General features: G+C 70.3%; 48 protein-coding genes (1 of these 48 cut by a window edge). 22 read left to right on the top strand and 26 right to left on the bottom strand.

The window, feature by feature from the left end:
• Window positions 1-491: 491 nt before the first annotated feature.
• Genes ACIBH1_RS42385 through ACIBH1_RS42375 form a run of 3 tightly spaced genes read right to left on the bottom strand, consistent with a single transcriptional unit; the run spans window position 492 to window position 1,742 of the window.
• Window positions 492-1,202 carry a CU044_5270 family protein gene (locus ACIBH1_RS42385; RefSeq protein WP_397319745.1) on the bottom strand — a complete coding sequence of 237 codons (711 nt, stop codon included), beginning with the start codon at window positions 1,200-1,202 and terminating at the stop codon, window positions 492-494.
• Window positions 1,195-1,395: an RNA polymerase sigma factor gene (locus ACIBH1_RS42380; RefSeq protein WP_397319744.1), complete on the bottom strand. Its 201-nt coding sequence runs from the start codon at window positions 1,393-1,395 to the stop codon at window positions 1,195-1,197. Before ACIBH1_RS42380 ends, ACIBH1_RS42385 begins: the two co-directional genes overlap by 8 nt.
• On the bottom strand, window positions 1,368-1,742 hold the full coding sequence (locus tag ACIBH1_RS42375; protein ID WP_397319743.1) for an RNA polymerase sigma factor: 375 nt from the start codon (window positions 1,740-1,742) through the stop codon (window positions 1,368-1,370). The genes ACIBH1_RS42380 and ACIBH1_RS42375 overlap by 28 nt, the downstream gene beginning before the upstream one ends.
• Window positions 1,743-2,042: 300 nt before the next feature.
• Here ACIBH1_RS42375 and ACIBH1_RS42370 point away from each other — a divergent pair, with 300 nt between their 5' ends.
• On the top strand, window positions 2,043-2,186 hold the full coding sequence (locus ACIBH1_RS42370; protein ID WP_397319742.1) for a hypothetical protein: 144 nt from the start codon (window positions 2,043-2,045) through the stop codon (window positions 2,184-2,186).
• Between the two features lie 86 nt (window positions 2,187-2,272).
• Here the strand turns inward: ACIBH1_RS42370 and ACIBH1_RS42365 are convergent, their stop codons facing one another.
• Window positions 2,273-2,674: a hypothetical protein gene (locus ACIBH1_RS42365; protein WP_397319741.1), complete on the bottom strand. Its 402-nt coding sequence runs from the start codon at window positions 2,672-2,674 to the stop codon at window positions 2,273-2,275.
• A 50-nt stretch (window positions 2,675-2,724) separates the two neighbouring features.
• Between ACIBH1_RS42365 and ACIBH1_RS42360 the strand changes: the two genes are divergently transcribed.
• Window positions 2,725-3,216: an HIT family protein gene (locus ACIBH1_RS42360; RefSeq protein WP_397319740.1), complete on the top strand. Its 492-nt coding sequence runs from the start codon at window positions 2,725-2,727 to the stop codon at window positions 3,214-3,216.
• Here the strand turns inward: ACIBH1_RS42360 and ACIBH1_RS42355 are convergent, their stop codons facing one another.
• Window positions 3,217-4,068 (bottom strand): M23 family metallopeptidase, encoded by an 852-nt coding sequence (locus ACIBH1_RS42355; RefSeq protein ID WP_397319739.1) that lies wholly within the window; start codon window positions 4,066-4,068, stop codon window positions 3,217-3,219. It lies immediately after the preceding gene.
• Between the two features lie 2 nt (window positions 4,069-4,070).
• A complete protein-coding gene (locus ACIBH1_RS42350) occupies window positions 4,071-5,306 on the bottom strand; it encodes an MFS transporter (RefSeq protein WP_397319738.1) in 1,236 nt (411 codons plus the stop codon).
• Between the two features lie 67 nt (window positions 5,307-5,373).
• Between ACIBH1_RS42350 and ACIBH1_RS42345 the strand changes: the two genes are divergently transcribed.
• Window positions 5,374-6,735, top strand: coding sequence for a PLP-dependent aminotransferase family protein (locus tag ACIBH1_RS42345; RefSeq protein WP_397319737.1), 1,362 nt, complete (start codon window positions 5,374-5,376; stop codon window positions 6,733-6,735).
• Window positions 6,736-6,744: 9 nt separating this feature from the next.
• Complete coding sequence (locus ACIBH1_RS42340; RefSeq protein WP_397319736.1) at window positions 6,745-7,908, top strand: YibE/F family protein; 1,164 nt, start codon at window positions 6,745-6,747, stop codon at window positions 7,906-7,908.
• Here ACIBH1_RS42340 and ACIBH1_RS42335 read toward each other — a convergent pair.
• The 8 genes from ACIBH1_RS42335 to ACIBH1_RS42300 form a co-directional block, all read right to left on the bottom strand.
• Window positions 7,905-8,522, bottom strand: coding sequence for a DJ-1/PfpI family protein (locus ACIBH1_RS42335; protein ID WP_397319735.1), 618 nt, complete (start codon window positions 8,520-8,522; stop codon window positions 7,905-7,907). The two genes, ACIBH1_RS42340 and ACIBH1_RS42335, sit on opposite strands and share 4 nt — an antisense overlap.
• Window positions 8,513-9,502, bottom strand: a complete 990-nt coding sequence (locus ACIBH1_RS42330) for a GlxA family transcriptional regulator (protein ID WP_397319734.1) — start codon at window positions 9,500-9,502, stop codon at window positions 8,513-8,515. Before ACIBH1_RS42330 ends, ACIBH1_RS42335 begins: the two co-directional genes overlap by 10 nt.
• A 53-nt stretch (window positions 9,503-9,555) precedes the next feature.
• Window positions 9,556-10,362 (bottom strand): MerR family transcriptional regulator, encoded by an 807-nt coding sequence (locus ACIBH1_RS42325; protein WP_397319733.1) that lies wholly within the window; start codon window positions 10,360-10,362, stop codon window positions 9,556-9,558.
• Between the two features lie 34 nt (window positions 10,363-10,396).
• Window positions 10,397-10,882 (bottom strand): GNAT family N-acetyltransferase, encoded by a 486-nt coding sequence (locus tag ACIBH1_RS42320; protein WP_397319732.1) that lies wholly within the window; start codon window positions 10,880-10,882, stop codon window positions 10,397-10,399.
• Between the two features lie 435 nt (window positions 10,883-11,317).
• Window positions 11,318-12,706: an MFS transporter gene (locus tag ACIBH1_RS42315; protein WP_397319731.1), complete on the bottom strand. Its 1,389-nt coding sequence runs from the start codon at window positions 12,704-12,706 to the stop codon at window positions 11,318-11,320.
• Window positions 12,707-13,302: 596 nt separating this feature from the next.
• On the bottom strand, window positions 13,303-13,704 hold the full coding sequence (locus ACIBH1_RS42310; RefSeq protein ID WP_397319730.1) for a hypothetical protein: 402 nt from the start codon (window positions 13,702-13,704) through the stop codon (window positions 13,303-13,305).
• Between the two features lie 85 nt (window positions 13,705-13,789).
• Window positions 13,790-14,494 carry a helix-turn-helix transcriptional regulator gene (locus ACIBH1_RS42305; RefSeq protein WP_397319729.1) on the bottom strand — a complete coding sequence of 235 codons (705 nt, stop codon included), beginning with the start codon at window positions 14,492-14,494 and terminating at the stop codon, window positions 13,790-13,792.
• A gap of 776 nt (window positions 14,495-15,270) precedes the next feature.
• Window positions 15,271-15,777: a universal stress protein gene (locus tag ACIBH1_RS42300; protein ID WP_397319728.1), complete on the bottom strand. Its 507-nt coding sequence runs from the start codon at window positions 15,775-15,777 to the stop codon at window positions 15,271-15,273.
• A gap of 135 nt (window positions 15,778-15,912) precedes the next feature.
• On the opposite strand from ACIBH1_RS42300, the gene ACIBH1_RS42295 reads away from it, so the two are divergent.
• Genes ACIBH1_RS42295 through ACIBH1_RS42285 form a run of 3 tightly spaced genes read left to right on the top strand, consistent with a single transcriptional unit; the run spans window position 15,913 to window position 21,925 of the window.
• Window positions 15,913-19,101, top strand: coding sequence for a BTAD domain-containing putative transcriptional regulator (locus ACIBH1_RS42295; protein WP_397319727.1), 3,189 nt, complete (start codon window positions 15,913-15,915; stop codon window positions 19,099-19,101).
• A gap of 36 nt (window positions 19,102-19,137) precedes the next feature.
• A complete protein-coding gene (locus ACIBH1_RS42290) occupies window positions 19,138-19,314 on the top strand; it encodes a hypothetical protein (protein ID WP_181610492.1) in 177 nt (58 codons plus the stop codon).
• 25 nt (window positions 19,315-19,339) lie between these two features.
• Window positions 19,340-21,925, top strand: coding sequence for a LuxR C-terminal-related transcriptional regulator (locus ACIBH1_RS42285; protein ID WP_397319726.1), 2,586 nt, complete (start codon window positions 19,340-19,342; stop codon window positions 21,923-21,925).
• Here ACIBH1_RS42285 and ACIBH1_RS42280 read toward each other — a convergent pair.
• Entirely contained in the window at window positions 21,906-22,586 is a 681-nt protein-coding gene (locus ACIBH1_RS42280) for a hypothetical protein (protein ID WP_397319725.1), read from the bottom strand. The two genes, ACIBH1_RS42285 and ACIBH1_RS42280, sit on opposite strands and share 20 nt — an antisense overlap.
• 49 nt (window positions 22,587-22,635) lie before the next feature.
• On the opposite strand from ACIBH1_RS42280, the gene ACIBH1_RS42275 reads away from it, so the two are divergent.
• Window positions 22,636-23,139, top strand: coding sequence for a hypothetical protein (locus ACIBH1_RS42275; protein ID WP_397319724.1), 504 nt, complete (start codon window positions 22,636-22,638; stop codon window positions 23,137-23,139).
• Here the strand turns inward: ACIBH1_RS42275 and ACIBH1_RS42270 are convergent.
• From ACIBH1_RS42270 to ACIBH1_RS42260, 3 genes are read right to left on the bottom strand one after another with little or no spacing between them, the layout of a single operon-like run.
• A complete protein-coding gene (locus tag ACIBH1_RS42270) occupies window positions 23,127-23,447 on the bottom strand; it encodes a DMT family transporter (RefSeq protein WP_397319723.1) in 321 nt (106 codons plus the stop codon). The genes ACIBH1_RS42275 and ACIBH1_RS42270 overlap by 13 nt on opposite strands.
• Entirely contained in the window at window positions 23,444-24,061 is a 618-nt protein-coding gene (locus tag ACIBH1_RS42265) for an FMN-dependent NADH-azoreductase (RefSeq protein ID WP_397319722.1), read from the bottom strand. The genes ACIBH1_RS42270 and ACIBH1_RS42265 overlap by 4 nt, the downstream gene beginning before the upstream one ends.
• A 10-nt stretch (window positions 24,062-24,071) precedes the next feature.
• Entirely contained in the window at window positions 24,072-24,671 is a 600-nt protein-coding gene (locus ACIBH1_RS42260) for a L,D-transpeptidase family protein (protein WP_397319721.1), read from the bottom strand.
• 70 nt (window positions 24,672-24,741) lie between these two features.
• Between ACIBH1_RS42260 and ACIBH1_RS42255 the strand changes: the two genes are divergently transcribed.
• From ACIBH1_RS42255 to ACIBH1_RS42245, 3 genes are read left to right on the top strand one after another with little or no spacing between them, the layout of a single operon-like run.
• Entirely contained in the window at window positions 24,742-25,290 is a 549-nt protein-coding gene (locus tag ACIBH1_RS42255; protein WP_397319720.1) for a TetR/AcrR family transcriptional regulator, read from the top strand.
• A 42-nt stretch (window positions 25,291-25,332) separates the two neighbouring features.
• Window positions 25,333-25,740: a hypothetical protein gene (locus tag ACIBH1_RS42250; protein ID WP_397319719.1), complete on the top strand. Its 408-nt coding sequence runs from the start codon at window positions 25,333-25,335 to the stop codon at window positions 25,738-25,740.
• Window positions 25,740-26,090, top strand: coding sequence for a nuclear transport factor 2 family protein (locus ACIBH1_RS42245; RefSeq protein WP_397319718.1), 351 nt, complete (start codon window positions 25,740-25,742; stop codon window positions 26,088-26,090). The genes ACIBH1_RS42250 and ACIBH1_RS42245 overlap by 1 nt, the downstream gene beginning before the upstream one ends.
• A gap of 39 nt (window positions 26,091-26,129) precedes the next feature.
• Here the strand turns inward: ACIBH1_RS42245 and ACIBH1_RS42240 are convergent, their stop codons facing one another.
• Window positions 26,130-26,492 (bottom strand): STAS/SEC14 domain-containing protein, encoded by a 363-nt coding sequence (locus tag ACIBH1_RS42240; protein ID WP_397319717.1) that lies wholly within the window; start codon window positions 26,490-26,492, stop codon window positions 26,130-26,132.
• A gap of 126 nt (window positions 26,493-26,618) precedes the next feature.
• On the opposite strand from ACIBH1_RS42240, the gene ACIBH1_RS42235 reads away from it, so the two are divergent.
• On the top strand, window positions 26,619-27,440 hold the full coding sequence (locus ACIBH1_RS42235) for an SAM-dependent methyltransferase (protein WP_397319716.1): 822 nt from the start codon (window positions 26,619-26,621) through the stop codon (window positions 27,438-27,440).
• Here the strand turns inward: ACIBH1_RS42235 and ACIBH1_RS42230 are convergent, their stop codons facing one another.
• Entirely contained in the window at window positions 27,441-28,184 is a 744-nt protein-coding gene (locus ACIBH1_RS42230; RefSeq protein WP_397319715.1) for a methyltransferase domain-containing protein, read from the bottom strand. It lies immediately after the preceding gene.
• A 117-nt stretch (window positions 28,185-28,301) separates the two neighbouring features.
• Between ACIBH1_RS42230 and ACIBH1_RS42225 the strand changes: the two genes are divergently transcribed.
• Window positions 28,302-28,691: a VOC family protein gene (locus ACIBH1_RS42225; RefSeq protein ID WP_397319714.1), complete on the top strand. Its 390-nt coding sequence runs from the start codon at window positions 28,302-28,304 to the stop codon at window positions 28,689-28,691.
• On the opposite strand, the gene ACIBH1_RS42220 is transcribed toward ACIBH1_RS42225, so the two are convergent.
• Together ACIBH1_RS42220 and ACIBH1_RS42215 are read right to left on the bottom strand one after the other, a co-directional pair.
• Complete coding sequence (locus ACIBH1_RS42220) at window positions 28,661-29,539, bottom strand: M56 family metallopeptidase (RefSeq protein WP_397319713.1); 879 nt, start codon at window positions 29,537-29,539, stop codon at window positions 28,661-28,663. The genes ACIBH1_RS42225 and ACIBH1_RS42220 overlap by 31 nt on opposite strands.
• Window positions 29,536-29,901 carry a BlaI/MecI/CopY family transcriptional regulator gene (locus ACIBH1_RS42215; RefSeq protein WP_397319712.1) on the bottom strand — a complete coding sequence of 122 codons (366 nt, stop codon included), beginning with the start codon at window positions 29,899-29,901 and terminating at the stop codon, window positions 29,536-29,538. The genes ACIBH1_RS42220 and ACIBH1_RS42215 overlap by 4 nt, the downstream gene beginning before the upstream one ends.
• A gap of 73 nt (window positions 29,902-29,974) precedes the next feature.
• On the opposite strand from ACIBH1_RS42215, the gene ACIBH1_RS42210 reads away from it, so the two are divergent.
• A complete protein-coding gene (locus ACIBH1_RS42210; protein WP_397319711.1) occupies window positions 29,975-30,616 on the top strand; it encodes a class I SAM-dependent methyltransferase in 642 nt (213 codons plus the stop codon).
• Here the strand turns inward: ACIBH1_RS42210 and ACIBH1_RS42205 are convergent.
• Complete coding sequence (locus ACIBH1_RS42205) at window positions 30,600-31,727, bottom strand: sugar ABC transporter substrate-binding protein (protein WP_397319710.1); 1,128 nt, start codon at window positions 31,725-31,727, stop codon at window positions 30,600-30,602. The two genes, ACIBH1_RS42210 and ACIBH1_RS42205, sit on opposite strands and share 17 nt — an antisense overlap.
• Window positions 31,728-31,860: 133 nt before the next feature.
• Here ACIBH1_RS42205 and ACIBH1_RS42200 point away from each other — a divergent pair, with 133 nt between their 5' ends.
• From ACIBH1_RS42200 to ACIBH1_RS42185, 4 genes are read left to right on the top strand one after another with little or no spacing between them, the layout of a single operon-like run.
• Window positions 31,861-33,168: an ABC transporter substrate-binding protein gene (locus ACIBH1_RS42200; protein WP_397319709.1), complete on the top strand. Its 1,308-nt coding sequence runs from the start codon at window positions 31,861-31,863 to the stop codon at window positions 33,166-33,168.
• Window positions 33,169-33,172: 4 nt separating this feature from the next.
• Window positions 33,173-34,030 (top strand): carbohydrate ABC transporter permease, encoded by an 858-nt coding sequence (locus ACIBH1_RS42195; RefSeq protein ID WP_397319708.1) that lies wholly within the window; start codon window positions 33,173-33,175, stop codon window positions 34,028-34,030.
• Window positions 34,027-34,851 carry a carbohydrate ABC transporter permease gene (locus ACIBH1_RS42190; protein WP_397319707.1) on the top strand — a complete coding sequence of 275 codons (825 nt, stop codon included), beginning with the start codon at window positions 34,027-34,029 and terminating at the stop codon, window positions 34,849-34,851. The genes ACIBH1_RS42195 and ACIBH1_RS42190 overlap by 4 nt, the downstream gene beginning before the upstream one ends.
• Entirely contained in the window at window positions 34,848-36,560 is a 1,713-nt protein-coding gene (locus ACIBH1_RS42185; protein WP_397319706.1) for a glycoside hydrolase family 127 protein, read from the top strand. The genes ACIBH1_RS42190 and ACIBH1_RS42185 overlap by 4 nt, the downstream gene beginning before the upstream one ends.
• Here ACIBH1_RS42185 and ACIBH1_RS42180 read toward each other — a convergent pair.
• The gene (locus ACIBH1_RS42180; protein WP_397319705.1) at window positions 36,553-37,608 is read right to left on the bottom strand and encodes a LacI family DNA-binding transcriptional regulator; all 1,056 of its coding nucleotides are present in this window, start codon (window positions 37,606-37,608) and stop codon (window positions 36,553-36,555) included. The two genes, ACIBH1_RS42185 and ACIBH1_RS42180, sit on opposite strands and share 8 nt — an antisense overlap.
• Window positions 37,609-37,704: 96 nt before the next feature.
• Between ACIBH1_RS42180 and ACIBH1_RS42175 the strand changes: the two genes are divergently transcribed.
• Complete coding sequence (locus tag ACIBH1_RS42175) at window positions 37,705-38,052, top strand: PadR family transcriptional regulator (RefSeq protein WP_397319704.1); 348 nt, start codon at window positions 37,705-37,707, stop codon at window positions 38,050-38,052.
• A gap of 219 nt (window positions 38,053-38,271) precedes the next feature.
• Complete coding sequence (locus ACIBH1_RS42170; RefSeq protein WP_397319703.1) at window positions 38,272-39,510, top strand: hypothetical protein; 1,239 nt, start codon at window positions 38,272-38,274, stop codon at window positions 39,508-39,510.
• Window positions 39,511-39,668: 158 nt separating this feature from the next.
• Here ACIBH1_RS42170 and ACIBH1_RS42165 read toward each other — a convergent pair whose 3' ends face one another.
• On the bottom strand, window positions 39,669-40,706 hold the full coding sequence (locus tag ACIBH1_RS42165) for a hypothetical protein (protein ID WP_397319702.1): 1,038 nt from the start codon (window positions 40,704-40,706) through the stop codon (window positions 39,669-39,671).
• Between the two features lie 57 nt (window positions 40,707-40,763).
• Window positions 40,764-41,384, bottom strand: a complete 621-nt coding sequence (locus ACIBH1_RS42160) for a methyltransferase domain-containing protein (RefSeq protein ID WP_397319701.1) — start codon at window positions 41,382-41,384, stop codon at window positions 40,764-40,766.
• A 61-nt stretch (window positions 41,385-41,445) separates the two neighbouring features.
• Here ACIBH1_RS42160 and ACIBH1_RS42155 point away from each other — a divergent pair, with 61 nt between their 5' ends.
• Both ACIBH1_RS42155 and ACIBH1_RS42150 read left to right on the top strand, forming a co-directional pair.
• The gene (locus ACIBH1_RS42155) at window positions 41,446-41,793 is read left to right on the top strand and encodes a YciI family protein (RefSeq protein WP_397319700.1); all 348 of its coding nucleotides are present in this window, start codon (window positions 41,446-41,448) and stop codon (window positions 41,791-41,793) included.
• Window positions 41,790-42,048: the beginning of an RNA polymerase sigma factor gene (locus ACIBH1_RS42150; RefSeq protein WP_397319699.1), read on the top strand. Its footprint extends 938 nt past the window's final position; 259 of the gene's 1,197 nt are visible here — the first part of the coding sequence; the start codon lies at window positions 41,790-41,792; its stop codon lies off the right edge, out of view. The genes ACIBH1_RS42155 and ACIBH1_RS42150 overlap by 4 nt, the downstream gene beginning before the upstream one ends.

Genomic DNA, 42,048 nt, shown 5'->3' with positions numbered 1-42,048 from the left:
TCAAGAGGCAGATGTATGGCCGCGCCAACCCCGACCTTCTCCGCAAACGAATCCTCCACGGAGACTGACCTGATCACGGAATGTGTGCCTGAACCCGCTTTCAGACGTCGTTGACACCCAAGAGGTCCTCCTCGAATTCTGCCCGTCCAGGGCGATGGCGAGTAGAGCTGATACACCAGATGCGGCGGTGTCCGAGACACCGCCGCTCTTGTGTTCTCTGGACCTGTGGACGTGCAGAAACGGGGCGAAGGCTCTGTGGGTGCGTTCTCGGTCTCGCCAAAGTCCGGTGTCAGGAGTTCCAACCTCCGAGCCTCCGCAGGACTCGCTTCACTCCGCCGGAAGTCGGTCCGTCCATTCGGCGTCGATTGTTACGCCGCCGCTTTGGGTGAAAGCGACTCCTCCAGTGAGGGGAACCCATACGGACGTGTTACGAACCCTTGCCGTCTCCGGGTCCACGACCACTGTGCCCGAGCCGGGAGCCAGCGGGATCTTCAGGCGGCGCCCCCGTCAGTCTCTCCGAGGTCCTCGATCCCCGGCTGTGCGGCCAGTGCTCGGTAGGCGGCGGCGCGGACTTGGGGTGAGACCGGTGCCTCGCTGATCAGCGAGATCAATGCCTGGATGGCGACGCCGTCCTGATCGGCGGTGCTTGGCGACCCCACGCTGGTGCGGATGTCGCTTTGGATGACAGCCGACCGCAGGTGGGAATACAGGGCGTTCTCGTCGGTGGGCAGCCGCCGCAGCTCATCGAAACTCGTGCGCAACGGCCCTACCGTGAACGGCTGGGACTCTCCGGGGAACTTGAAGAGTTTGCCCTCACCCTTCAGCCCATCGCCTTTAAGCCAGAATTGTCCGTCGCGCCGGTACCAGTACTCCGCTTTCGGAAATCCCTCGTGGGTGACGGTGATGTGCCAGTACGTGCCGGAGCCTTCGGGGGTGTGTTCTGCTGTGCTGGCGGCCACGAGCAGGATGTCCCTCGCGCTTCCGGTCGACGGTGGGGAGTCGTCGACCAGGCGGGGCCCGATCACGAGTGCGGCGGTGATGGCCATGGCGGCGGCAGCGGCTGGGACGAGGAGCCACCGTGCTCGTCGCTGCGGGGCGCGGCGGTACATGCTGGAACGGAGCTGTTGGCGTCGCCGGGCCACCACATCGGGAGACGGGTCGGGCTTGGCGAGCAAGGGACGGATCTCGCGCAGGTCATCCATGGTTGTCCTCCTTGGCGATCGCCTGGTGGATCTTCTTGCGAGCACGGTTGAGTCGGGAGCCGACGGTTCCGTAGGAGACGCCGAGGGCATCGGCCACCTCTTGGTGCGTGAGCTCTGCCAGGTAGATCAGTGTCAGGACGTCGCGTTCGCCCCGGTTGAGTGTGGTCAGGGCTCTGGCCAGGTGCGACCCCATACGTTGTGCCGTAACGGAGTCGACCACTTGGTCCTCGTGGCTGTCGGTGGGAGGCTCGGCGCTCGTGCGGCCAGCATCCGGTAGTGGCGTGCTTCTTTGCGGCGGTGACGGGCGATCAGGTTCGTGGCGATGCCGAACAGCCACGGCCGCATCCCTCCGCGGGAGGGATCGAAGCGTTCCCGGTCACGAAAGGCCAGGCAGAACGTCTCGGCCGCGATGTCCTCTCCGACCTGGACATCGAGGCGGCCGGCCACGTACAGGTACACCTCCCGGAAGTAGCGGTCGTAGACGGCCGTGAACTCCTCCGCATCCAGTCGGAAATGGGCGACGAGTTCGTCGTCGTCCATTTGCTCGCGTGTCTCACTCGTCACGCTCTCACCCTCTTGCGAACGGTTGTTGCTCTCCCTTCGCCGCAGCCCGTGTTCGCTTTCCGCGAGCCGACGCAGGGGCAGGGGAGTGCCGCGCACCGACGTGCCGTTCGGGCTTCCATCTCGTGACGTTGGGCCGGCGACAGGACCTCGCTGGAGCGGTCACCAGATCCGCGAACGGGGCGGTCGTCAAGCGAGATCGATCACGTCCGTTACTTCGGCCGTCGCCGGGATAGTCCAGGGGTGATCAACGCCAATCCGCCAGATCGGAGAACCCGCATGGACATCCTGCTCATGCTTGCCCTTATCGCCTTCGCCGCCGGTGGAGTCGTCGCCGCGATCCAGAAGTCGTGGCTGCACCTTCTGCTGTTCGTGGGTCTGTTCCTGGTGACTCTCTCGGAGTCGGGCCTCGTTAACGGGTGATCCGTCAGCGGTGGCGGGCGTACGGCCGTCGGGGGGACGCTCTTCGCGCTCGGTCTCACCCGCCGACGAGAAGCAGGGGCCGTCCCTCAACCGGCCCCCCGCCGATCAGGTTCGGGGGGCCGGATGCCATGGGCCTGAAGACGAGAAGCGATCAGATCAGCGAGCCCACGTTCCTCCGCCGCCCTGTCATGGCGTCCCACCCGGTCGCCGGTTGCGGCCCAGCGTTCGAGCACGTCGACGGTGAGGAGCCATTGGGCGATGGTGAGCTTGGGCCGCACCACGACCCCTGGGGACGGCCAGCGACCGGAGCCTGGCACTCCGGGCGTCCAGTGGGCGATCTGGTCCCATCCGGCTCGGCGGATGCTGCGGGCGAGATCGGCCCGCCGGCCGTTGCCGTTCACCGTTTCCACGCTGGCGTCGTTGTCCATGCACCCATCGATGAGCCCCCATTGACGCATGGACATCCTGATGATGAGGCCGACACTCATGACCGGCATGCTGTCGAGATCATCATGACCGGTCAAGAGGGGCGGCACGCGTGATCGACGATTGGCGGAACGAAAGGATCGGCAGCGCCTTGTCGGGCAAGAACCCCACGGTGCTGCGACGCCTCGAAGCGGGCTTCGCGGTGATCGGGGACGTGCAGTTTCTCCCGGGATACGCCGTCCTCCTGACCGACCAGCCCGGCGTGGAGCGGCTGTCCGACCTTCCGCACCCCAAGCGCCTGGCGTTCCTCTCCGACATGGACCACCTGGCCGAGGCCGTGGAGCGAGCGTGCCGCGCCACTGATCCGGCGTTCCGTCGCGTCAATCTGGAGATCCTCGGCAACACCGACCCTTTCCTCCACGCCCACATCTGGCCCCGCTACGACTGGGAACCCGAGCACCTGGTCACCCGCCCCGTGTGGCTGTATCCGCCCACCCACTGGAGCGACCCGCGGTTCGCGCTGGGCCCGCGGCATGACGCTCTCCGCGCACGGATCACCAACGAGCTGGCCGCCACCCGCGAAGGGCGGCAGCCAGCCGAGTAATCAGCCGCAGTGCTCGAACGGGCTGGTGTAGGAGCTGCTCCCCACCGACCCGCCCCATCTCACGCACTGTCCCGGTGCGCTGAGCCGTACCGGGCCCGCGTAGTAGCCGAAGCTGCCCGAGTCCGTCACCCTGCTCTCCCCCTGGGGCTCCAGGAAGGCCGAGACGGGCGAGGGGGTGCCCAGGCTGACCGACTTCAGCGTGACCACGCAGTTGTACCCGTTGCCCGAGTTGTACAGCAGGTATGTCGTCCCGCCCGACAGCCCGGCCGAGTCGACGACGGAGTAGCCGCTCCCGCAGACCTCCTGCGGCGTGTACGGGTTGCCGCTGCATGCGTTGGTGCTGGTCACGGGCTTCTTCTGCCCGAGGGCGATCGTGACGCCGTCGACCGTGGGGCTGGTGTCGACGACGCCGCCCGAGCTGCGCTGTTCGTAGTGCAGGTGAGGGGCGGTGGAGCCGCCGGAGGAGCCGACGGCTCCGATCTGGGTGCCCTGGCCGACGGAGAGGGAGGCGCCCGCGGCGCGGACCATGCTGGCCAGGTGCGCGTAGCGGGTGCGGGTGCCGTCGCTGTGGTGGATCTCGATCCACTTGCCGTAGCTGGTGCTGCCGGCGTCGTAGAAGTAGGCGGTGCCCGCGGCGGTGGCTCGGACGGTTTCGCCGTTGACGTCGTCGCTGCCGTAGTCCTGCCAGTCGATGGATCCCGAGGGCCGGTGACCCGGGTACCAGTTGTTGGCGTTGAAGGTCTTGCCGCAGTTGAAGGGGCTCTTGTGGGCGATGGCAGCGGTGGCGGTCTGGGGGATCAGCATCGCCGCGACGAGGGCTAACAGAGTTGTGATGAGGACTCTCTTGGACATGCTCACCTCTCTGAACGGGTGCGCGTGGGGGGAAGTGCACCCGTGCGATCATGAACGTAATCCTGAAAGTTCCTTTCATCAATCGTCTTGTCATGAAATTTTACGGCTCGATGCATGAACGCCCCTGATGTCGCGAACACGACACCCAGGGCGACCCAGCCCGCCATGCCCCCGCCCAGGATGAGCCACGTCAGCAGCGCGGGCCCGAGCATGCGGGCGACCGCCAGGCCGCTGCCGAAGAAGCCCTGGTACTGCCCGTGCCTGCCTTCGGGGGCCAGCCCGAAGCTGATCTCCCAGGCTCCGCTGGCCAGCAGCATCTCCCCGAACACCTGCAGCGCTCCACCGAGCAGCAGGAACAGAGCCGGGGCGCCGAAGGCCGACAGCCCGAAGACCACGCACGCGGCGAACATGACGAACCCCGCGTGCCGTACGGCAAGCGAAGCGGAACCCAGGCCGTTGACCCGGCGGGCGATGCGCACCTGGAAGAGCACGACGCTGAGGGTGTTGAGCACGAGCAGGGCGGAGACCATCCACGCCGGCGCGGTGGTGTTCTGCACGATCCACAGCGGGATGACCAGGCTGAGCAGCGGCAAATTGAGCAGCATGACGGCGTGGACGAGCGTGATCACGGCGTAGGGCCGGTCGCGCAGGACCTCCAGGCGCGATTCGCCGCGCACGCCGGGGACGGACGGGACGCGGGTGAGCACGAGGGCGGCGATGACGAAGCTGGCGCAGTCCATGGCGAGCACCGCGAGGAAGGCCTCGCGGGTGCCCGCGAGCAGCGCGAGCCCGCCCATCGCGGCGCCGACGGCGATCCCGGCGTTGGACGTCGACTGCAGCACTGCCCTGACGCGGGTGCGCTCGGCGGGCTGGACGAGGGCGGCGAGCAGGGCCTGCCGGGCGGCCGACAGGCCCGTCTGGGCGGTCGCGTAGACGCAGGCCACCGCCAGGAACGCCCAGAACGAGCGCGCGAGGAGGAAGCATCCCACCGAGGCCGCGGTGACCAGGGCGAGCGCGACGGCCATGCGGCGCGGGCCGAAACGGTCGGCCAGGTGGCCGAGTGGCATGCCCGCGAGCGCCCCGACGGCCCAGGCGACGGTGAGGCCGAGGCCGATCTCGCCGGCGGACAGGCCCACGATCCGGGAGAAGTACAGCGCCGAGGTCACGTAGTACGCGCCGTCGCCGAACGAGTTCGTGAGCTGGGCGAGGGCCAGAGCGAGAACGCGTCTCCGGGTCATGGGGGTAACGTAACCAGGAAGTTGTCCCAGAAGAAGCTCCAATTTCCAGCGAAATGGTTGGGCCAAGATGGAGATTCACATCTCCCTGGAAGGGCGCGGCGACCTGGCCGCGAGCATCTACCGGCAGCTGCTCGACGCGATCGTCGACGGGCGGTTGCGGGCGGGCGAACGGCTGCCGCCGACGAGGGAGCTGGCGCAGCGGCTCGACGTGTCGCGCAACACGGTGGGAGCCGCCTACGAGCGGCTCGTGGCCGACGGCTTTCTGGTGGGACGATCCGGGGCAGGCACCTTCGTGGCCAAGGAGATCCAGAAAAAGCGCCGCAACACCGCACCCCGTGGCGTCGTGCAACCACGACTCGCCTGGCGCGGCACCCCGCAGCCGACGGCGACGGGCCGCCTGCCGTACGACTTCACCGTCGGCGTCCCCGACCTGGCCCTCTTCCCCCTCGACAGCTGGCGCCGCCTGGTCAACCAGAGCATGCGCGCCACCGGCTACACCGCCCCGGAAGGCCACCCGGCCCTGCGTGAGGCCATCGCCCGCCACGTCGGCGTCAGCCGCTCCGTGCGCACCTCCGCCGACGACGTCCTGGTCACCCAGGGAGCCCAGCAGGCACTCGACCTGATCGGCAGGATCCTGATCGAACCGGGTGCCACGGTCGCGGTCGAGGAGCCGGGCTATCCTCCGGCCAGGCGCCTGTTCACCGCGCTCGGCGCCCGCGTCGAGGGCATCCCGGTCGACGACGAGGGCATCCGCGTGGACCGGCTGCCCGGCCAGGCCCGGCTGGTGTACGTGACGCCGTCGCACCAGTTCCCGCTGGGCACGCCCATGTCGCTGGCCCGCCGTACGGAACTGCTCTCCTGGGCGGCGGGAAAGCGGGCCGTCGTGATCGAGGACGACTACGACACCGAGTTCAGGTACGGCGAGCGCCCGCTGGAGCCGCTGCAGAGCCTCGACCGCGACGGCCGCGTGATCTACGTCGGGTCGTTCTCCAAGACCCTGCTGCCCATGCTGCGCGTGGGCTTCATGATCGCCCCCGCCTCGCTCCAGCCGGCGCTGCGGGCCGCCAAGCAGCTCACCGACTGGCACGGCGACCCGACCACGCAGGCCGCGCTCGCCCGCTTCATCGACGAGGGCCTGCTCGCGCGGCACATCCGCAAGGCGACCAAAATCTACGCGGCCAGGCACCAGCGCATCGCCGAGATCCTCGACCGCATACCAGGGCTCACGATCATCCCGTCGGTCGCGGGACTGCACCTGTGCGCGCGGCTGGATCCGGGCGCCAGGGCGCACACCGGGCCCGGCCTGGCGGTCGAGCGGCTGGAGTCCTACTGCGGCGAACTTCCCGTCCAACCAGGCCTGGTCCTCGGGTACGGTTCCGTCTCAGTGTCAGGCATCGACGACGGCCTGCGTCTGCTCAGCGTCACCTAGGGAGATCTATTGGGAGCCGGACACACGCACGGCACCGAGGTGCCCGCCTCCCGGCGGGCCCGGCTGATCACACTCGCCATCCTCGTGCCGCTGGCGGTGGCGACCCTGATCGCGATGGTGCTGATGTGGCCCGGAGAGATCAAGAACACCGGAGGTCAGGGGCCGGAGCGCCTCGAAGGCACCATCAGCTCCGTCACGCTCAAGCCCTGCCCGGAGCCGATCCCCGGCGAGGGCGAACCCGACCCGCGCACCTGCGGCGAGGCCGTCGTACGGACCACCGACGGCAAAACGGTCACGGCGCTGCTGCCCAGCGGACCCGGATCGCAGATCTTCGTCGACGGCGAGGACGTCATCGTCATCAACACCGGCGACTTCTACCAGGTCTCCGACCACGACAGGACCAGCGCGCTGTGGGTCTTCGGCGCGGCGTTCGCGCTGGCCGTCGTCGCCTTCGGCCGCTGGAAGGGCGTGACCGCCCTGATCGGCCTGGGGGTCACCTTCGTGATCCTGCTGCTGTTCATCATCCCCGGCATCCTGCAGGGCGAGCCGCCGCTGCTGGTCGCCATCGTCGGCTCGTCCGCGATCATGCTGACCGTGCTCTACCTCACCCACGGCTTCACCATGGGCACTTCGATGGCCGTGCTGGGCACGCTGATCAGCCTCAGCCTCACCGGCGCGTTGTCGTACCTGTCGATCGACTTCGCCCACCTCAGCGGCATCACCGACGAGAGCTCGCTCTACCTGGGCATGAGCTACGCGATCAACACCGAGGGCCTGCTGCTGGCCAGCATCATCATCGGCTCGCTCGGCGTGCTCGACGACGTGACCGTGACCCAGGCGGCCACCGTCGCCGAACTGGCCAGGGCCAACCCGGCGTACGGCTTCCGCGACCTGTACCGCGCCGCGGCCCGCGTGGGCCGCAGCCACATCGCCTCGGTCATCAACACGATCGTGCTGGCGTACGCCGGAGCCTCGCTGCCGCTGCTCATCCTCATCAGCGTGGCCGCGCAACCCCTGGGCGAGGTGATCACCAACCCGGCGATCGCCCAGGAGATCGTCAGAAGCGTGATCGGCACCCTCGGCCTCATCGCCGCCGTCCCCGTGACCACCGCCCTCACCGCCCTGGTCAGCGCCCGCCAACCGGCCGCCTCCAGCGGGCGCCACCGCGGCTAGTCCATCGAGATGAGCTTCATCGCCTCGTCGCGCCGCCCGCCCAGGGTCTTCATGTCGTACGGCGGCCGCGGGTCGTACTCGATGGCCAGCTGTACGGCCTGAGCCGTACCCTCACCCGACTCCCGGACCAGCAGCTCCAGCGCCATGTCGATGCCGGCCGAGACGCCCGCCGCGGTGACGATCTTCCCGTCGAAGACCACCCGCTCGCTGACCGGCTCGGTGCCCAGGCCCTGCAGATGCTCCACCCAGCCCCAGTGCGAGGTGGCCCGCCTGCCGGCCAGCAATCCGGCGGCGGCCAGCACGAAGGCGCCCGAGCAGACCGAGGTCGTCCACGTCGTGTGCTCGTGGGCCGCGGCCAGCCAGCCGGTCAGCGCCGTGTCGTTCATCGCGGGCACCGTGCCAGGACCGCCCGGCACGACGATCACGTCGGGCCGCGGCACCTCCTCGTACGACGCCGTGGCCATCAGGGTCAGGCTGCCCTGGTCGTCGGTGACAGGACCCGCCTGCCCGGCGACGAAGGTGACCTTCCAGCCGGGCGCGAACGCAAGGGCCGTGTACGGCCCGACGACGTCAAGAGCCGTGAAACGGGGATACAGAGGAATCGCTACGTGCATGGCTGTTCAACCTCTCCGAAAGGGGAACGCTTGGAATGGAACCGGCGCCGGTAGTCACCCGGCGAGACCCGCCAGTGGCGCCGGAAGACCCGGTACAACGTTTCTGACACGCCGAGCCCCGTGAGCCTCGCGACCGTGTCGAGCGGATGATCGGTGGCCTCCAGCAGGCGGCGCGCCGCCTCGGCCCGCGAACGCTCGACATACCTGCCCGGCGACAGGCCGCCGCTCTGCTCGGTGAAGACGCGGGAGAAGTGGCGCTCGCTCATCCCCGCCCTGCCCGCCAGCGCGGGCACGCTCAGATCCTCGGCCGGATTGGCGTCGATGAACGCCAGCAGATCGCGCAACGGCTCCCTGGTGGGCGCGGCGATCGCCATCGGCGTGCTGAACTGGCTCTGCCCACCCGGCCTGTGCAGGTAGACCACCAGGCCGCGGGCCACATCCCTGGCCACCTCGTGGCCGAGATCCTCCGCGACCAGCGCCAGCGCCAGATCTATGCCCGCGGTCACACCCGCGGAGGTCCAGATGTCGCCGTCCTTGATGTAGATCGGGTCGGCGTCGACGTCGACCTCCGGGTGACGCTCGGCCAGCTCCCTGGCGGCCAGCCAGTGCGTGGTCGCCCGCCTGCCGTCGAGCAATCCCGCCTCGGCGAGCAGGAGCGCGCCGCTGCAGACGGAGGCGACCCGCCTCGCCCTGGCCGCCAGCCGTACGAGCCCCGCGATCACGTCGCCGTCCTGCCGTACCCGCGGGACGGCCAGCCCACCGGCGACCATCAGCGTGTCGATCTCACCGGTCAGCGAGTCGAGCGAATGCTCGACCGTGGTCGTCAGGCCCCCGCTCGCGCGGACGTGACCCTTGGCCGGCGCGACGACCTCGACGTCGTAGGCACCCCGGCGGAACATGCTCGCCGTGGCGAACACATCGGCCGGACCGGCCATGTCGAGGAGCTGGAAGCCCTCGTGGATGACGATGACGACGCGCATGTATTCATGCTGGACGCGGGGGCAGGTGGCGTCAACGACACGAATATTGCAGATTACGCCATCGGCCACGCCACCTGCGTGAGCAGATCCGCCTCGGCCGTCACGGCCGGATCGTTGAGGTAGGTCTCCCGCGGCGGGCCGCCGACCTCGTACCCCTGCTCGGTGAACCACGCGGTCAGGGCGTGGTAGGCGGGCGCGATCTCGTCGTGGCGCCCCCGGTGGGTGGTGACGGCCGCGGTCACTGCGTCCACCCGCCGCACCCCGGCGGGACCGGCCAGCGCGGCACCCGCACCCACCGGGATGCAGATCTCGACGTCACCGGCGTTGTCGGCGTCGATGACGTCGTGGAACACCAGGAAAGGCGCCGCCACCGGCTGCCGCCCTGCCATCGTCATCGCCCCCACGAGGGTCCCGAACCCCTCCGCGATCGTCACGCCGACCCCCGCCAGGTCAGTACGGCGACGCAGCGAGGCCACGGTCTGCGAGGGCAGGGTTTCGACGGTGATCGTGTAATCCATGAGACGCTCCTCGTTGTCGATCATTCGAGTGATGGCATCCAGCATGTGATCGTGGCGGTCACGCTCCACCCGCAGCCGTGGCCGATGCGCCTCCAGCAAGCCGGGCACCTGCGCCGGGGAGGCGGCCAGCACCCGCTTGATGTCCTCGATCGGCATGTCGAGCGCACGCAGCCTGCGGATCGTCTCCGCCTGGCCCGCCTGGGTCAGCGCGTAAAGGCGATAGCCGCTGGACGGATCGACCTTCGCCGGCCGGAGCAGCCCCACCTCGTCGTAAAGGCGCAGCGCCTTCACCGACAAGCGGGTCATGGCCGAGAACGTGCCGATCCGGACCAGTCGAGTCATCGCCGACCCCCATCACCTCTGGTGCGCCCCACGCTCATCCCTCCAGCAAGGGGAGAGTCAACGGACGGGTGAACACCAGGTAGGACCGGCCGTCGGTCGTCGCCTCGAACGCCTGCGTCTGCACGAAGCCCAAGGACGTGACCACCCGCTGGACCCGGGCGTTGAAGGCGGCCACCGTCATGCGGAAGGCGGGCGGGTCGAACCGCTCCGCCCCGTACGCCAGGCCCGTCGCGATCGCCCGGCGCCCCAGCCCCTGCCCCGTCAGCTCGGGCCGCAGGCCACCGCCGGTGTCGAGGGCCGTGTCGTCGTAGACGCCCCCCGGAACCCGGCCGTCGGGGCCGAAGACGCGGTAGCCGATGAGGGTCATTTCGTCGTCGCCGAGGAGGGCGACGTAGCCGTTGGCGGGGTCGGTGAAGAAGGCGGGGTCGGTGCCGGTCAGGGAGTAGGCGTCGTAGGGGGCGGGGTAGCGCCAGGTGGCGATGTCGGCGGCGTGGGCATCGGTCATTTCGACGATCTTCACGGGGACACTGTGAGGAGCGGAGGGCGCGGAGGTCAACGCACCACGGCGTTCCGCGAACGGGCCCGTTTCGCGCGGTGCGGAACAGCGCGAAACGGCACCCACGATTGAGCAGCGGTTGGCCGGTCAGCCAGCCGTGGTCACCGCCTCGACCGGCATGCCCTAGGCGTCCTGCACTCGCCGTCGTCCTCGGTCTGCTGGCCGCGAGCGTCTGGGCATGGGCGCGGTCCGCAGGCTTCGACCCCGTCGACCATTTGATCTCCACCCTGACCCAAGGGTCCTACCGCTGGAGGGTATGGCCCACCTGCTCGCCTCCTTGGAGCGGCCTTGACTATCCACCGCCCGGACGAACTCCGACACGAACTCAAGAATCTGGCAGACCGACTGCTCGTAGCCGCTCAACGCGCATCGGGAGGGTAGCCGCGCACTTGGCGACGATCACGCCGACTGGGTTGCAGCGGACACCCTGGTCCGGCCTGCCATGAACAAAGCGGCGAGCAGGCCGAGAACGGCGAAGCCGGCGGCCGACAGGAAGGCGGCACGGGGGCCCGCCGCCGCATCCCCCTGCGACATCTCTGGCGCACTGAACACGGTGAGGATGGTGGTGACGCACGCGATGCCCAGGGCGCTGCCGATGTTGAAAGAAGTGTCGACCAAAGCGGCAGCCAGGCCGGAGTCCTGGTCCGCCACTCTGCCCAGAGCGGCGATCTGGGCAGAGACGAAGGCGGCTCCCATACCAGGGCCGAAGACGAGCAAGCCTGCCAGCATGTCCTGGGCGAACGAGCCGTCTGCCGACACTCCGGCCAGCAGCAGGCATCCGGTCACCACGAGGAGGAGAGCAGCCACGCCGATGGGCCGCAGCCCGATCTTGGTGACGAGTGCTTGTCCGGCGAACGCTCCTGCGACGGACATACCGGTCATGACTGCACTCATCAGGCCGAACTGCATGGCCGAGTAGCCCAGAATGTCCTGGGCGTAGAAGGTGAGCGGAAAGAGCATCCCATCCACCGACATGCCGATGGCGAGGATGACTACGTTGCCGCTGACCAGGCCGGGCGCCCGGAAGACATGGAACGGGACAAGCGGGGCCTTGGAGCGCCGCTCGATCAGGATGAAGGTGGCCAGCATCGCAGCGGCTCCAGTGAGAAGTGCAAGCGTTTGCGCACTCGACCATCCGGCGACTGGTGCGTTCACCACGGCATAGACCAGGAGGGTGAGCGAGCCGGTGATGGTGATGGCGCCAAGGGGGTCGAACGAGCGGTGCAGAATGCTGTTTCGACTTTCGCGCAGAATAAGCTGGCTCCACCGCAGCAGCGCCAAACCGACCGGGACGTTGATGTAGAAGATCCATTCCCAGCCGAGCCAGGCCGTGACCAAGCCACCGATCAGCAGGCCGGCAGTCGCGCCGATCCCTCCGAGTGCGCCCCAGATGCCGAGGGCCTTGGCGCGTTCACGTTCGTCGGTGAATAGGGTCGTCAGGATCGACAGGGCCGCCGGCGCCATGATTGCGGCGGACACACCCTGCAAGGCGCGGGCGGTCACCAGGACTGTGGCTGACCAAGCTGATCCGCACAGCAGGGACGAGATGGTGAACAAGGCCAGGCCGAGCATGAACAAGCGGCGGCGGCCCGTCAGGTCGGCTAGTCGGCCGAAGAACAACATCAAGCCGCTGAAGGCCAAGGTGTAGGCGGTCGCCACCCATTGCACACCCGAAACGGAGAAGTGCAGGTCTCGAGCTATTGACGGCACTGCTGTGAACACGATTGTGGCATCAAGGATGACCATGAAGAACGCTGTGCCGAGCAAGGCCAGTGCTTTCCATTGCATAAGGTGATACCCATCCTCGGGGAGGCTTGGTGCGCCATGAACTGCTCATTGGCGGATTCGGGGTATCTGGCCGGCAGGCAGGCACGGCGCCACCTGCCAGCGCCCCGAGGCCGAACGGGGCATGGATAACGGCCGATCTGACCCGCCTTCTCGCAGTCCAGCGCCGTGGTTCTGGCTTACGCGTATATACAGCTGGTGACGAATTTCGGCGTGTGTTTCTGGAAGGGGCCGGAGCCGTACCAGTACGATCCGCCGCCCGTGGCGCAGTATCGCTGAGTGCCGGGAGAGTTGTACACGGTGGCCACGGCCCTGCAGGACCATTCCGCCAAGCAGGTGTTGGTGTTTCCGTTACGCCTCGGGGTGGTGATTTCGACGGCTGTGATCTGATAGGCCGCCTGACTGCAGTTCCAGACCTCTGCCGCCGTCACCTCGTAGGTGCTCCGGTACCACTCGATCCGATGTGTGCAGGTGATTCCGGTCGCTGAGGCAGGTGCCGGAACGGCGGCAGCCATGCCCAACGCCATCAGGATGCCGGTGAGCAGCGCGCTCGCGTATCTCTTCGTTATCATTCCTGCCTCTGTGTTGAACCGGAACGGCTAGGCGTACGTACACGTGCGAATCTCCGGAAGCGGGCGCGCGTTCATGTATCGGTAGTCGTTGTAGGCCGGGTAATAATCGCCCCAGGCTCGTGCGCAGTACTCCTGAGTGCCGGGGGTGTTGACGAATCCCACGGTCGATCTGCACCACCTGCTCGGCGAGCACCAGTTGTTGGCGGATTTCGTGCTGGGCCGGTAGGACTCGATCCTCGACAATGACCCGTAGGCTGGGCCGTCGCACTGCACGTTGTGGGTGAAGGTCACTTCGTACTGGTTCTTGTACGTGTCGATGCTGTGGGTGCACCTGATCTCTGCCGCGTTCGCGGGAGCGGGCGCTAACGCGATCGTCGCCGCGGTGGCCACGAAGACCGCCGCTATGGGATGAAGCGATGTTCTGGACATTCTGAGACGGTCCTCCTGCGCGGGAATTCGCTGGAATTCTTGCCTGCGCCCTATCCAGCGAATTCCATGCTCTGACGAGGCTGTCTCAGTGGCCTAGTACTTTCGTGCTCAGCAGCTCCCTGAGCTTCGACGGGGTCTGCCCGAGGTAGCGGCGGACCGTTCGGGTCATGTGAGTGTGGTCGACGAAGCCGAGGCGGGCCGCGAGATCGGCGAGGCTCTCCGAACCCTCAGCCAGATGCTCCATGACGGCGCGAACCCGAAGCTCGTTGCGATAGTCGGTGAGCGTTCGACCGGTCACCTGGCGGAAGACCCGGCTCAGATGATGCGGGGAGGAACCGATCACCGCAGCCAGTTCGGCCAGCCCCGTCCAACTGTCGCTCGAAGCCAGAGCTTCCTGGGCGTGGGAGGCCAGGCGGCGATGCGCCGCCCAAATCTGCGGAAGCGCAGCGGTCCCGGGCCTGTCCGTGCGTGGCGGGAGGAATTCCAGCAGAACCAGCAACCGCTCGGCGAGCTCGAACTGATCGAGACCTCTCCGGCAGCCCATCAACAGTTCCCGATGATGCAAGTCGAGCACAGTTCCGGTGGAGATCAACCAGCCGTTCCACCGTTCTGCCCCTTCGACATGGTCGCTGTACATCTCGGGAGTCATGTCGAGCCAGGTGTAACGAACCTTCAGCCCCGGAATATCGAGAAAGCGGCCTTGCGCGCCTAACTGGCAGAAGTAGCCGTGAGCGGCGTCCAGGAACTCGTTCTGGCCGGCGGCCTCCCGCCGGAAACCACCCACTCGCACCAGGCACACCCCGAAGCCAGCCGAGGTTCTGATCTCCGACCAGTTTCGCGACCGGGGCATGCAATGGAAGTCCTGAAGCCTTATCCCACCGACTGTGGCCAGCGTGTCATATCGCACTAGCAACAGAACTCACCTCTACGCCTTGCCGATCGGCGAAGGTCCCATGTGCACAGGCCCGCCTGGAATGGGCGTCGGCGGGCTGGCAGCACAGGCAGACGAATCGTGAGCGGAAGGCTCGGCAGCGGCGACAGCGCAGTGGAGTGGTCGAGGTGGCGGGAGCCGATGGCCTCCTCGTCGGCTGCCGTCCAGTCCAAGGGGCCGCCCGGACCGGCGATGGAGCCGTGCAGGTAAGGGCGGGCAGGTCGAATACGCCGCACATCAGAAGTCCTTCTCAGTAGCGTGATCGACTGTCTGACCGTTGGGCGCAGTGGAACTCATCGCAGCTGCGAGATCTTCTCCGTCCCGCAAGGCATGGATACCGGGTTGAGAAACCCACGGACAGCCGTTAGCGGCACCCGCGAGTGACTGAGCTGGAAGCCCCTCACGGCGGCGTCGGCGACGCACGCCACCACGAGCATCCCGATCGTTCCGGGAGGGCCCGCCGGAACGATCACCGCCAGTCGCCCCGGACCCGCGACTGCTCCATGAATATGCGCCGGTTGTGCACACAGACGCGAGCTGCCAGAGGTCGCACGCCACAGCAGGACCAGGGGCGGGCGGGTGGGTGGGCGGTGGGCGGGAAGGCGGGTGGGAGCAGGGGGATGCGGGAGACACGGTCAACGCCAGAAGCGACGCGTTCGCTCCGCTGGGACGTCGCCCTCGTCCGGTGGTGACGGCGCCTGGACGATCACCACCGTCGCCTTGGAGTACCGCGCACAGTAGATGCTCGTAGAAGGCAGCAACATGCGCGCCAGCAGCGACCGTCGCCCTCTCCCCAGCACCAGCAGGTCACCTTCGCGGGCCAGCTCCACCAGGTGGTGCCCCGGTTCGCCGAGCCGGGTGACGAGGGCCGTTTCGACGTCGGGTGGCACGCCGCCGGCAACGTCCTCGAAGGCGCGCTCCACCAGCTCGATCCCGCGTTCCTCCTCGCCCACCCGTGCGGCGTGGTGCACGGGGAGGGTTTCGGAGAACGGGTGCACGGGTGCCCGTGAGACGTGGACGGCGACGAGCGCCATGCGGCGCAGCCTGGCGTCGCCGATCGCCCAGGCCAGCGCCCAGCGCGAAGCAGGCGCGTCGTCAACGCCGACGACCACCCGCGGCTGGCTGGGCAGCTCGCGTTCCACGGTCCAATCTTCCTCCCATCGGGTGCCCTCCGACAGGGAGGCGTTCAATATCTGTCTTCGAGGCGTACCATTTCGCACACAGAACCAGCGAGGGGTGGCCCGTTGGAACTTGGCTGGTCGCACCCCCGTCCCGCGTTGGACAGGCGGTTGGACGGGGCGCTGACGCACAGGCTCACGTCGGTGGTGGCCGCGACGGGGTACGGCAAGTCGATCCTGCTGGCGAGCTGGGCGCGGGCGGTCGACGGGGTGCTTCACACGCTGGGCCCGGCCGACCGGGAGCCGGCGGTGCTGGCGGGCGCGGTGACGGCGGCGCTGGTGGAGCGGGTGCCTGAGCTGCCGGTGGAGCTGCGCCGGGCGATGGATTCGCCGCTGGGTCCCGAGGCGGACGAGACGGCGCGGGCGGCGGCGCTGGCGGGTGCGCTGACCGAGGCGCTGGCGGCGCGGCTCAGGTCGGGGGTGGCGCTGGTGCTCGACGGCATCGACGTCCTGGCGGGGGCGCCGGGCTCGTTGAGGTTCGTGGAGACGCTGATCAGGTCGGCGCCGAGGCATCTGCACATCGTGACCGCGTCGCGCTCGCCGCTGCCGTTCCCGACGGCCCGGTTGCGGCAGGAGCACGAGGTGCTCGACTTCGACGCCACGGATCTGGCGCTGGCGCCGCAGGAGACGGCGGAGTGGGCCAGGAGCAGGCTGGGCCCGCAGGGTGAGGGCATCGCGGCGACGGTGCATCAGGCGTGCGGCGGCTGGCCGGCGGCGGTGGGGGCGGCGCTCGACGCGCTGGAGCGCACGGAGGCCGGTCTGTGGCGGCAGAAGGCCGGGAGCCTGGCGGCGACCTCGCAGGCGCTCAGCAGGCTCACGCTCGACGCGTTCGAGGATCTGCCGGAGCCGACGCGCGAGTTGTTGCGCGCGGCGACGGTGTTGCCGGTGCTGAGCGAGGAGCTGGCCGCGGCGCTGGACGCGCCGCGCGAGACGTTACGCGATCTGATCACCCGGGGTCTGTTCCTGGAGGCGGGCGACGACGCGCACCGGGACGGCCGCCACGATCACCGGTTGAGCCTGACGGCCAGGCATGTGCTGACCAGGCATGCCCCGTTGTCGCTGGAGGAGGCGCACGGCGTGGCGGCGGTGGCGGCCCGCTGGTACGTCCAGCAGGACCGTCCGGAACACGCGCTCAAGGCGGCGGTCGCGACCGGCCACACGATGCTGGTCCGCTCGTTGCTGGGCGCCCATGGCCTGCGCCTGGCCGAGCGCAGCGACGACCTGCTCGGCGCGCTGGCGATGTTGCCGGAGCGGATCCGCGACAGCCCTGAGATGGCCAGGCTGGCCGGCATCGCCGAGCAGAACCGCGGCAACTGGGCCAGGGCGCGCGATCTGCTGGCTCGTACGGCCGACAGCCCGGCGTTCGACTCCGCGGTGGCCAGGCGCCTGGGCCTGATCGACTATCTGCGCGCGGATTTCGACGCCGCCTTCGAGACGTATGTGCGGGGCTCGGAGTACGGCATGCCGCCGGCCGACGCGGCGATGTGCGCGGCGGGCGCGGCGTCGGTGTTGTGGATGCGCGGCGACCGCAAGGGCTGCGGCGAGCTGGCCGACAGGGCGATGGAGCAGGCGAGCGCCCTGGGCGATCCGGCGGCGCTGGCCACGGCGCACACGGTGATGGCGATGATCGCCGCCCTCGACGGCGACCGCCGGGCCAACGACGCGCATTACGTGCGGGCGCTGGAGCACGCCGAGCGGGCGGGCGACATCGTGCAGCAGGTGAGGATCAGGTCCAACCGGTCGTCGCGCCATCTCGACGAGGCGGCGTTCGAGCAGGCGATCGAGGAGACCGAGATCGCGGCCCGCCTGGCCGAGCTGATCGGCTTCGCCCCGTTCTCGGCGCTCACGGTCTCGAACCGGGCCAAGGCGCTGATCGGCGTCGGCCGCCTGGAGGAGGCGGCGGTGCTCGCCGCCGACGCCGTCGCGCGCTGGGAGGCGCTGGGTTCCCGGCTGATCGCCTACGGTCTGCTCCAGATGGCGCAGCTCCAGGCGCTGCGGGGTGACAGGCGTACGGCGATCGCCACCTATCGCAGGGTGCTGGCGGAGCTGGAGGAGTCGGGCGAGGTCCAGGGGCTGGTGATCGCCCTCGACGCGCTGGCCGTACTTCTGGCCGATGACGAGCCCGAGGAGGCGGCGCGCCTGTCGGAGCGCGCGTTGCGGCACGGCGACGGCATGTCGGCGGTCTCCGCCCGCCTGGCCGCGGCCAGGGTGGCTCTCGCCGCGGGACGACGTGACGACGCGGCCGCGTTCGTGGAGGAGGCCGAGCCCCTGGCGGTGCGGCGGCGCGATTACGCGGCGCAGGCGGAACTGGTCGCGCTGCGCGCCGAGCTGAGCGGGGATCTCGCGCTGGCCGAGGAGGCGGTGCGCCGGTGGAACGCTCTGGGCGACCCCATCGGGCTGGCCCGCGCCGAGCTGGTCAGGGCCGGGCTCAGCCCGCCCGAACCGGGCAGGGCGCTGGCCGAGCAGGTGCGGGCGCGCATGCACGCGATCGGCTGCCGTTCGCTCGATCCCGTGGTCGACGCCCTGCTGGCGGGCGCGGTTCCCGGCGATCAGGCCGCGGTGGTGGTCGAGACGCTGGGAACGTTCCGCGTGCTGCGCGGTTCCACGCCGGTCCCCCGTACGGCATGGCAGTCGAGGAAGGCGCGTGACCTGCTCAAGATCCTGGTGAGCGGCAGGGGCCGCCCGATGGGCAGGGAGCGCCTGGTCGAGATCCTGTGGCCGGAGCTCGACGGCCAGGCGGCGGGGCTCAGGCGCCTCAACGTCATGGTCTCGACGCTGCGTGCCGTACTGGATCCGGATCACGAGCGGCCGGCCGGCGCGATGGTGGTGTCGGAGGGCGGCGCGCTGAGCCTCGACCTCGACAACCTCCGGGTCGACGTCCTGAGGTTCCTCGATCTCACCAACGAGGCCGTACGGCTGGAGCAGGCGGGCAACGGGGCCGAGGCCATCAGGGCGTGGGAGGCGGCCGAGGCCTCCTACACCGGGGAGTTCTGCGCCGAGGATCCCTATGCCGACTGGGCCGCGGCGTTGCGCGAGCAGGCCAGGCTGGCCTACATGCAGGGCGCCGCCCGCCTGGCCGAGCACAGCGCCGGCCAGGGCCGCTACGACGAGGCCGCTCGCTACTGGCTGCGCCTGCTGGAGCGGGAGGGTTACGACGAGCGCGCCCACCTCGGCCTGGTCAGGGCGCTGGACCGGGCGGGCAGGCGCGGTGACGCCCGCAGGCGCTACCACCTCTACACCGAGCGCATGCGCGAGCTGGAGGTGGAGCCCGCGCCGTACCCGACCTGAACCTCACCTGAACCAGGCGAGGGGATGGTGAGAGGCGTGAGAACGGTCATCGTCAGGCTGGTCGAGCCGGAACAGTCCGGCGGCCAGCTCCGCGGGCTGCTCGAGGAGCTGGGCGGCGAACCCGTCGTCTTCAGCGGCGCCGAGGAGATCGTCGATCTGCTGCATGTCGCGGCCGGGCTGAGGCGTGAACCTCCCGTGAATACCTCCGAGTGACCATCTGGTCGGGAGGGGGTATTCGATGGATGCGAAGTGGCCGTTCGTCGGCCGGGAGGATGAGCTGAGGGCGGTGCGCCGCGCTCTGCGCTCGGGCGCGGGAGTGATGATCGCCGGAGCGCCCGGGGTGGGCAAGAGCCGGCTGGCCGCCGAGGTGGGCAGCGCGGTGGCCGTGCGGGCGATCGCCACAGAGACGACGTCGATCATTCCGTTCGGCGCGTTCGCGCACGTGCTGGCGGGCTCGGTGCCGAGCGGGGAGAACCTGCTGCACTGGGCGGAGCGCCGGCTCCTGGTCCATGGCGCCGACCCGCTGATCAGCGTGGACGACGCGCAGTGGCTGGACCCGGCGTCGGCGGGGCTGCTGCACCACCTGGCGGTGCAGCGTTCGGCGCGGTTGCTGGTGACGGTGCGCGACGACGAGCCGCTGCCCGGCCCGATCGCCGCGTTGTGGAAGGACGAGCTGCTCGTCCGCGTCGAGCTCGACACGCTGGACGTCGCGCAGGTCAGGCGGGTGTTGGAGAGCGTGCTGGGCGGCGAGGTCGACGGCGAGACCGCCGAGACGCTGGCCCTCGTCAGCGGCGGCAACCTGCTCTACCTGCGCGAGCTGGTGCAGGCGGGTCGCGCGCAGGGCCGCCTGACCGACGCTTCCGGCACGTGGTGCCGGCGCGGCGAGCTGTCGGTGACGACCCGGCTGCGCGAGCTGGTCAGCGAGCGCATCGGCCACCTGGATCCGGTCGAGCGCGAGGCGCTGGAGCTGGTCGCCTTCGGCGAGCCGCTGGGCACCGAGCTGCTGTCCATGCTGACCTGCGCCGAGGCGGTGGAGCGGCTGGAGGATCGCGGGCTGGTGACGGAGCTGACCGACGGCAGGCGGCTGTTGTTGCGGGTGGGTCACCCGCTCTACGGGGAGATCGTGCGCAGCGGCTGCGGCGCCCTGCGGACCAGGCGGCTGCGCCGGTTGCTGGCCGAGTGCACCGAGGCCGCGGGGTTGCGCAGGCGCGAGGATCTGCTGCGCGCCGCGGTCTGGCGGCTCGACAGTGGCAGCGCCTCCGATCCGCGCATGCTCCTGGACGCCGCGCAGCTCGCGTGGGGCGCGCAGGACATCCGCCTGGCGGCGCGGCTGGCCCGTGCCGCGGTGGAGGCCGGTGCGAGCGGGGACGCGGTGGCCATGCTCGGGCACGCGCTGGCGGTGCTCGGTGACGCGGGCGAGGCCAAGGCGCTCCTGCGGCTGCGGGAGGCGAGCGCGGTCACCGAGGCGGAGCGCGCCCAGCAGGCGCTCGCCCTCGGGCTGGCGCTGAGCAGGTCGGGCGAGGTCGAGGAGGCGCACAGGGTGCTCGACGCCGCCCAGCGGTCGCTGACCGAGGTGGAGTGGCGCCAGGAGGTGCTGATCTACCGGGGCGCCATGGAGTTCTTCCTGGGCAGGCTGACCCAGGCTCGCCGTACGGTCGCCGGGGTCAGGGCGCTCGGCCCGCTCACCGAGCGCGGGCGCGCGCACGCGACGGCGCTGGAGTCGTGGCTGGCCGCGCACGGCGGGCGGCACCACCAGGCGGCCGTCACGGTCGAGCAGTTGCTGACGACCGCCGACCGGTGGCGTGACCTGGCCTATCACGGCCTGCCCACGGCGCTGGACGCGCGTTGCGCCGCGTACCTGTTCGCCGGAGACCTGCCCGCCGCCGCCCGCGCGGCCGACAGCGTGACCACGCTGGTCGGCACGCAGGAGGTGTGGGACATGTCGGTCGCGGGTTTCGGCGCGCACCGGGCGGCCGTCAGCCGCCTGCGCGGCGACGCGCACGAGGCGATCAGGCGGTGCCGTCAGGACGTCGAGCACGTGCACCGGCTGTCGCCGTACCTGGCCCGGTGCCTGGGCGAGCTGGCCCAGGCGGCGGCGCTGGCCGGCGACCTGACGACCGCCCGGTGGGCGCTGGAGCGCGCCGAGGCGATCCCGACCCGCTGGGCGCTGACCGACCAGCCGGTGATGCTGGCCCGCGCGTGGGTGGCGGCGGCCAACGGCGACCTCGACCGCGCGGTCCGCGACGCGCTGGCGGCCGCCGATCTGGCGGCCAAGCGCGAGCTGGCGGGTTTCCAGCTGCTCGCGCTGTACGACGTCACCAGGTTCGGCGGCGCGCAGCTGGTGGCGGTGCGGCTGGCGGAGCTGGCCAGGCGCATGGACGGCCCGTTCGCCCGGCTGTGCGCCCAGCACGCCGCGGCCGTGGCCGGACGTGACACGGCGGCGCTGCGGGCGGTCGCCTCCGCGTTCGAGCAGCTCGGCATGCTGCTGTTCGCGGCGGAGGCGACGGCTCACGAGGCCTCGCTGCTGCGCAAGCTGGGCTACGGCGCGGCGGCGCGGGGCGCGGAGACCCGGGCGTGGGCGCTGGCCCGCCGCTGCCCGGGTGCTCGCACCCCGGCGCTGGTGGACCTGGCGGCGCCCGACCTGACCCCGCGCCAGCGGGAGATCGTCCAGCTCGCCGCACGTGGCCTGACGAACCGGCAGATCGCCGACCGGCTGACCCTGTCGATGCGCACGGTCGCCAACCACCTGCAGGCCGTCTACGACAAGCTGGGCGTCAACGACCGCGCCGAGGTGGGCAGGCTGCTCAGCGCGCTGGCTGCCTGACCAGGGCGAGCAGGCCGTCGAGCAGGACGGCCCGCTCGCTCTCGGTCAACGTTTCGTACGGCAGCGCGGCCCGCTCGTTGGTGACGCGCTCGATGCGGTCACGCTGCTCACCGGGTTCGAGCCCGGCCATCTCGGCGGCGGTCAGCCCTTCGGCCTGCCAGGCGGCGGCGTGCGAGTCGGCCCGGTGGTAGCGGAGCGCGGCGAGCCGGTTGAACAGCAGCACCCCCGCCTCGTCGATCGGTTCGTACGGCGGCGCCATGACCGCCAGCGCCGGCCCCGGGTCGCTCAGTGCCTGGTCGAGCACCCTGCCGGCCAGGCCGGCGAGGTGCTTCACGTCGGGCCACATGCGCCGGGTGGCGGCGCTGTGGAAGCCGTAGAGCGTGTCGATGAAGTCGAGCGCCTCCTTGGAGGCCTCCAGCCGCCCGTCGGGATGCTCGACCAGCGTGCCCTCGTCGAGGTGGACGGTGAGGTCCGGCCCGCCGTACCGGTAGACGACGGCCAGGGCCGGGCGCGTCAGGGGACGGATCGGGAGGGTGTAACGCTGGTCGATGAGCAGCCCGGGAGTGAACGGGGGCGGCACGAAGGTCTTGCGGGACTCCACGTGCACGTCGACGTGGACGGCGTCGATCACGGGCGCGATTGCGGCGGCGAAGGTATGCATTTACGGCCATGAAAGCAGACGTCAAGCACCCCTTTCTACCGTTGGGCCCATGAGGATTCTGATCGCGCTCGGCGCCGCGGCGCTGTTGGCCACCGCCGTCTCGGCGCCCGCCCAGGCCGCCGCGCCGAAGTACGTCTGTGGCACGAAGTTCCAGACGCTCAAGGGCCACGACTGGACCAGGGGTCAGGCTCCCGCCTACCCCGGCACGATGTGCGCGGGAGTGCTCGGGATCTTCGGCGGCAAGCTGGAGTACAAGCCGGCCCGTCTGGTGAAGGACCCGGAGACGGGTGACTTCGCCTACCAGAACCTGCCCGAGGGCGATGTGGAGCACTACGCGGCGAAGATCTCCAAGGACGTGGTCTTCCTGTCGACGACCAAGTGCACGGGCCACAGCGGCACGCTCTACCTCGGCGACCACGGCATGGGCACCAGGAAGTGCTCGCGTGACGTGCTGCTGAAGAGGTACAGGAGCGGCAAGGGCGGCACCCCGCAGGCGCTGGTCACCACCAAGAAGGGTCTCGTCGTCAAGGTCGTGGAGCTCTACTCGGCCTGAGTCACCTTGGCCAGCACGATCCCGCCGACGATCAGGACCAGCGCGCCGAGCCGCCCGACCGAGACGGGATCGTCGTTGAGCCAGATGCCCAGCCCGATCGCGCCCAGGGCGCCGATGCCGGTGAAGACGGCGTAGGCGGTGCCGACCGGGATGGTGTTCATCGCGATCGACAGCAGGAACACCGCCGCGGCCATCAAGGCCAGCGAGATCAGCGTGGGCACCGGTCTGGTGAAGTTCTCGGTCGGCTTGATGCTCTGCGACCAGGCGACCTCGACCGCTCCGGCCAGGAGCAGGATCAGCCAGTTCATCGGTTCACCTGCTCTCGCGCCGCTCTGAGCGACGCCTCGTGGTCGGCCAGCCGGTGGGCCAGCAGGGGGTCGATGCGGGCGTTGGCCAGCTCGGCGTGGACGAAGGTGACGTCGTCGACCGCGAAGTGGCCGGAGAAGAAGTCGCGCAGGTAGCGCTCCTGGTGGTCGAAGGGCTCCTTCGGGGTGCCGGGACCGTAGGCGCCTCCGCGGGCACTGGTCACGACGAACTTCCTGGGGGCCAGCGACATGCGGGGAAAGGTGATCTGGTCCAGCCAGGCCTTCAGCGCCGACGGGATCGAGTAGTTGTACATCGGCGTGCCGATCAGCACCACGTCCGCCCTGACCACCTCGTCGAGGAGGGGCTCGACGATCGCCCAGGCCTCCTTCTGAGCAGGGGTGATCGCCGCCTCGCCGTACCGCGCGATGTCAGTGATCTCGTGGGCCATCACGTGGTCGCACAGCTCGGTCCAGGCCTCGCCGATGTGGGGCACGGGATCGGCGGCCAGGTCGCGATAGACGTAGTCGCCTTCCCAGGAGCGGGCCCAGGCGGCGGACAGTTCACGGGACAACGAGGCGCGACGCGCGCTGGCGTCGAGGTGCAACAAAGTGGACATGTCGTCCACATTACCTAGAAGTGGACGACCTGTCCACATAGACCGGGAAGTCCATCTTCACGAGGCGGAACAGCCGGTCGGCGGTGTGCAGCGGCACCCGGACGCAGCCGTGGGACGCCGGACGCCTCGGCACCCTGGTGGATCCGTGCAGGGCGATGCCGTTGTTGAAGTAGATCGGCTTGTACATCGCCCCCAGCCAGCCGTGCTGCCAGCCGCCGACGCGGTGGTAGACGCGGAAGGCCCCGACCGGCGTGACGGCGTCACCGCACCGGCCGCGCACGCAGTAGGTCCTGTTCGCCCCGGTGGAGACGTGCGAGATGAGCGCCGGGCGCCCGTCGGTGTAGACGACCATCAGCTGCCGCTCGAGATCGACCTCCACCCGGTCCCGCTCGCCCTGCTTGACCAGCGGGCGCACCTCGCGCGGCCGCTCCAGGGCGCGCAGGGTCGCCTTCGTCAGCCTTCCGGTCGGGCGCAGGCCGTTCAGCTTCTGCAGGCCCCACAGGGCGACGGTCGTCTCGCGGGTGCGGACCCCGTCGACGGGCCCGGGGTCGAAACGTTGCTCCGCCAGGCGTTGCTCGACTTGCCGCAGGTCAGCATCAGAAATGATCACTTCGGCGATCTACCCGCCACACCGGAGAAGGACACAAATGGACACCTTGTCCACATATACACTGGCGCTTGTGGAGAGAGCCGACGCCGCCCGCAACCGGGCCAAGATCCTCAAGGCCGCCGCCGAGCTGTTCGAGGCCAAGGGCGCGCCCAACGTCACCATGGAGGACATCGCCAAGGCCGCGGGAGTCGGCCGCGGCACGCTCTACCGCCGCTACCCCGACCGCTCCTCCATCGCCGTCGCCCTGCTCGACGAGCACGAGCGCGCCCTGCAGGACAAGCTGATCCGCGGCGAGCCTCCCCTCGGTCCTGGAGCGCCGCCGGAGGAACGCCTCGCCGCCTTCTACGCCGCGATGGTCGAGCTCCTCGAAGCCCACTCCCACCTCGTGCTCGGCGCCGAGACGGGCCGCTCGCGCTTCGAGACCGGCGCCTACGGCTTCTGGCGGGTGCACGTGCGCTCGCTCCTGCCCCCGGGCTCCGACGCCCTGGTCGACATCCTGCTCGCGCCCCTGGCCCCCGAGGTCTACAGCTACCAGCGCGAGCGCGGGCTGACCCCGGAGCAGATCACCGGGGCGCTCCGCATTACCTCTCGCGTAATCGCGGAGCCGCAGCAGAGCTGACAACGTAGTGGTCATCAGCGAAACCCCACCAAGGAGTTCGAAATGACCGCCGTTGCCCAGACCGTTGACCGCACGAAGTTCCTTCGACTCGCACTCGTGGTCGATGCCGTCGTCACCGGCGGCAACGGCCTGGCCTACCTGACCGCCGCCCCGCTGGTGAGCGAGTTCATCGGCACCGACGTCACCCTCCTGCGCGGAATCGGGGCCTTCCTGACCGTGTACGGCGTGGCGGTCGGCTTCCTCGGCACCCGCCGGACCGTGCACCGCGCCGCGACCCAGGCGGTCATCGGACTCAACATGGCCTGGACCCTGGCCAGCATCCTGGCGGTCGTGACCGGCCTGCTGGAGTTCACCACCGTCGGCGCCGTCTGGGCGATCACGCAGGCCCTCACCGTGGCCGCCTTCGCCGAGCTGCAGATCATCGGCCTTCGCAAGACTGGAGTGAAGTGATGACCATCATCGAGCGCTACCTCGCCGCCTGGAACGAAACCGACGCCGAGCTGCGGGCCAAGGCCGTGGCGGAGCTGTGGACAGAGGACGGCGTCTACACCGACCCGCTCGCGAACGTCACCGGGCACGAGGCCATCGCCGCCGTGATCGCCGGCGCCCAGCAGATGTTTCCTGGCCTGGTCTTCACCGCGGGACCGCTCGACGACGCCCACACCAACCTGGTGCGCTTCACCTGGCACCTGGGCCCCGCGGGCGGCGAGCCCATCGTGGTCGGCTTCGACGTCCTCGACCTGGCCGAAGACGGCCGCATCCGCAAGACCCTGGGCTTCCTCGACAAGGTGCCCGCATGAGAAAAGGGCCCCCGTGAAAGGGGGCCCTTTTCCTTTGCCTCAGGCGATCAGCCACTGCCTGGCGCGGTCCTCATCGGCCAGGCCGAAAACCGCGACCTCCGCGGGCATCAGGAACTTGAACGCCCGCACGGAATCCCTGATCCACTCGACGTCGGTGACCACCGCGACCTTCTCGAAGTCGGACCAGTGGCCCAGACCCAGCTTGGTGTCCTGCCACAACGCCCCCGCCTCGTATCCCCGGTAGTCGGCGCCCAGCTCGAACAGCAGCCGGATCTTCTGGTGATCCATCAGCGCCTGGTCGATCGCGGGCACCAGCACGACGCGATAGTCGTCCGCGGTGACCTCGCCCGCGGCCGCGAAACCGATCGTCCCCCGGGGCAGCCCGGTAAGTGCTTCCATCATGTTTTCGACCTTTCCCGGGCCTTCGATGCCGAAGACGGACAAGGGTGGTTTTTGCCACCTCCTTTGATGTCCTCATGACGACACCGAGAGTTATGCTGACCGGTATTCATGTGGAGAGGGCCGTGCATGCGCGAAACGGAATGGGTGCCGAGCGGCATCGACACATGGACCCCGAATGGCGCGCGCATTTACGACTACATGCTCGGCGGGCACGACAACTACCCCGCTGACCGCGCCGCCGCGGACCGCATGCTCCAGTCGAATCCCGCCGCTCCCCGCACCGCGATGGCCAACCGCGACTTCCTCGGCCGGGTCGTCAGCCACCTGGCGGGCGAGGTCGGCATCACGCAGTTCCTCGACATCGGCTCCGGATTGCCGACCCAGCGCAACGTGCACGAGGTCGCCCAGGAGAGCAACAGGGACGCCAGGACCGTCTACGTCGACCGCGACCCGACCGTCGTCCGGCACAGCCAGGCTCTCCTGGAGCGCCACGGCGTGCGCAACGCCATCGCCTTCGAGGGCGACCTGCGCTCGCCCGGCCGCATCCTCATCCACCCGCACCTCACCGGCTTCCTCGACTTCAGCCGGCCCGTGGCCGTCCTGCTCGTCGCGATCCTGCACTTCGTCTCCGACGAGGAGGACGCGCACGGCATCGTGCGCCGGCTGGCCAGCGTGCTCGTGCCCGGCAGCCACCTGGTGATCTCGCACACGACCGACGAGTCGCCGCCCGACGTGATGGAGGCCGCCCAGCAGGGATTCCGCCTGGCCGGCAGCCCGCTCACCCCCCGCTCGCGGGCCGGCATCACCCGCTTCTTCACCGGGTTCGACCTGCTGGAGCCGGGGCTGGTCGACGTCCGCGACTGGCGGCCCGCGCTCCGCACCGACCAGGCCTGGCCCTCGGGCTGGACCATCGCGGGCGGCGTGGGCGCACGGCCCTCGAACGACTAGTCACGGCCGGGTGGCCGAGGCGACGAAGAGCGGCAGCGCCACGAAGAACCGGTCGCGCCGCACCCGGTCGGCCTGCTCCTCCGTCCAGGAGTCGAACTCTTCCCGCGTGATCGCGCCCATGTCCAGCGCGCCCTGGGCCAGGCCCATGACCAGGGGAAGCACGAGGCCCTCGGTGAAGGCCTCGGTGTGCGCCTCGACCTCCACCTCGGCGAACCCGGCGTCCAGCAGCATGTTGCGGTACCTTCGGGCGGCGCGCGGGTCGGTGACCTGGTCGGCGCGGGCGTGCACGATCGTCCGCGTCAGCTCGGGCCGGCCGGAGTCGATGACGAAGGCGTCCCAGTCCTGGCCGACCAGGACGATCCGCCCGCCGGGCGCGAGCACGCGCGCGGCCTCCCGGATCGCGCGCGGGGCGTCGTCGAGCACGTGGAGCACCTTGTCGGCGCGGTATCCGGCGACCGCGCCGTCATCCAGGGGCAGGTCGTAGGCTCCGGCGATCCTGAAGTCCTGCCCGGGGTACCTCTGCCGGGCGATGGTGATCATCTCGTCCGCGAGGTCCACCCCGATCGCGCGGGCCCCCAGCCCGTCGAGTTCGGAGACCGCCCGTCCGGCGCCGCAGCCCACGTCGACCACCGTGGCGCCCGGCCGCGGCCGGAGCAGGTCGTAGGAGCGGCCGCGCAGCCGGGTGGCGGACGGCAGGTTCTCGATCGCGTCGAGGAGCGTGATGAGATCGGCGATGTTCGTCATAGGGCCAGCATCGGCGTTCAAGCCGACTTGAAGTCAAGGCAAAGGCTGCCGGACCCTGCCCTTGCGCCATAACCTGGACGGGAAGACCTGGAGATGAGCCGAAAGCCAGGAGTGAACATGCCTTTGCAGGCGAGCGTCATCATGCTGGGCGTCAAGGACGTCGAGCGCGCCAAGGAGTTCTACGTCGGCGGCATGGGCGCTCGCGTCGTGCAGGCCTATCCGGGGTTCGTGCGATGCGGCCTGGGCGATGGCTCCTCTGATCTAGCGCTCTACGAGTGGGACGCCGTCGCGCAGGACGCGGGGGTCTCCGCCGAGGGCTCCGGTTTCCGCGGGTTCGCCGTCCATCACCTGGCGGACTCCAGGCAAGAGGTCGACGCGCTCGTGAAGGCCGCAGAGGCCGCGGGCGCCACCGTAATCAGGGCCCCGGCAGAGGCCGAGTGGGGTGGCTACGACGGCGTGTTCGCCGACCCCGACGGCTACCTGTGGAAGATCGCCAGCGCCGCCTGAGCGCACAGCTCGTGCATGAATCCCGAGGTGGCCGCCGCGGCCGCCCCGAGGACGACCAGGGCGAGCAGGCTGAGCGCCACCCGGGGGCCGCCCACGGCGGGCAGGCCCTCCTGGGTGCCCGACTCCAGCTGGGTCAGCCGCGCGCCGAGGGCCGACGGCTCCGCCATCGCCGCCGCGCCCGCCGCGCAGGCGTGGGGCACCTCGACGGCCTTGAGCAGGGCTCCGGCCAGGGCGCGGGTGCCGTACCTGGCGATGGCGCGGCGGTCGGCCGCCAGCTCGCGCCCGACCACGAACCTGTGTCGCAGGGCGGGCAGGGCCGGGACGAGGAAGCCGGGCAGGGTCAGGGCGGAGCTCAGGAGCACGCGCAGCGGGTCGCGGCACTCGACGTGCGACTGCTCGTGGGCCAGGACCGCCGCCAGTTCGTCGCGCGTCAGCGCCTCGACGAGCCCGGTGCTGACGGCCACGCGCGGGCGGCGCACGCCGTACGTCAGCGCCCACGGTCGCGGGTCGGCGACCAGGCGGATCCGCCGCACGCCCGCCTCGGCCGCGACCTCGGTCAGGAGCGCTGGCGCATCGACGCTCCCGGCGCGCAGGTCGCGGTGCAGCCGCCGGGTCGCGCGGCTCGTGCGCCGCAACGCCCGCACGGCCGTCGCCAGGACGGCGCAGGCCACGCAGGTGAGCGCGGTCACCGCGAGCAGTGCCCCGGGCGGGGCCGCCGCCGTGCCGCCGAGCCACAACGTCAGCGCGGTCGGCAGGAAGTCGGCGATCAGCGCGAACGCCGACAACGCCGTGACGGCCAGCGCGACCAGCTGCCAGAACGCCCGCCCTCCGGCGTCGAGGCAGCTCACGACTCCACCTCCAGCAGGCGCCGCAGCCGCTCGCGCGCCGACGGGTCGGCGTCGACCTGGTCGACGAAACGCGCGATGGCCGCGTCGCCGAAGTCACGCAGGACGTTTCGTACGGCTATCGCGGCGGCGTCCGGCAACGCCGCCTGGTAGGCGAACCCGCGCCCGAGCGGCTCACGGGACAGGATGCCCTTGTCGGCCAGGCGGCTCATCACCGTCATCACCGTCGTGTAGGCCAGGGCCGCCTCCCTGCCGGAGTTCAGCGCGCCGAGCACCTGGCGCACGGTCAGCGCGCCGTCGGCCGCCCACAGCAGCCGCATGATCTCCGCCTCCAGCGGGCCGAGCACCTTGGCCAGATCCGTCACGCTTCCATCTTCCTACTAGCCGGATGTAGTAGCAATATCTACTATAGAAACGTAGTAGACGAAGGTGGCGATGATGAACGAGCTCTCCAGGTTCCAGCACCCACGGTTCGCCCGCATGTACGTCGACGCGTCGGCGGTCGCCGACCGGCGTGGCGGACGCGAACACCGTCGGCGCCTGCTCTCCGGGCTGAGCGGCAGGGTCGTCGAGATCGGCGCGGGCAACGGCCGCAACTTCGCCCTCTACCCCGGCACGGTCACCGAGGTCGTCGCCGTCGAACCCGACGACACCCTGCGCTCGGTCGCCGACGACGCCGCCAAGAGCGCCCCGGTGACCGTCCACGTCGTGGCCGGTCATGCCGAGGCGCTCCCCGACGGCCCCTTCGACGCGGCCGTGGCCTCCCTGGTGCTGTGCACCGTGCCGTCGGTCGAGCGCGCCCTGGCCGAGATCGCCCGGGTGCTGCGGCCCGGCGGCGAGCTGCGGTTCTACGAACACGTGCGCTCGACCAACCCGGTCTTCGGGCTGGTCGAGGACCTGATCGCCCCGCTGTGGCGGAGGGCGGCGGCCGGCTGCCATCCCAACCGCGACACGGTGGCGGCGATCGAGCGGGCCGGGTTCTCGGTCGACGCCGTGGACAGGTTCGCCTTCGCGCCGCAGCCGGTGATCCCCAGCACCGCTCACGTCATCGGCCGCGCCCTGCTCACCCGTGCGCGATAGGACCGGTGCGCTCGACGAGCTTCTGGGCGGTGTCGGAGCCCTCGAACCTGGTCTTGGTCGTCTGGTAGGGACCGACGTTGTCCTTGGTCACGAACAGCAGGCCGGTGTTGGTCTCCGAGGGGAACATCAGCCCGCCCGACAGCTTGTACAGGTAGAGGTAGACCACCGGTAGGAATCCCTGCAGGTAGGGCTGCTGGTCGATCGTGTAGTCCAGGTCGCCCGCCTTGATCCCGGCCAGCGTCTCCGGCACCAGATCGAACCCCCCGGCGACCTTCAGCCCCTTGCCGCGCAGGCCGTACTTCTTGACCACCTGACCGACCGACTGGGTCGACCCCGCGTCCACCGCCAGCATGCCCGCGAGCTGCGGGTGCCCCTGGGCGTAGGCGTCGATGATCGACAGGCCCTTCGTCACGTCGGCGTTGGTGCCGACCGAGGTGAAGGTGATCGCCTTGCCCGAGTCCTTGAACGCCTGCGCGGCGCCGTCGATGCGCGGCTGGATGTTGAGCGCCCCCGGCGTGGCGATGAACCCCGCCACCTCACCCGAGTCGACCTGCTGCAGCGCCCGCTGGCCCAGGGCGTAGCCCGACTCGTACAGGCCCTGGCCGACATAGGCCAGCCGGGAGGTGCCCTTGTCGTCGCGGGCGCCGTCGGCGTTGTACGACACCACCGGGATGCCCGCGTCGAGCGCCCGGTTCACCGGGTCGCGGAAGGCCGCCTGGTCCACCACCGCCACCGCGATGCCGTCGGCCTTGCCGGTGACCGCCGTGTTGGTCGCGTTGACCATCTCGGCCACGATCGAGTCCTTCGACCCGGTCCACTGGAACTCCGTGCCCAGCAACGCGCACGCGTCCTGCGCGCCGTACTGCGTCGGGGTGAAGAACGGGTTGGTCGTGACGTGACAGACGAAGGTGAACTTCCACTTCGGAGTGGAGGGGAAGTCACCGGCTCCCGCGGCGGGCGTCTGAGCCTGTTCGGAACCGGAGCTGCAGGCCGTGAGCAGCGCCGAGGCCGCGGCCGAGGCGCTGACGAGCCCCGCGCCGGTGAGCAGGCGCCGCCTGGCGACGCCGGTGAGCTTGAGAGTGTCCAGTGCCTCTTCGATCTTCTGATTCATGGCCGCTCTCCCATCAGCCGGACTGGGAGCAACGTAAACCAGAATGAATACGATTGCACTCAATCGTATTCACTTCGTGACGTTTCTGGGTTACGGTCCGGGCAAGTCCACCCATGAGGGGAGCCAGGCACACATGAGAACCCACTGGGCGGCCCTGGCCGCACTGCTCCTCGCAGCCGCCTGCAGCCAGGAGGCGGCGCCCCCACCTGCGACCACCCAGGCCCAGGCCGCCGCCGCCACGACGTCGTGCGCCAGCAAGGGCGAGCTGACGATGTGGGAACGCTCGGGCGGCAACAAGCAGATGGTGGACATGCTCGTCGCGGCATGGAACGCCAAGAACCCCGACTGCAAGATCAACCTGACCTACATCCCCCACACCGAGATGGTGGGGAAGATCGCCCAGGGGGTCGCCTCCGGCGACGTGCCCGACCTCATGGGCATGGACCTGATCTACGCTCCGCAGTTCGAGAAGGAGCAGCAGCTGGTCGACCTGACCGACCGGATCAAGGACTGGCCCGAGCTCGCGACCGCCAGCAAGGGCCACATGACGGTCGCGACCTACCAGGACCGCCTCTACGGCGTGCCGCTCTACGCCGACGTCTCGGCGCTCTTCTACAACAAGGACCTCTTCCAGAAGGCCGGGCTCGACCCCGACAAGCCTCCCACCAGCCTGGCCGAGCTGAGGGACTACGCCGACAAGATCACCGCGCTGGGCGGCGGCGTCAGGGGCTACTACCTGCCGGGCAACTGCGCCGGATGCAACATCTTCACCGTCGGCCCGCTGATGTGGGCCTCGGGCGCCACCATCGAGGCGACCGACGGCAGCGCGGAACCGCTGACCGGCGACGGCGTCAAGCAGGTGCTGCAGTTCACGCGCGACATGGTCAAGGCAGGCAACGTGCCCGACGGCAGCCGCACCGAGAACGGCGAGACCTTCCACCTGCAGTTCGGCTCCGGCAAGGTCGGCATGATGGGAACGGGCAACTTCAACATCACCCTGGCCCGCCAGCAGAACCCCTCGATGAACTTCGGCATCTCCCTGCTTCCCGGCATCGCGCCGGGATCCTCCGCCTCGTTCATCGGCGGCGACCTCGTCGTGGTGCCCAAGGGCAGCGAGCGGGTGGCCGACGCGGTCAACGTGATGAAGTTCCTGCTCTCCGACGAGGTCCAGGTCGAGGTCTACGCCAAGGCGCTCAACCTCACCACCAGATCCGACATGGTCGACAACTCCTACTTCAAGGCCGAGCCCCTGGTGGGCGACGTCGCCAAGGCCCTGGCCGTGGGGCGCACGCCGTACACCACGACGTTCTTCGAGCAGATCAACTCACCGCAGGGGCCGTGGCTGAAGATGCTGCAACGCGCCTACTACAGCGATGACAACCTCGACACCGTCATAGCCGACGCCAAGACGGAGATGAAGGCCATAGCGGGCCGGTCGTAGTCTCATGCGCAGACGCCGCCTGGTCGGACTCGCCTACCTCGCGCCCGCCCTGCTCTTCGTCGCCGTCTTCACCGCCTACCCCCTGGCGCAGATGGCCTGGGTGTCGCTGCACGACTGGTCGTTGCTCTCGCCGCCGAGATTCGTCGGCCCGGCGAACTACGAACGAGCCTTCGGCGACACCCAGTTCTGGACGTCGTTCCGGTTCACCCTGCTCTACACCGCGGCCATCACGCCGGTCCTGATCATCGGCGGGTATCTGCTGGCGCTGCTCACGCTGCGGCGGCGGATCACCCGCACGGTGGTCTTCATCCCCGTCGTGATCGGGCTCGGGGTGTCGAGCCTGCTGTGGTACTGGCTGTTCAGCACCGACTTCGGGCTGGTCAACCGCGCGCTGCTGGACCTGGGCGTCATCGACGAGCCGGTGTTGTGGCTGGGCGTGGACGCCGGGGTCTCCACCTTCGCGATCAGCCTCTCGGTGGTCTGGAAGGTGATCGGCTTCGGCATGATCCTGTTCGTCGCCGCGATCCAGGCCGTGCCGGTCGAAATCGTCGAGGCCGCCAAGGTCGACGGGGCGAGCCAACGCACGCAGGTCACCCGGGTGATCCTGCCGCTCACCCTGCGCACCGTGCTGCTGGTGACGCTGGTCAGCGTGATCGGCTCGCTGCTCGCCTTCGACCAGTTCTACATCATGACCGCGGGCCAGCCCGGCAACGAGACGGCGACCTCGGTCTTCTACATCTACCTCAACTCCTTCCCCTACCTGAAGCTCGGCTACGGCGCCGCCCTGTCGATGATCCTCACCTTCACGCTCCTCGTCCTCACCGTGCTCCAGCTGCTGCTCACCCGCCGGAGCCACCAGTGAGGCGCCACCTGCTCGCCGCGATCTGCCTGGCCGTCGGCACGGTCATGCTGATGCCGCTGGTGATGTCGGTCCTGGCCTCGATCAAGCCGACCGAGGAGGCCGCCGCCTCCCCGCCGACCTACCTGCCGCACGGGTTCAGCTTCGACAGCTACCAGCGACTGTGGGGCTACCAGGAAGGGCTGCCCGTCTACCTGGCCAACAGCCTCGGTACGGCACTGCTGACGATCGTGCTCACCCTGCTGCTGACCATCCCCGCCGCCTACGCGCTGGCACGTTTCCCCGTGCCCTTCAAGGAAGCGATCTTCGTGGTGCTGCTGCTCGCGCTGATCGTGCCCTACCAGGCCATGCTCACCCCGATGTTCCTCATGTTCGCCAAGCTCGGCCTGACCAACTCGCTGCTGGGCCTGGCCATCCTGCACACCGCCATCCAGCTGCCCTTCAGCCTGTTCGTCCTGCGCAACAGCTTCAGCGCCGTGCCGCGCGAGCTGGAGGAGGCGGCCATCATGGACGGCTCGTCGTCGTGGGCGGCGCTGCGCTGGGTGTTCGTCCCCGCCGCCGTCCCGGCGATCGTCACCACGGCGCTGTTCGCCTTCATCACCTCGTGGAACGAGTTCCTCGGCGCGCTGGTCATGATGAGCCGCAGCTCCAGGTTCACCCTGCCGCTGATCCTGGCCACATCGCGGACCGAGACCAGCCTCGGCGGCACCGACTGGGGCATGCTGCAGGCCGGCGTCACCATCTCGATCATCCCGTGCGTCCTCGTCTACTTCCTGCTTCAGCGGTACTACGTGTCCGGCCTGATGAGCGGAGCCATCAAATGAACGTCCTGCGTCCCATCCACGCGAAGATCGTCGGCGGGTTCTGGGAACGGCGGCAGCGGATCAACCGCGAACGGACCATCATGCACGGGTACGGCAAGCTGGGCGGCGCCCTCGGCAACCTCCGCATGGCCGCCGGGCAGCCCGGCGACTACCAGGCCGACGCCGACGACGGCGGCATGACCCTGCCCTTCCTCGACTCCGACGTGTACAAGTGGCTCGAAGCGGCGGGCTGGGAGCTGTCGCGTGGCGCCGACCCCGCCCTGGCCGCCGCCGCGGACGAGGCGATCGCCGTCGTTGCCGCCGCGCAGCGGCCCGACGGCTACCTCAACAGCTTCGTCCAGGTGGTCAAGGGCGGCGTGCCCTACACCGACCTGGCCTGGGGACACGAGCACTACTGCCTGGGGCACCTGATCCAGGCGGCCGTGGCCTGGCATCGCGGGCTCGGCGACGACAGGCTGCTCGCCGTCGCCCTGCGCGCCGTCGCCCACCTCCCGGCCGAACCCGGCGTCGACGGGCACGCGGGCATCGAGATGGCGCTGGTGGAGCTGTTCAGGATCACCGGCGAGGAACGCCACCTCAAGCTCGCCGAACGCATGCTGGCCCTGCGCGGGCACGGGCAGATCGGGCGGGGGCGCTTCGGCGCGGAGTACTGGCAGGACCACGCGCCCGTGCGCGAGGCCACGACCGTCGCGGGGCACGCGGTGCGGCAGCTCTACCTCGACTGCGGGGCGGTGGACGCGGCCGTGGAGCTGGAGGACGAGGAGCTGCTCGGCACCGTCCGCAGGCGCTGGGACGACATGACGCGCACCCGCACCTCGCTCACCGGTGGCATGGGGAGCCGCCACCGCGACGAGGCGTTCGGTGATCCGTACGAGCTGCCGCCCGACCGGGCCTACAACGAGACGTGCGCGTCCATCGCCGGCGTGATGCTGGCCTGGCGCCTGCTCCTGGCCACCGGCGAGCCGAAGTACGGCGACGCGATCGAGCGGGCGATGTTCAACGGCGTGCTCAGCGGGATCTCGCTGAGCGGCACCGAGTTCTTCTACACCAACCCGCTCCAGCGCAGGACGCACCGCGTCGGCTCGGGCGGCGGGCGCGCGCCGTGGCAGTCGTGCGCCTGCTGCCCGCCCAACCTGATGCGCCTGCTCAGCTCATGGCACCGCTACCTGGCCACGCGCGACGAGGGCGGCGTCCAGATCCATCACTACGCCGACGCCGAGCTGAGCTCGGGCGAGATCCGGCTCGCGGTGCGGACCGGCTACCCGTGGCACGGGCGCGTCTCCGTCGAGGTCGTCGCCACGCCCGACCGGCCGTGGACGCTCTCGCTGCGGGTGCCCGCGTGGAGCACCGGCGGGCCCCCGGCGCGGCACACGCGGCATTGGAAGGCGGGCGACCGGGTCGAGCTCGACCTCGGCACGGCGATCCGGATCACCGAACCCGACCGGCGGGCCGACGCTCTGCGCGGATGCGTCGCCGTCGAGCGAGGACCGCTCGTCTACTGCCTGGAGGGCATCGACGCCCCGGCCGAGCTCGAAGAGCTCGCGTGGGACGGCGATCGCGCGCCGAGCGAGGTGCCGCGCCCCGACCTGGAGCCGGAGATGATCGGCATCGACGTCCCCGTCGCCGGAGGCCTCACCGCCGGAGCGATCCCCTACTACGCGTGGGCCAACAGAGGAGCCGGGTCGATGCGGGTGTGGATCCCTAGATGACGGGCGGCGGCGCCGTCGAGTCGCGCACCACCAGCTCCGGCTCGAAGACCTCGATGGACAGGTCGGCCTCGGAGGGCTCGCGCCGCGCCGGCCGTACGGCGAACTCGACCGCGTGAGCGACGATCTCGGCGATCGGCATCCGCACCGTGGTCAGCGCGGGGACGGTGTGCGCGGAGATCAGGATGTCGTCGAACCCGACGACCGACAGCCGGCCGGGCACGGTCACGCCCAGGCTGTGGGCGGCGTGCAGGACGCCCACCGCCACCACGTCGGTCGACACGGCGACGGCCGTGGGCGGGTCGGGCCTGTCCATCAGGCGACGCAACGCGGCGTCGCCCCCGGCGAGGTTGCTCGGGCACCGCTCGGCGTAGCCCTCGGGCACGGCGCCGAAACGCTCGCGCATGAACTCGAGGTAGGCCTGCTCGCGCACACGATACTCGTTGGGGAGCTCGGCGTTGACGAAGGCGATGCGCTCGTGCCCGAGCGCCACCAGGTGGTTCAGGCCCGCCCTGATGCCCGCCCTGTCGTCGGCGTCGACGGTCGGGAACTCGCGCGGGCTCGTGCCCGGCCACAACGCCACCACCGGCACGAGCGAGGCGCGCAGATCGGCCAGCAGCTCGGGATACTCCTGCATGTCTCCCAGGAGGACCACGGCATCGGTGTGACGCGTCTCCAGCACCGTGGTCAGCGGGATCGCCTCGGCGCCCGTCCGGGGCGGGGCGTGGCCGAGGACGACGTTGTAGCCGTGGGACATCGACTCGACCACCAGCGCCTCGATCGCCCCGGCGAAGAAGGGGTCGCTGAAGTCGCGCACCACGGCGCCGATGAGGTTCGTCGACGCGCCCCGCAGGCCGCGGGCCAGCGGGTTGGGGCGATAGCCCAGCTCCCTGGCCGTGCGCAGCACCCGCTCGCGGGTCTCGGGCGCGATGGGCACGGCGGTGGGCGCCCCGCTGAGGACCCGGGACACCGTGCTCTGCGAGACCGCCGCCGCCCTGGCGATGTCGCGCATGGTCGGCACGGGGCGTTTGGCGGACTGGTCGTCAGTCATCGGGGCCAGCGTAGCATCGTGATGCAGGCATACGATTTCATTCCGGGAATGAAACAGGGGCTTGCGGTTAACTCTATCTAGGTAGACATTGGTGTCATGGCACGCGCACGACGTCCCTCCCCGCAGACCGCGGCCGTGCTCTCCGCCCTCGCCTCCACGGGCGCGGGCTGGAGCCACGGCTACGACCTGTGCCGCGCACTCGGGCTGAAGGCCGGCACCGTCTATCCGATCCTGATCCGGCTGGCGGAACGCGGGCTGGTGGAGACCTCCTGGGAGACCGATCCGCCTCGCGGGCGGCCCGCCCGCCACCTCTACCGGCTCACCACGGCGGGCGCGGAGCTCGCTCGCGCCGTGGCTGCGTCCGCTGCCGCCTCGTCAGCCGCTGCTCCTTCCGCCGAGGGCGCCCCGCGCGTGAGGCGACGCCTCGCCCCGGGCGCGGGCTGATCCCGCACACCGCACCCCCGCACCGCACCCCCGCACCGCACCCGCCGCACCGCACCCGCTCACCGCACCCGCTCACCGCTCGCGCACTCGCCCACTCACCCATCCGCCCACTCACCCATCCGCCCACTCACCCATCCGCCCATCCGCCCATCCGCCCATCCGCCCATCCGCCCACTCGCCCACTCGCCCACTCGACATCGTCCGAGCCCGGAGGCCCAGATGCTCCTCCCCCTCCTCTTCCTGGTGGTGCTCGCACCGGCGCCCCTGCTCGCGATCGTCGTGCTCGCGAGCCGTCTGCGCGGCGCCGTGCGCCGTGAGGGCGCGGGGGTGCTCGCCACCGGCGTCATCGCCGCGGTACGGCGAGGCACGGCATGGCCGGTGTGGCCGGCGCTGATCGCCGTCGTCATGGCCACCGCCGCGCTCACCGCCCTGTTCGAGCAGGCCTACCTCGCCACCGTCGCGCTGGGACCGCGCCTGGGCTTCGACGTGGCACTCCTGGGCATCACCCTCGGTTTGGTCGCGATGGTCGGGTGCGCCCTGCTCTCGGCAGCGGGCGCGGCGGCCGTGGCCCGGGCACGAGGGTTCGGGGCCGGGACGGTCGCCGGGGTTCTCGGGCTGGCCGCCGTCGCCGTGGGTGCGGCCCTGGCGCATCTGCCGCTGCGGGCCGCCTATCTGGCCGATCCCGGCGGCTTCCCCCTCGTGCCGAACCTGGCCGACGGGGACCTGCTGATCCCCGTCGAGGCCTTCCTCTACCTGCTGGCGCTCGCCCTGCCCTGGCCCGTGCTGGGAGCGGCGCTGCGCCCCAGGAGCCCGGGGAAGCGGGTGCGCGACGGCTGGCAGTTGCTGCTCGACCTGGCCACCGCCGACCTTCCCGCGAGCCGTACGGCCTGGGGCGCCGCCCTGCGGGCCGAGCTCGCGGCCATCGACGAACCGGCCGAGCGCAGGCGCTTCGCCCTGGGCGGGACGTGGACGGCGGTGTGGTCGGGTCCGCCGCGTTACGCCTGGGTGGGCGCCGCCGCGGTGGCGGCCCTGGTGGCCGTCGGGTCGTTCGCCGCCTCGCGATGGTCGCTGGCGCACGATCGGGGCGGCGTGTTGTCGTTCTGGGCCGTCGTGCCCAGCTTGCTGCTGCTCGCGCTCACGCTGGGCACCTCGTGGCGGGTGCGCTCCTTCGGCGCCGGGCTGCGGGCGGGCGCGCTGGCCGGGTTCGCCGCGCTGGTGGCGGTGCTCGCCGTGGGGATTCCCGAGGCCATCGTCTGGGCGGAGCGGCGGGCGGGCTATCTGAGCACCGGCGACGCCGTACCTCCGTCATGGGAGGCCGCCGTCCTGGACGTGGTGCGGCCGGAGTTCCTGATCGCCATGATCGGCTTCTGGACGATCGGCGCCGTGGGCGGCGCCGCCCTCGGCACGGCTCTCTGGCGCGAACGCCATGGCGAGCACGTGCTGCAGAAGGTGCAGTAGGAGGGCGGCGCCGCTCGGAGCGAACCGGCTACCGGCTACCGGCCGGTCGCCTGGGTCTGCCGGCAACCGCCCGGTCGCCCGGGGCTGCCGGCAACCGCCCGGTCGCCCGGGGCTGCCGGCAACCGCCCGGTCGCCCGGGGCTGCCGGCTACCGGGCGGTCACGAGCTGGCGGGAGGCGTCGTGGTCGGCGTCTCCGTCGGGGTCGGCGTTCCGGTGTCCGTCGGGGTCACCGTCGGCGTCGGGCTCTCCGTGGGAGTGACCGTCGGCGTGGGCGTCGGCGTGACGGGTGGTGTCGGGCACGGGGTCGGCGTGCGCCAACCGGGCGGGCCCGCCCAGCGCTGCCAGGAATGCTTCCAGGCCCGCTGCGACCACCAGCGCTTGACCGGCCGCGACAGGTCGTAGACCGTCATGGCGGTGAGCGACTGGTAACCGGCGGACGGCGCCTGCTGCGTGACCGGCGGCGGCGTGGTGGCGGGTGGAGTGGTCTCAGGCGGGGTGGTGGGCGGCTCCGTGGTGGGCGGCGGCGTCGTGGCCGGTGGCGTCGTGGCCGGTGGCGTCGTGGCCGTGGGCTCGCCGGTGGGCTGCTCCGTCGGAGGCTCGGTGGGCGGCTCGGTCGGCGGCTCCGTGGGCGGCTCCGTCGGCGGCTCGGTGGGAGGCTCCGTCGGCGGCTGGTCGACGATCGCGGTCACCGAGACCCAGTCGCCCTGCCTGACCGTGCTCCTGCCCGTGCGTCCCGCGATGACGCGGGTGTCCTCGGTGAGCGTGTAGGTCTGCTCGAAGCCGTCCTGGCTCCGCACGGTCATGGTGCCCTCGGCGACGGCGGTCGCCTGACCGGTCTGGGCGAACAGCGTCACGGCGCCGCAGCCGTCCCTGGTCGGGACCTCGAACTCGCCGTGCATGACGCTCACGAACGCCCAGGGGCTGATCGGCGCGATGTCGGGCCGTGTCGCCGGAGTGGTGGGGGGAGTGGCGGTAGGCGTCTCCGTCGGGGTCTCGGTCGGGGTGGTCTGCGTGGGCGTGGCCGTCGGGGTCTCCGACGGCGGTGTGCTGGACGCCGCGGACGCGACGCCCGCTCCGCCCGACGCCACCAGGGCGAACGCTCCGGCGACGATTAACGATCGCGGGACGTTCCTCCGCGTCCCATCGGCTGCGTTGCGCAGCTTCTCGCGTGATGGGCCCGAACTCGTAGGCGTCACCTTGTCCTCCATGTCGGATTTGCCAGGTCCGGGTCAGCCTGCCCGCTCAGACACAGCTCAACCCCTGAGAGTCAGGGATTGGAATCGGAGCGCGTCAACTCCGACGGCATGGAAGTCGACCGTCTGGAAGGACCCGCTGGTGAACGCCTGCAGCTCCTCGTCGGTGCGGAAGGAGAAGAATCGGGGCGGATCGTGGTCGTCGCCGTCGTAAGGCCCCTCACCCCGGAGCGTCCCGCCGCCGTACACGCCGACGTAGAGCAGCCCGCCCGGCCGCAGGAGCGCGTGGATCGCGTCGAGAACGGCCGGCAGGTCCTCGTCGGGCACGTGCAGGAGGCAGTTCATCGCGTACACCGCGTCGAACGACCCAGGCGCGAAGTCCAGGTGGAGGAAGTCCATGACGTGCGCGTCGACGCCCTTCTCGCGGCAGCGCGCCACCATCTCGGGCGACAGGTCGACGGCGACCACGTCGAGGCCGTTCGCCTGGAAGAAGGCGCTGTCCTGGCCGGTTCCCGCCCCCACCTCCAGCAGGCGCCGCCCGCCGCCCTCACGCACCCGTTCGAGGAAGGCTGCGCGTTCGGCCAGCTTCCACGCCTGCTTGCCGCTGCCGTCGCGGCGCCCGGCACCGCCGTCGTATGCCGTTCGCAAAGGGCCGATCACATCCGCGTAGCGTGCACTCATCCCGTAAGGATGTCGTATCAGGCTCGTTCCCGATCGTCTGGAAGTCGAGGAGGTGAGGCACGTGAAGTACGTGCTGATGTTCATCGAGACGGAGCAGTTCGAGAAGGATCTGGCCGCCATGGGCCCCGACGAACGCGACCAGGTGTTCGCCAAGGTCGGCCGCTGGCTGGCCGAGCACCAGGAGCGGATCACCAACCGGGGGGCCAAGCTGCAGCCCGCCCACACCGCCACGACCGTCCGGCTCGACCGGGCCGCCGAGCCGCTGGTCACGGATGGCCCCTACATCGAGGGCAAGGAGGTGATCAGCGGCTTCCTGGAGGTGGAGGTCGCCGACCTCGACGAGGCGATCGCCATGGTCAGGTCGTGGCCTGGCTGCCCGGTGGTGGAGATCCGCCCGGTCGAAGGATGAACGACGCGCAGGAGGCGCTGGCTCGGGCGGTCCGCGAACACGCGGGCCGCCTGGCCGCCGCGCTGGTGAGCCTGCTCGGCGACTTCTCCGCCGCCGAGGACCTGGTCCAGGACGCGGTCGAGACCGCGCTCAGACGCTGGCCGGAGGAGGGCATCCCGGAGCGGCCCGACGCCTGGCTGTTCACCGTGGCCCGCAGACGCGGGCTCGACGTGCTGCGCCGCGAGGCCAACCACCGGGCCAAGCTGGCCCGGCTCA

The sequence above is a fragment of the Nonomuraea sp. NPDC050663 genome (assembly GCF_044456985.1).
In the GTDB taxonomy this organism is placed as follows: Bacteria; Actinomycetota; Actinomycetes; order Streptosporangiales; family Streptosporangiaceae; genus Nonomuraea.
This window is presented reverse-complemented; position numbering and strand designations above follow the sequence as displayed.

Coding starts and splice junctions, on each gene's coding strand:
- ACIBH1_RS42385 (WP_397319745.1), bottom strand. CDS start 1,202: ATGGATGACCTGCGCGAGATCCGTCCCTTGCTCGCCAAGCCCGACCCG.
- ACIBH1_RS42380 (WP_397319744.1), bottom strand. CDS start 1,395: ATGGGGTCGCACCTGGCCAGAGCCCTGACCACACTCAACCGGGGCGAA.
- ACIBH1_RS42375 (WP_397319743.1), bottom strand. CDS start 1,742: ATGGACGACGACGAACTCGTCGCCCATTTCCGACTGGATGCGGAGGAG.
- ACIBH1_RS42370 (WP_397319742.1), top strand. CDS start 2,043: ATGGACATCCTGCTCATGCTTGCCCTTATCGCCTTCGCCGCCGGTGGA.
- ACIBH1_RS42365 (WP_397319741.1), bottom strand. CDS start 2,674: ATGAGTGTCGGCCTCATCATCAGGATGTCCATGCGTCAATGGGGGCTC.
- ACIBH1_RS42355 (WP_397319739.1), bottom strand. CDS start 4,068: ATGTCCAAGAGAGTCCTCATCACAACTCTGTTAGCCCTCGTCGCGGCG.
- ACIBH1_RS42350 (WP_397319738.1), bottom strand. CDS start 5,306: ATGACCCGGAGACGCGTTCTCGCTCTGGCCCTCGCCCAGCTCACGAAC.
- ACIBH1_RS42345 (WP_397319737.1), top strand. CDS start 5,374: ATGGAGATTCACATCTCCCTGGAAGGGCGCGGCGACCTGGCCGCGAGC.
- ACIBH1_RS42335 (WP_397319735.1), bottom strand. CDS start 8,522: ATGCACGTAGCGATTCCTCTGTATCCCCGTTTCACGGCTCTTGACGTC.
- ACIBH1_RS42330 (WP_397319734.1), bottom strand. CDS start 9,502: ATGCGCGTCGTCATCGTCATCCACGAGGGCTTCCAGCTCCTCGACATG.
- ACIBH1_RS42325 (WP_397319733.1), bottom strand. CDS start 10,362: ATGACTCGACTGGTCCGGATCGGCACGTTCTCGGCCATGACCCGCTTG.
- ACIBH1_RS42315 (WP_397319731.1), bottom strand. CDS start 12,706: ATGCAATGGAAAGCACTGGCCTTGCTCGGCACAGCGTTCTTCATGGTC.
- ACIBH1_RS42310 (WP_397319730.1), bottom strand. CDS start 13,704: ATGTCCAGAACATCGCTTCATCCCATAGCGGCGGTCTTCGTGGCCACC.
- ACIBH1_RS42285 (WP_397319726.1), top strand. CDS start 19,340: ATGGATGCGAAGTGGCCGTTCGTCGGCCGGGAGGATGAGCTGAGGGCG.
- ACIBH1_RS42280 (WP_397319725.1), bottom strand. CDS start 22,586: ATGCATACCTTCGCCGCCGCAATCGCGCCCGTGATCGACGCCGTCCAC.
- ACIBH1_RS42275 (WP_397319724.1), top strand. CDS start 22,636: ATGAGGATTCTGATCGCGCTCGGCGCCGCGGCGCTGTTGGCCACCGCC.
- ACIBH1_RS42270 (WP_397319723.1), bottom strand. CDS start 23,447: ATGAACTGGCTGATCCTGCTCCTGGCCGGAGCGGTCGAGGTCGCCTGG.
- ACIBH1_RS42265 (WP_397319722.1), bottom strand. CDS start 24,061: ATGTCCACTTTGTTGCACCTCGACGCCAGCGCGCGTCGCGCCTCGTTG.
- ACIBH1_RS42250 (WP_397319719.1), top strand. CDS start 25,333: ATGACCGCCGTTGCCCAGACCGTTGACCGCACGAAGTTCCTTCGACTC.
- ACIBH1_RS42245 (WP_397319718.1), top strand. CDS start 25,740: ATGACCATCATCGAGCGCTACCTCGCCGCCTGGAACGAAACCGACGCC.
- ACIBH1_RS42240 (WP_397319717.1), bottom strand. CDS start 26,492: ATGATGGAAGCACTTACCGGGCTGCCCCGGGGGACGATCGGTTTCGCG.
- ACIBH1_RS42235 (WP_397319716.1), top strand. CDS start 26,619: ATGCGCGAAACGGAATGGGTGCCGAGCGGCATCGACACATGGACCCCG.
- ACIBH1_RS42230 (WP_397319715.1), bottom strand. CDS start 28,184: ATGACGAACATCGCCGATCTCATCACGCTCCTCGACGCGATCGAGAAC.
- ACIBH1_RS42225 (WP_397319714.1), top strand. CDS start 28,302: ATGCCTTTGCAGGCGAGCGTCATCATGCTGGGCGTCAAGGACGTCGAG.
- ACIBH1_RS42210 (WP_397319711.1), top strand. CDS start 29,975: ATGAACGAGCTCTCCAGGTTCCAGCACCCACGGTTCGCCCGCATGTAC.
- ACIBH1_RS42205 (WP_397319710.1), bottom strand. CDS start 31,727: ATGAATCAGAAGATCGAAGAGGCACTGGACACTCTCAAGCTCACCGGC.
- ACIBH1_RS42200 (WP_397319709.1), top strand. CDS start 31,861: ATGAGAACCCACTGGGCGGCCCTGGCCGCACTGCTCCTCGCAGCCGCC.
- ACIBH1_RS42195 (WP_397319708.1), top strand. CDS start 33,173: ATGCGCAGACGCCGCCTGGTCGGACTCGCCTACCTCGCGCCCGCCCTG.
- ACIBH1_RS42185 (WP_397319706.1), top strand. CDS start 34,848: ATGAACGTCCTGCGTCCCATCCACGCGAAGATCGTCGGCGGGTTCTGG.
- ACIBH1_RS42180 (WP_397319705.1), bottom strand. CDS start 37,608: ATGACTGACGACCAGTCCGCCAAACGCCCCGTGCCGACCATGCGCGAC.
- ACIBH1_RS42175 (WP_397319704.1), top strand. CDS start 37,705: ATGGCACGCGCACGACGTCCCTCCCCGCAGACCGCGGCCGTGCTCTCC.
- ACIBH1_RS42170 (WP_397319703.1), top strand. CDS start 38,272: ATGCTCCTCCCCCTCCTCTTCCTGGTGGTGCTCGCACCGGCGCCCCTG.
- ACIBH1_RS42160 (WP_397319701.1), bottom strand. CDS start 41,384: ATGAGTGCACGCTACGCGGATGTGATCGGCCCTTTGCGAACGGCATAC.